This window comes from Neisseria elongata subsp. elongata, from assembly GCF_900113545.1.
GTDB classification, from domain to species: Bacteria; Pseudomonadota; Gammaproteobacteria; order Burkholderiales; family Neisseriaceae; genus Neisseria; species Neisseria elongata.
Genome location: NZ_FOPS01000001.1, coordinates 57,391 through 112,731, shown reverse-complemented (window position 1 = coordinate 112,731; position 55,341 = coordinate 57,391). Strand labels below are relative to the sequence as shown.

The window sequence follows — 55,341 nt, the reverse complement described above, 5'->3', positions numbered from 1 at the left end:
CGCATGGGGGTATCTGCTTTACGGCATAGCGGGGGCTTTGGGTTTGTGGAACCCACTCAGCGGAATGGCCGATATTTTTATGTTTTTATTGTGGTTTTTAACCGTTCAGCAATTATTGGGCTTTGCACCGGTATTGGTGTTTATCCAGGACGAAACGCCGATGGCCGCCATTATCCAAAGCGTCAAAGCCAGCTTCAAAAACATCCTGCCGCTGACTTTGTCCGCCATCACGCAGGGATTGCTGATGGCGGCGGCATTTTGGCTGCTTGGCCGGCTGCTCGGCAATATTCCGAGTAAGGCGGTTACCTATATTTTTGTCGCCGTATGGCTGTTCTTTTCGATGGTGTCTTATCTCACCACCTATGCCGCCTACCGCGATATATGGTTCGAACCGATAGAAAGCGATGGTGTCCAAACCGGCTACCGCTGAGTAACCCGCCCTTAACAAACAGGCCGTCTGAAGCATTCAGACGGCCTGTTTGCCATATCGGCGGCAAAACTCAATAACCGTGCGGTTTGATTTCGCCTTCCAGCTTGTAAATAGTGCTGCAATAGGGGCACTCGATGGTGCCGTTGGATTGGATGGGCAGGAAAACGCGCGGGTGGCCGTTCCAAGTTTCGTTGCGCGGGCCGCTGCAATGCAGGGGCAGGTCGTGCGGGGTAATGGTTACGGTTTCTTGATTCGGGTTGCTCATGGCAGTTCCTTTCGGGCAGGTTTGTGTGCCGTTTATTTTACGGCATACGCGCCCGTTTGTGCAGGTGGAAACGGCGGCAGAGGCCGTCTGAAAAGGATATAATGCCCGCTTTTTTCAGACGGCCTCCATCTCATGCAGCTTTCCGATTTCGATTTCGACCTTCCCGAACACCTGATTGCCCAACAACCGCCCGCCGAACGCGGCGCAAGCCGGCTGCTGTCGGCGTTGCCCGGCCAACCCTTGCGTGACGAAATGTTTTCCGTCCTGCCGCAGCTTGCAGGCAGAGGCGACGTATTGGTGTTCAACAACACCAAAGTCATGAAGGCGCGCCTGTTCGGCCAAAAAGCCAGCGGTGGAAAAATCGAAGCCCTCATCGAACGGGTATTGGACGCGCACACCGCGTTGGCGCACATCCGTTCTTCAAAATCGCCCAAACCCGGCACGCGGCTGCTGTTCGACGGCGGGATAGGGGCGGAAATGACGGCGCGCGAAGGCGAACTCTTCCGCCTGCATTTCGACGGAGAAGAAACGGTTTACCGCCTCCTCGAGCAGCACGGCCGGCTGCCGCTGCCGCCCTATATCGAACGGGCGGCCAACGGCGACGACGAGAGCCGCTACCAAACCGTGTACGCCAAACACCAAGGCGCAGTGGCCGCGCCTACCGCAGGCCTGCACTTCACCGATACGCTGCTGGCGGAACTCAAAGCCAAAGGCGTGCGCCTGGCGGAGGTAACGCTGCATGTCGGTGCCGGCACGTTCCAGCCGGTGCGGACGGAGAACATCGCCGAACACAAAATGCACAGCGAATGGTACGACGTGCCGCCCGAAACAGTGGCGGCGGTGGAGGCGGCGAAGGCGGAGGGGACAAAAGTCTGGGCGGTCGGCACCACCTCTATGCGCGCGCTGGAATCGGCCGCGCGGGAAACAGGCCGTCTGAAAGCAGGGCGGGGCGATACCGATATTTTCATCACGCCGGGCTACCGTTTCCGCGTTGCCGACCGTTTGATTACCAATTTCCACCTGCCGAAATCGACGCTTCTAATGCTGGTCAGCGCGTTTTCCGGCATTGAGGAAATCCGGGCGGTTTACCGCCACGCCGTGGCAAAAGAATACCGTTTCTTCAGCTACGGCGACGCAATGCTGCTCGGGCGCAAGGATGATGCGGAATCCCTGTGATGGATGAAAAAAGGCCGTCTGAAACAGTTTCAGACGGCCTTTTGTTTCCCCGCTTACTTTCGAAGCAGCCAAATCAGGCAGACGGCCGCTGCGGCAACGGCGAGCGCGGCAAAAAACGCGCCGATTCCGGCAAAACGCAGGGGTGGCTCGTTGCCCTGCCATTCTTTCAGGCCGGTTATCATCGGCGTAATCAAATCCTGCTTTTTAAACAAGCGGTAAAACAAGACGGCCGCGATATGCAGCCCGGCCAGCAGAGCCAGCAGGTTGAAAAAATTTACATGGATGCGGCGGAAGGTTTCGCCGCCGTTTTCCAGCCGGCCGTTCAGATAACCGTGGTAAAGGAAAGTGTTTTCATCGGCGGCAAACAGGCCGGTCAGCACTTGGAAAAGCACGGCGGCCAACAGGGCGGCCACCATCAGCGCGCCCAGCGGGTTATGCCCGGGATGCGCCTGTTTGTCCCAAGTGCCGCGCAGATAGCTGCCGATTTGCAGGGGGCGGAAAAAACGGGCAAAACGCGCCGTGTCGCTGCCCCAAATGCCCCAGCACAGGCGGAAAACCAGCAGCGCGGCCACCAGCAGGCCGACGCGCAAATGCCAAGCCATCCAGCTGCCGCCGGTTTTCGCGCTGAACCACATGAAGGCGAGGGCGGCGGTCAGCGTCCAATGGAAAACGCGGACGGGCAAATCCCAGATTTTGATTTTCTGCATACTTTATCTTATCGGTTTCATCGTTTCCAGCCGCTTTTTTCAGACGGCCTCAAAAGCGGTCTGAGGCCGTCTGAAAGCGGGCAGGGGGGGCTTATTCGATATTCTGCACCTGTTCGCGCATCTGCTCGATTAACACTTTCAATTCAACCGAAGCCTGCGTGCATTCGGCGGCAATTGCCTTGCTGCCCAATGTGTTGGCTTCGCGGTTCAATTCCTGCATCAGGAAGTCCAAGCGTTTGCCGACGCCGCCTTTTTGCTCGGTAACGATGCGGCGGACTTCGGCGATATGCGTTTTCAGACGGCTGAATTCTTCGTCCACGTCGGCTTTCTGCATATAAAGCGCGAATTCCTGCTTCAGACGGTCTTCGTCGATATTTTCCACCGCTTCGGCCAAACGGGCGCGCGCCTTGTCCAAATGCGCCTGCAATAAGTGCGGAAACAGTTCGGACAGCGCATCCACAATGCCGTCCATCGCCTCCAGCCGCTCCAAGATATGTGCCTGAAGCTTTTCCCCCTCGCGTGCGCGGGCGGCGGAAAAATCCTTAACCGCATCGGATAAAAGGTTTTGCACGGCCAGCGCAAACGTTTCCTGATCTTCGGCCTGGCTGACCAGCACGCCGGGGAAGCGCAAAATATCGGCCACCGTCAGCTTGCCCAAGCCGTCGAACTGTTTGCGCCATTTTTCGTTTAAAGCCGCCAGTTCGGCCGCCAAATCCTGATTGACGTGCAGTTCGGCCGCCCCGTTTTCCAAAGCCTGAATCTGGATGCGGCATTCGATTTTCCCGCGCACGGCGGAGGCGGCGATGATTTCGCGCAGGCTGCCTTCCAAATGGCGCAGGTCGTCGGGCATTTTGAACTGCACGTCCAAATAGCGGTGGTTTACCGCGCGGATGTCGAGGTTGATGCGCTTGCCGCCGCATTCGCCGGCCGCATTGGCAAAGCCGGTCATACTGTGAATCGTCATGTTTTACTCCGTTTCTGGTTACGAGTGAAAGCAGGGGCAATATAACACATCCGCAGTGTTATAATTTTCATTTTTCAACAGACAGGACACCCCAGCATGACCGGCTATACCCGCACATCCCGCGCCGCCGACGCTTTACGCGCCGTCAAAATCACCCCTCATTTCCTGCCGCACGCCGACGGCTCGGTTTTAATCGAATGCGGCAACACCAAAGTCATCTGCACCGCCAGCATAGACGAAAACGTACCGCCGTTTTTGCGTGGCAAAGGGCAGGGCTGGGTAACCGCCGAATACGGCATGCTGCCCGCGTCCACCGCCACACGGATGCGGCGCGAGGCGGCAGCCGGAAAGCAGGGCGGGCGCACGCAGGAAATCCAACGCCTGATCGGCCGTTCATTGCGCGCGGCGGTGGACATGGCCAAACTGGGCGAAAGGCAGATACTGATAGATTGCGACGTGATACAGGCCGACGGCGGCACGCGCACCGCATCGATAAGCGGCGCATACGTCGCTTTGGTATTGGCCGTGAAAAAACTGCTTTCAGACGGCCTGATTGCCGAAAACCCGCTGACCGGCAGCATTGCCGCCGTATCGGTCGGCATCGTAAACGGCGTGCCGCTGCTGGATTTGGATTATCCCGAAGATTCCGGCTGCGACAGCGACATCAACGTCGTGATGAACGGCGAAGGCAAAATCATCGAAATCCAAGGCACGGCAGAAGGCGCGCCGTTTGATTTCGACGAACTGGCCGAACTCATCAAACTGGCGCAAAAAGGCATTGCCGAACTGTCTGCCCTGCAGCAACGCGCACTGGCTGAAGCCTAAGGCCATCTGAAACATGAACTCCCTGATTATCTTCAACAAACCCTGCGGCGTTATCTGCCAGTTCAGCCCGCATGAAAAGCATCCGAGCCTGAAAGACCACATAGACGCGCCCGGTTTTTATCCCGCAGGCCGCCTGGATACCGACAGCGAAGGCCTGCTGCTGTTGACCAATGACGGGCAATTGCAGGCAAGGATTACCCAGCCCCGCTTCAAAGTAGAAAAAACCTACTGGGCGCAACTCGAAGGCATACCGGACACTGACAAACTGCAACTGCTGCAACGCCCGATGGACTTAGGCGACTTTACCGCCCGTCCGGCCAAAATCCGGCTGCTGTCCGAGGAAGAAACCGGCGGATTATGGCCGCGCAACCCGCCCGTGCGCGTCAGAAAAACCGTGCCTGATTTTTGGCTGGAAATCAAAATCAGCGAAGGCAAAAATCGCCAAGTCCGCCGCATGACCGCCAAAGCCGGCTATCCCTGCCTGCGCCTAATCCGCGTAGCCATAGGCCGTCTGAACCTGTTTGACGAACAACTCGGCTTGGGAGAATGGCGTTACAGCGAATCCTTGCCGTAATCAATCAGGAAATACAGGGAAAGAGGCCGTCTGAAAGCAGATTCAGACGGCCAAGTCGACCTTTACCAAAGCTGGCAGCTTTTTAAAAAACAGTAAAACCGCAATAACAGGTCGGGCATCCCGCCCGACCCCCACTTTAAAAACCACCGAAAGAAAGGCACACCCATGTCCCTCAACCCCGTCTACCTTTGGAACCCGCAAAACTTTCCCGACCCGCAGGCCATGTTGCCCGACGGCTTCGACGCGGCACATTGGAAGTTGGAAGTATACTGCCTGGTTAATGGGTAATGAGGCATCTTAGAAAAAATCATTTTACAAAATGTTATATTAGTTAAATTAACATAATATAAATTATGCGTAGTTAAAATTTCAGCTTCACGCAGCTTTGGTAACCGCCGTGTTTTCACTTTGAAACCAAGCCAAACGATGATGCAATGCCGCCACTTCTCCAATAACAATCAATGCAGGTGTGGCGGCATTTGCCGTTAAGCACTGCAAATCGGACAGTACGCCTGTTGCCACGGTTTGATTTTGCCGCGTTCCGTTGCTGATGACGGCGCAAGGGGTATCTGCGGCACGGCCGTGGCGGATTAGCCGCGCGGCGATATTTTCCGCTTTGATGGTTCCCATATAGACCGCCAAAGTTTGGTTGCTGCGGGCAAAGCTTGCCCAATCCACATCGCTGCCGTCGGCCCTGCATTGCCCGGTGATAAATTGTACGGATTGCGCGTAATCGCGGTGCGTCAGCGGGATGCCCGCGTAAGCCGCCGCGCCGACGGCCGCAGTGATGCCTGGAATGATTTTGAACGGGATGCCCGCCTCGGCCAGTATCTGTAATTCTTCGCCACCCCTGCCGAATACAAACGGGTCTCCGCCTTTCAGACGTACCACACGGCAGCCTTTTTGGGCATATTCGAGCAATAAGGCATTGGTCTCTTCCTGTCGTACTTTATGGCCGCCAGCCCGTTTGCCGACGTTGATTTTCTCCGCATCTTTCCGAATCAGGCGGAGAATATCCGTGCTGACCAAGGCATCATATAGCACTACGTCGGCTGCCTGTATGGCCTGCAAAGCATGAATGGTCAGCAAGCCGGCATCGCCCGGCCCTGCGCCGACCAAGGTAACAAAGCCTTGCTTTGTCTGTTTGGCGGCCAGCTCGGCCTTTAATTGCAAATCGGCCTGCGGACGGTTGTTTTGGGCGCAGTAGTCTTGAAAACGTCCGGCGAAAAGATGTTCCCAAAACTGGCGGCGTTCGGGGAGGCTGCCGAATTGCCGTTTGACAGATTCGCGGTTTTCGCCGGCAATTTGCGCCATCAGGCCGATATGGTGCGGCACCAGTTGTTCGATTTGAAGGCGGAGCCGACGCGCCAGCACGGGCGATGTGCCACCGCTGGATACGGCGATTTGGATGGGTGAGCGGTCAATCACCGCAGGTACGATGAAGCTGCACAATTCCTGCCTGTCCACTACATTGACCAATTTATTACCGCGTTCTGCCGCATCGGCCACCTGTCGGTTTAATTCTTCATCGTCGGTGGCGGCGATGACCAGCACCGCCTCCCTGATGAGGCCGTCTGAAAAACTTTCGGCAATGCGGCAAATCCTGCCTTCTTCTGCCCATGTTTGCAGGTTTTCGGTCAGTTCACGCGCTGCCAGCAAGACTTTTGCCCCGGCATCCAGCAGCGATTGGATTTTGCGCTCAGCTACCGTTCCGCCGCCTACAACCAAAACAGGCCGGCCGCGAAGGTCGGCAAACATGGGGAAGTAATTCATGTCCGTATGTCCTTATCAATGATCGTTCCATTTTAAGAGGCCGTCTGAAAAGGTAGAAATACCGTGTTTGTCTTTCCTTATAACGAAAGCGGCACATGGCGTTTTGAGGCCGTCTGAAAACCGTGCGGCAACATTTCAGACGGCCTTGTGTTAAAATCCGCAAGTTTCCGATTCCGACTGACTTTAACCTTTTCTCCGATTATGACCCAAGACAAAATCCTCATTCTCGACTTCGGTTCGCAAGTTACCCAGCTTATCGCCCGCCGCGTGCGCGAAGCTCATGTTTACTGCGAGCTGCATTCCTTCGACATGCCTTTGGACGAAATCAAAGCTTTCAATCCGAAAGGCATCATCCTCTCCGGCGGCCCCAATTCCGTTTACGAATCCGACTATCAAGCTGATACCGGCATTTTCGATTTGGGCATTCCGGTTTTGGGCATCTGTTACGGAATGCAGTTTATGGCGCACCACTTGGGCGGCGAAGTGCAGCCCGGCAACCAACGCGAATTCGGTTACGCGCAAGTCAAAACCATCGATAGCGAACTGACCCGCGATATTTACGACGACGCGCCCAATACGCTGGACGTATGGATGAGCCACGGCGACAAAGTATCCAAACTGCCCAACGGCTTTGCCGTTATCGGCGATACTCCGTCATGCCCGATTGCCATGATGGAAAACGTCGAAAAACAATTCTACGGCATCCAATTCCACCCCGAAGTTACCCACACCAAACAAGGCCGCGCCCTGTTGAACCGCTTTGTCTTGGACATCTGCGGCGCGCAACCGAGCTGGACAATGCCGAACTACATCGAGGAAGCGGTCGCTAAAATCCGCGAACAAGTCGGCAGCGACGAAGTGATTTTGGGCCTGTCGGGCGGCGTGGACAGCTCCGTAGCCGCCGCGCTGATTCACCGCGCCATCGGCGACCAACTGACTTGCGTGTTCGTCGATCATGGTCTCTTGCGCCTAAACGAAGGCAAAATGGTCATGGATATGTTCGCCCGCAACTTGGGTGTGAAAGTGATTCACGTCGATGCTGAAGAGCAATTCATGGCGAAACTCGCCGGCGTTACCGATCCTGAGAAAAAACGTAAAATCATCGGCGCGGAATTTATCGAAGTATTTGATGCCGAAGAGAAAAAACTCACCAACGCCAAATGGCTGGCGCAAGGCACGATTTACCCCGACGTAATCGAATCCGCAGGCGCAAAAACCAAAAAAGCCCACGCCATCAAATCGCACCACAACGTCGGCGGCCTGCCCGAAAACATGAAACTCAAGCTGCTTGAGCCGTTGCGCGACTTGTTTAAAGACGAAGTGCGCGAACTGGGCGTCGCTTTGGGCTTGCCGCGCGAAATGGTGTACCGTCATCCGTTCCCCGGCCCCGGTTTGGGCGTGCGTATCTTGGGCGAAGTGAAAAAAGAATACGCCGACTTGCTGCGCCAAGCGGACGACATTTTCATTCAAGAATTGCGCAACACTACCGACGAAAACGGTACATCTTGGTATGACCTGACCAGCCAAGCCTTCGCCGTGTTCCTGCCCGTCAAATCCGTCGGCGTAATGGGCGACGGACGCACTTACGACTACGTCGTTGCCTTGCGTGCCGTGATTACCAGCGACTTCATGACCGCACACTGGGCAGAACTGCCGTACTCGCTGCTCGGCCGCGTGTCCAACCGTATCATCAACGAAGTCAAAGGCATCAACCGCGTGGTGTACGACGTAAGCGGCAAACCGCCTGCCACGATTGAGTGGGAATAAGCCGAACCGCAATAGGCCGTCTGAATCCTGATGTTTCAGACGGCCTGACGGTAAAGCCGCCCCTATTCCTTCAAGCAGGCTTTCAGACGACCTGCATGCCCAACCGCCCTACCCGCCCCGATCATTATGAATACTCCAAATGCCCCGCAGATGCTTGCCTCCGTCGATTTAGGCTCCAACAGCTTCCGCCTGCAAATCTGCCAAAACAACAACGGCCAGTTACAAGTTGTCGATTCGATTAAAGAAATGGTGCGCTTTGCCGCCGGATTGGACGACAAAAAATATCTCGACGAAGCCTCGCGCCAGCGCGCCCTCTCCTGCCTGTCCAAATTCGGCGAACGCCTGCGCGGCTTTTCCGCAGAGCAAGTGCGCGCCGTCGCCACCAACACCTTCCGCGTGGCAAAAAACATTGCCGAATTCATCCCTCAGGCCGAAGCCGCATTGGGCTTCCCCATCGAAATCATCGCCGGACGCGAAGAGGCCCGCCTGATTTACACAGGCGTGGTGCATACCCTGCCGCCGAACGGCGACAAAATGCTGGTGGTGGACATCGGCGGCGGTTCGACGGAATTCGTTATCGGCAGCGACATCCAGCCCATGCGTACCGAAAGCCTGCCGTTGGGCTGCGTAACCTACAGCATGCGTTTTTTCCAAAACAAAATCGACGAAAAAGTCTTTCAGACGGCCATCACCGCCGCCCGTACCGAAATACAGCGCATCGCCAAAGCATATAAGGATACCGGTTGGGATTTCGCCGTCGGTACTTCCGGCTCGGCAAAATCCATCCGCGACGTATTGGCGGCCGAAACCGGCAACACCGAAGAAACCATCAGCTACCCCGGCATGAAAAAACTGATGCAGCGCATCTGCGAAGCCGGCAGCGTGAAAAAGGCCAAATTTGCCGGATTGAAGGCTGACAGGCTGGAAGTATTCGCCGGCGGTTTGGCCGTCATGCTGGCCGTATTTGAAGAACTGGGCGTGCAAACCATGACCGTAACCGATGCCGCCCTGCGCGACGGCGTGTTCTATGACTTCATCGGCCGAAGCCTGAACGAAGACATGCGCGAACAAACCGTTACGCAGTTCCAGCAGCGCTACCACGTTTCCCTCAGCCAGGCCGACCGCGTGGCGCACACTGCCTCCATCCTGCTCGAAAGCCTTGCCCAAAACGCATCGGTACAAGAACTCAACCACTGGCGGCAATATCTCCGCTGGGCGGCCAAACTGCACGAAATCGGCATCGACATCGCCTACACCGCCTACCACAAACACACCGCCTACATCCTCGACCAGGCCGATATGCCGGGCTTTTCACGCCGCGAACAGCAAATCCTCTCCGTCCTCGCCCTCGGCCAGCGCGGCGACGTGCGCAAAGTAGTGGAACAGGCGGGCGGCAACACTATGATGTGGTTCGCACTCTTCGCCCTGAGATTGTCCGTTCTGTTCAACCGCGCCCGCCTGCCGCTGACCCTGCCGCAATTCACCCAACTGCGCAGCCCCGCCCCATCGTCCTTCATATTGCGCATCAGCGGAAAATGGCTGGAAGAAAACCCGCTGACCGCAGGCGCATTGGCGGAAGAACATGAGCAATGGGCGAAAATCAATATCCGTTTCGACATCCAGGCCGTCTGAAAGAACAAAACAAAATGTCCGATAACGAAGAAAACTGCGACTACACCCTCAACCAAATCCTGCATGCCGCCCTGCTCTCCCGCGGCTACACCGTCAGCGAAGAAGAAGGCAAACTGCTGCCCGCATTCAAAATACCCGTCGCCTTCGACACACTGGCCTACATCAACAGCCGCAACAACGGCAGCACCGTTACCCGCCTCGACGTGGAAACCTGCCTGCCCGACGGCCGTCTGCTCTACGAAGCCTATGGCGACATCGGCCGCAGCATTGAAGAAGCCCTCAGCGCGAATTGGGACAACTTTGAAAAAAGCGCGCTGAACGTCATGCTCGACGCCTTCAATCAAACCGGCGGCGCAGAAAACTGGACGCTTGACGGCCTGCCGTTTGCCGCCTATATCGGCAGACCCACGCTCAAATTTGCCGGCGGCAAACCGCAATGCCCGACCGAACCGCTCATCGGTGCGGTTAAAGAAGCACTGAAACGCACCCGTATCGGCAACGCCATCCACTTCGTCCGCTTTTACTACTGCCAAATCAACGGCGAAACAGAAAGTGTGGAATTCATGTTCGACAACCAAAACCTGCCCTTCGCCGAACAGGCACTCGCCCGTTTGGACTGGCCGAAACGCGAGGCCTTCTACAGCCTGCGCCTGTTCCTCATCCTGATTCCGGAAAAGGTCGTCTGAAAAACCTTTTGCGGGAAAACCATTGACTGCATAGCGAAAATACCGCATAATCCGCGCCTTTCGCGCCGGATTGTCCGGCCAAACCGAATTTTCCGCCGTACCCTGCCGGCACGGCCTTGTTAGGAGGTGATGTTTTCATCACGGCGCATGCCCCGCCCTGCCCCCTGCAGACAGCGGCATAACAACATATTTACCGCCGTCCCTTTTTTCAGACGGCCCCACTATCTAACGAAATATCCGAAATTTGAAGGAAATAAAATGCCTACTATCCGTGTAAAAGAAAACGAACCTTTTGAAGTTGCCATGCGCCGTTTCAAACGCGCGATCGAAAAAACCGGTCTGCTGACTGAACTGCGCGCGCGCGAAGCCTACGAAAAACCGACTACCGAGCGCAAACGCAAAAAAGCGGCTGCTGCCAAACGCCTGCAAAAACGCCTGCGCAGCCAACAACTGCCGCCGAAAATGTACTAAGCCGAAACGCTTATCCGTTTTCAAAAAAACACCGCATCCGTCTGCGGTGTTTTTTGTTTTATAATGCCTGCTTTCCGACTCGAACAAGGAAACCAAAATGACTTTGAAAGTCAAACTGACCGAAGACATGAAGGCCGCGATGCGTGCCAAAGATCAGACGGCACTCGGCACAATCCGCTTAATCAATGCCGCCATCAAACAGTTTGAAGTGGACGAACGCACGGAAGCAGACGATGCGCGCGTTGCCGCAATACTCGGCAAAATGATCAAACAGCGCAAAGACTCGGCCAAAATCTATGCCGATGCGGGCAGGCAGGATTTGGCCGACAAAGAAAATGCCGAAATCGAAGTATTGAACCGCTATCTGCCGGAAATGCTGTCCGAAGAAGAAATCGCCGCCGAAGTCGCCGCCGTGCTGTCCGAAATCGGCGCATCGAGCATGGCCGATATGGGCAAAGTGATGGGCGCACTGAAAAGTAGGCTGGCGGGCAAAGCCGATATGGCCTTAGTCAATCAGGCGGTGAAGGCCGCCTTGAGCCGCTAGGCAGACAGCCATGCGCCAATCTTCGCTTTTTTTTCCGCTGCTGCTGATTACCGTCGGCGCGGCCTGGTTTCTGAAAAGTACCGACATCTTGCCCGCCACCTCCACCTTAATCGCCGCCGCTTTCGCCACGGTCGGCGTGCTGGTGCTCCTGATGGACGGCATCAATAAGCAATCGGTTGTTGCCGGCCCCCTGCTGGTGTATGTCGGAGCCGCGATATATTTGCGAAACACTTATTGGATCGAGCTGTCGCCGCTGATTGCCTTGGGCATGATGATATTCGGCTGCCTGCTGTTGCTCTCCCGCAGCAGCCTGGTGCCGTATAAAACGCAGAAAAACCCGCCGCAATACTAGCTAAAATAAGAAACAGGCCGTCTGAAAATACGCTTTCAGACGGCCTTTTGCCATGCGGCAATACCGATATCCGACCCTATCTCTTTTCAGACGGCCTGCATTTAGGCGGAGGCCGTCTGAAAGCCGGGAATAAGGCTTGGCAGGACGGCAGCTTCGTCTTTGCCGTGCGGAAACCCAGCCTCACAAGCAAAGATTTGTTTTCAGACGGCCTTCTGTTGCCAAGAGGCCGTCTGAAACTTCGGTATGGTTTTTCAGACGGCCTGATGTATGGCGGAATACAGGATGGGCGGCTTTCCGTTATTTAACCGGCTTCAAAGTCGGCAGTACGGTGTCCCAAATGGCGAGGATTTCGGCTTCGCTGCGGCTCGTCCCTTCCGCACGGTCCGCGCCGAATTTCATCATGATGCGCGGGTCGCCTCCGTCCCGTTCCCATATCAGCATGTATTTGTTGTCCTGCCATTTGATCAGCTTTTCCGTGCCGGACATGCCGTTAATATCGCGTTTGCCTTGGCGGATGGTGCGGTAGCCGGCGGTTTTGAAGATTTTGGCCAGCGCGCTTTTTTCGGAGACGAGGTCGCGTTCGAGCAGGGGCGGCTCGCCGGGCTGCAATACCGCGCCGTGCAGCATTTCCAGACGCATGTCGGTCTGCTTGGCAAAGCGTACCGCGGTGTTGGCTTTGAAGGGTTTGCCGCCGTCGTCGGCAATGAAGCCTCGGATCAGGCAGATGCCGCTTTGGTTCGGCACTTCGTATTCCTGCCGTTCGCGCAGGCCTTTGAGGAAGTCGGCGCGATATCTTTTCTCCATGCCGTCGAGCATTTCTTTTTCTTTTACCTTCCAGTTGGCCGGTTCTTTGCCGTTATTGGAGGGAATACGGAAATAGCCGCTGACGGTGTAGGCGTCGTCCTTATCGAGCTTGAATATCATGTTGGTTTCGTAGGGCATGCCCCGGTCTCTAATAATATCCTCCCAGTCAAAATCTTTACGCGTTGCAAACATCACGGCCCGGCCGGGGATCAGGGTGCGGGCGTCCACAAAGCGGTCTGTGCCGTCGCGCCCGCTTTTTTGAATGTTTTTCCAAGTATTCATCCGACTGTCCCATGCATTGAACAATACCATCACACTCCAGCCGTTGTATTCTATCCACGAGCTGCTGTGGCGGCGGATAGCGGGCAGACGCAATTGGTAGCGGCCGCTGCAATACGGTTGTTCGGTCCAGTAGGCGGTGTCGATGACGGGCGGACTGCCTGCGGCCCGGGCGGGGACGGCTGGAGTCGCGGCAGCCAGCAGTGCGGCTGTGAGGAAAGTACCGGTATATTTCATGCAATGTGTCCTTAGGGCTGGGTTAATCGGGTTGTATGGGTTCGGCAATGGGTTTGAGGATGCGCAAACCGGACATATAGTGGATTAAATTTAAACCAGTACGGTGTTGCCTCGCCTTGCCGTACTATCTGTACTGTCTGCGGCTTCGTCGCCTTGTCCTGATTTAAATTTAATCCACTATAGTATCGCTTTGCAGCTTTTCGGCTTTGTAAGGCGCGGAATTTCTTTAAAGCATCAGGTGGGGTGTAATCAAAGGAAAACGCTATATTTCTATTTTAACAGGGTATTTCTCAAAACCGCATCCGACAAAAATAAAAAAAGCCGTCTGAAAACATTTTCAGACGGCCTTCCCCCCACATAAGCCGAACCGGGTTCGGCCTAAAGCAAACGGTTAAAAATCCTTAGTGGTGCGTATGCCCGATTTCAAAAGTCAGTGTGCTGTATGAAGCCTGTTTTTGGCATACTTTTTGGTCGGCATAATCGGCTTTGTATTCCACGCTTGCCTTCCAAAAGCCCTGACGCAGCGGAATGATGTCCACCGTGCCGTCGGCTGCGGTTACATCGTAGAAGGCCTGCGCCTCTACTTTGTGTGATTTTTTGCGGTCGGTCAGATCGAAGCCTTCGAATGTCGCAGTAACCGGAACATTGGCCAAAGGCTCGCCCTTATAGAGCACTTTTACTTTAAACAGTTCGCCCACGCGCACATTGGCGGGATTATCCAGCGGTACGATTTCCAAAAGATGATCTACAGGGCGCGTAATCACTGCGGTATCCGCGCTGTCATGGCCGACATTGACGATGTTTTTGCCGTACATCCGCGTTTGTTCGCAATATTCGGCATCCGGCATTTCGGTCATATTGACTTTTTTCCAACCGGCTTTGTTTTTCGACCAGAAAGTCGGCTGGTATTCCGCCGTTACCAAAAAACTGCCTTCGCGGACCGGCTTTTTGCTTTCATATTGGTAATTGAATTCGCCCTTTTGCACCAAATCCTCATGGCCTTTGTCGGTATACAGCCGCATCGGTTTGCTGAAAATATGCAGCCGCTCTTGGGCAATCGGTTCAAATTCGGGGAACTCGCCATAGCCCAGCTGCGCTTTCAAAATTTCGCCGCCGTGGGTATGGTCTGTTTTCACCCAAACGCGGTGTGCATGTGCGGAAAACACGGCAGCCGACAGCACTGCTGCCAATACAACTTGTTTCTTCATTTTCATCCTGTGTATGACTTGTTTCGATTGTTATATTGTAACCATCTTGGTAAGGTTTTGCCAGTATTTGTTAAAAAAAATATCCGGCCGTATAATTCCTAATTTATACAAACCGATACGGATATCCATATGCACCTTCCGGTAGAAATCAAAATCCTTAATCCGAAAATGGCCGAACAATTGCCCGCGTATGCCACGCCCGGCTCGGCCGGGCTCGACTTGCGCGCCTGTATAGACACGGCCGCCACCATCAAGCCGGGCGAAACATTCCTCATCCCGACCGGTTTGGCGGTTCATTTGGCCGACCCGGGCTACGCCGCCATGATATTGCCGCGCTCCGGGCTGGGACACAAACATGGCATCGTTTTGGGCAATTTGGTTGGCCTCATCGATTCCGACTATCAGGGCGAACTCAAAGTTTCGGTTTGGAACCGGGGCAACGCGCCGTTTACCGTCGAACCGTTCGAACGCATCGCTCAGATGGTCATCGTCCCCGTCGTGCAGGCCGAATTTAAAATCGTGAACGAATTTGCCGCCAGCCAGCGCGGAGAAGGCGGCTTCGGTAGCACGGGAAAAGCCTAAACTACTGTTTTCATTATCTATTATTGGAAATAAACAGACAGGTGATGCGGTTTGCAAAAAACATGGCGGGTTTGCCGACATCATGAACGGCAAACCCGCTTTTTGCTTCACTTGGATTTGAATGCCCGCGTCTTGCTGCACGGCATCGGGAACGTATGGTCAGTAAAGTTGAAACAGAATCAGTAAGCCGTAAACGGCACGCGGTAAACCTGCCCGTCCACCGATATATCGGCCAAGAAATCATGCCGCGCTTCGGTACAAAGCGGCAGGCGCACGTTTTGTGCCAGCCAGCCGCCGTCTGCTTGACGGTGCAAGTCATAGCGGTTGAAGCCCATATCCATATCCCGCATCGAAAAACTCACCGACACGGCTTTCTCCGCCCCGCTGCCGGATAAGGCAATATCAAACGGTGTTTTCAAACCCGCAGCCGGCGTAAAGCGCAACACGGCGCCGTTCGGCAGCGTGCAGCCGCGGCCGATATCGCATGCCAACGATTCGGCGGCAGGCTGCTGCTGTTGCCACCAATACAGCCCCGCCAGTTTTGCCGCCGCAAACACCAGCAGCAACACCGCCGCCGCCAGCCATTTTCCCTGCCCCTTCATCCTTTAAGCCTTCACATCAAAAAGCGCGATTATACCCCGCCCTCGGAATACGGCGGCAAGGGGGAGTGCCTCAATATCTGATACAATGCCGTCTGAAAAAAACAGCGGATTGAAAAATGAGCATTGCCAACAATAAAAAAGCCTTTCACGACTACTTTATCGAAGACGAAATCGAAGCCGGCCTGGTATTGGACGGCTGGGAAGTCAAAGCCATCCGCGCCGGGCGGGTGCAGCTCAAAGAGAGCTACATACACTGGAAAAAAGGGGCATTCTACCTGGTCGGCTGCCACATCACCGCCCTGCCCACCGCCTCCACCCACGTCAAACCCGACCCCGTCCGCCAGCGCAAACTGCTGTTGAAGCAAAGCGAAATCAACAAGCTCATCGGCAAAGTCGAACGCAGCGGCTATACCCTCGTCCCGCTTAATATGCACTACAAACGCGGCTATATCAAAATGGACATCGGCCTGGCCAAAGGCAAAAAACAACACGACAAACGCCAAAGCATGAAAGAAGCGGACTGGAAACGGGAAAAACAAAGGCTGATGAAAAACAGCCGCTAAACCGCCGGCACAACAAAAAGGCCGTCTGAAAAACCTTTTCCGGGTTTTCAGACGGCCTTTAAACTACCGCCCGTCATGCACGGCGGACATAATGCACAAACGCATACTCCAAACCGTTTTCCGCAACATGCGCCTCACGTCCGGCCTCCTGCCAAACCGCCGAATCGATTTCGGGAAAAAAAGCATCCCCTTTCACCCGCAGGCCGATTTCCGTAATCCGCAGGTCGGTGGCCGACGGCATGGCGAGACAGTAAACCTGTTCCCCGCCCATCACCACGACCTCCTCCGCCCCCTCGCACATAGCGACAGCCTGAGCCAGGCCGGGAGCGGTTTCCGCGCCTTCAAACACACCTTCCGCCTGCCTGCTGACCACGATATTGCGGCGGTTCGGCAGCGGTTTCTTCGGCAACGAATCCCAAGTCTTCCGCCCCATCACCACCGGCTTGCCCGACGTATAGGCTTTAAAAAAAGCGAAATCCTCCGGCAAATGCCAAGGCATCGCATTGTCGATACCGATTACATTACCGTCGGCACAGGCGGCAATCAGCGTGATTTTCTGCATAACTCTTCCTTTTTTCAGACGGCCCGCATTATAGCCAAAAAGCACGCCCGCACACCAAACCCCGCCTCATGCTTTTCAGACGGCCTGAAGAATTAAAGCTATAATAAACACCTTGCAAACACCCTGCCGGCCGCAGAGGCCGTCTGAAAAACGGAACCGATAAAATGAAACAGAAAATCATCGAGCAAGCCCGCGCCAAAGGCGCACAAGTTACCGCATTGCGCGAACAGGTGCTGGACATCGTATTGGAGCACGAAGGCGTCATCAAAGCCTACTACGTCCTCTCGCAAATGCAGCAACACAGCAAAACCCCGGTCGCACCACCCACCGCCTACCGCGCATTGGACTTCTGGGCCGAACTGGGCGTATTGCACAAAATCGCGGCGGTAAACGGCTACGTCTTATGCAGCCACGCCCGCCACAACTGCTGCGAACACGGCCACGCCGAACACACCGGCAGCGGCCACAGCGCCTTCATCCTCGTCTGCACCGAATGCGGCGCGGTGGACGAACAATCCCTCAGCCGACAATGGGGCGACCTCCAGCAGGCAGTCGCCGACACAGGCTTCTCGCTGACCGAAAAACACCTCGTACTGACAGGAATCTGCGCAAAATGCCAATAAAAAAAACCAAAGTCCACCTGATTTCAGGCTTTTTAGGCACAGGCAAAACCACCGCGCTGAAAAGCCTGATGGCGCAAAAAGACCCAAATGAAAAATGGGTGATATTAGTCAACGAATTCGGCGAAATCGGCATCGACGGCGCAGTATTGAGCGACGAAGGCATCCCCGTGGCCGAAATCGCCGGCGGCTGCCTCTGCTGCGCCGCTGGGCCGCAAATGGGCAGCGCGTTGGCCAAACTGCTGCGCAACGAACCCGACCGCATCATGATAGAAGCCAGCGGCCTGGCACACGCCGCCAGCGTCATTGACGAACTCAAGGCCGCCCCCTTCGCCGACCAACTCGAAATCGCCGCCGTCTTCACCGTGGTCGATCCGCGCCAATTCATCAACCCCGACTACGCCCAACAAGCCTTGTACAAAGACCAAATCGGCATCTGCGACATCTTGGTTGCCAGCAAAACCGACCTCTGCACGCCCGAACAACTTGCCGAATTCCACGACAAAGCGGCCAAACTGTTCCCGCCGAAAGCCAAAGTGGTCGAAGTGCAAAACGCACAGCTCGACATCCAATGGCTGGACATTCCCGTCATCGAAAAATCACGCTACCGCCTCAAAGCCCTGCCCGACAACACCATGGGTTTCCAATCGCAGGGCTTTACCTTCCCGGCCGGACAGGATTTTGACGGCGAGAGGCTGACTAACTTTTTCAACGACTTGCCGAAACTGACCGAAGGCCTCGTCCGCGCCAAAGGCGTCTTCCAAGTGCTCGGCACCTGGGTATGGCTCAACTGGGTGGACGGGCAATGGGGTGCCAACCAAGTCGCTTGGCGGCGCGACAGCCGTTTCGAACTGATTGCCAAATCCTTTGATGCCGACCTGATCGAGCAAAAACTGCGCGACGCATTGGAAAAGTAAACGCGAAAATCAAGAAAGGCCGTCTGAAATATCAGCTTCTGCGAAGCAAAAGCATTTTTCAGACGGCCTTTTGGCATTAGATCGGGAGTTGTGCCTTCGCGATGTGCAATACGGCAGGATATTCTGACATCCTTGATTTTGTGAAATTTATCAAAGCACTATTTTAAATCAGCCTAACCGGCCGGAAAAATTTAAAACCCGATTCATAAATCAGAACAAGCATACAACGGCACATTCGCCATCCAGTCCTGTTCGCGATAATCCGCCATCGAAAACCGCAATGCCTGTTCGGGCGCAAACTGTTCCACATAAACTTTCAAGCTCTTCGCTTTCAAATTCTCTTCAGCCTTCACTTCAATCGGTATAACCCCTTGTCCGCGTTGCAGGACGAAATCCACCTCGGCCGTTCCTTTTTCGGTTGCCCAATAGAAGACAGGATTGTCTTGCGTGGCAATCAGTTGTTGCAAAACATATTGTTCGGTCAGCGCACCTTTGAATTCAGTAAAAATGCGGTTGCCTTCCAATAGGGTTGCCGCGTCCAAATGACTTTGGGCAGCAAGCAGGCCAACATCCAAGCCAAAGAGTTTGAAGGCGTTGTCTTGATAGGCGGAAAGCGGCAGATGCGGCTTTTTGACGCGCGGCACGATATGTACCAAACCACTGTCTTCGAGCCATTGCAGGGCGGTTTCGTAATCTTTGCTGCGCGCTCCTTTTTGCAGCTGGGCATAAATAAATTTCTTGTTTTCTTTTGCCAGTTGTTCGGGAATGGCATTCCATAAGGCGCGCACACGTTGTACGGTATGGCCGTCTGAAATGTGTTTGGAAAAATCTTGTTCGTATGCCGTCAGCAAATGACGCTGCACTTGGCGGACTTCATCTACATTTTGCGTATCAATAAAGGTTTGCACTGCTTCGGGCATCCCGCCGACAAAATAGTATTGGCGCAACCGCTCGATATAGCGGCTCTTCATCGCCGAAATCAATGCCCAATCCTTCATTTCAAGCAGTTGAACCAAATTTTCATCGCCAAGTGCAGTCAAGAATTCGTGAAAATCCATCGGGTAAAGCGGTAAAAACTCCACCTTGCCGACGGGAAAAGATACCTGATGGTGCAGCGACACGCCCAACAGCGAACCGGCGGCAACGATATAAAACTGCGGTGCATTTTCATAGAAATATTTGAGCGATGACAGGGCTTGCGATACTTCTTGAATTTCATCAAAAATCAGCAAAGTATCTTCGGCTTGGATATCCACGCCGCTTTCAATTTTCAAACCGAGCAACAGGCGGCCGATGTCGTAATCGCCCGAAAACAAGGTTTTCATGCGCGGATTGTTGTCAAAATTGATATAGGCGGTTTTGGCAAAATGCCGTTTGCCGAAATGCTTCATCGCCCACGTTTTACCAACTTGCCGTGCACCTTGAATAATTAAAGGTTTGCGATTGGCTTTGTGTTTCCACTTTTCTAAAGATTGGATGATTTCGCGCTGCATGATGTCTCTCGAAAACCAAATATCAGGCTGATTATACAGGCCGAAATACATTTTTTCTAAGGAAAATTTATTTTTATAATACATTTTCTCAAACGAAAAAATGGGAGAAAATACATTTTTTTGAATTAAAACCTAAAAGATTTTTTGCTTCACAGAAAATAAAGTTTACGAATGGACAAGTTACGAATCGGCAGGGAAGACCGGGACGGTTTGAGAAAGAAATAATGAAAATAGATTGAAAGGCCGTCTGAAAACAAGGTTTCAGACGGCCTCTTCTTCCCATTAGGGAAAAACTGTCAGCCTGCTTTCCGCTCCTGCCAGTTGAAACATGCCACCAAATCGGTATTGAAATGCGCGCCGATGTTTTGCCGCCTTGCGTATGCGGCTTGGGCGACGGCGAGGCTGCATTCGAGCAGGTTGCGGTTTTCGTATTCGGACGCGGTGTGCGGCTCGGTTTGGTTTTGCTTCCAAAGCCACAGTTGGGCGATGGCGCGACGCAGGTCGGTATCGTTGCGGAGGATGCCGAGATGGCATTGGTTGAAGGCTTGCAGGGCGGGACGGCTGAAGGTGTTTTGGAGGTCGTCTGAAAAGATGCACGCTTTGGCGGAGGGGTTTTCAGACGACCTTTGGGACGGTACAGCTTGGAACGCTTGTCCGTCCGCGATGGTTTGGGCGGCAAGCCTGGCGGTAACGACGCATTCGAGCAGGGAGTTGCTGGCGAGGCGGTTGGCTCCGTGCAGCCCTGTGCAGGCGGTTTCGCCTAAGGCGTAGAGCTGCGGCAGGGAGGTTCTGCCGTAGGGGTCGGTGTGGATGCCGCCGCAGGTGTAGTGTTGCACGGGGCGGACGGGGATGGCTTGGCGTGTGATGTCCAAGCCGCATTGGGACAGGCAGTGCCGATGGATGGACGGGAAATGCTGACGGACAAACTCTGCGGGTTGATGGCTGATGTCGAGCGAGACGAAGTCTTGCGTTTGTTTGGCGATTTCGGCGGCGATGGCGCGGGCAACGATGTCGCGCGGCGCGAGTTCGGCGCGGCGGTCGTAATGCGGCATAAACCGTTCGCCCGCTTGGTTGGTCAGGATGCCGCCTTCGCCGCGCACGGCTTCGGAAATCAGGAAGGTGCGTCCGTTTTCAGACGGCCTTGCCAAGCCTGTGGGGTGGAATTGGATAAATTCGAGGTTTTCGACTGCGCAGCCTGCGCGTATTGCCATGGCGATGGCGTCGCCCGTGCATTCGGGCGGCGTGGTGGTGGCGGCGTAAATCTGTCCCAAGCCGCCGCCTGCGAGTACGGTGTGGCGGGCACGGATGCGGTAGGTTTCTTGCGTTCGGCAGTCGAGGACGGTCAGTCCGCACGCTGCGCCTGATCCGGTTTGAACGTCCAACGCCATCTGCCGCTCGTAAACGCGGATGTTCGGGCGGCAGCGTATTTGGGCAATCAGGCTCTGCATGACGGCTTCGCCCGTGTAGTCGGCAACGTGGGCGATTCGGCGGCAGGTATGCCCGCCTTCGCGCGTCAGGTGCAGGTCGTTATGACTCCGGTCGAACGCCACACCCTGCGCCAGCAGCCATTCGATTGCCGGTTTACCCTGCGACAGGATGGTGCGGACGGCGGCTTCGTCGCACAAGCCCGCGCCCGCCTCCAAGGTATCGGCAACGTGTTTTTCGATGTCGTCCTCTCCCGACCACGCCGCCGCAATCCCGCCTTGCGCATGACGGCTGGCGGTGTCGTCCAGCCGGTTTTTGCACAAAATGACGATGCGGAACGACTCAGGCAGCGACAGGGCGAGCGTCAGTGCCGCCAGCCCGTTTCCGGCAATCAATGCGTCGCAATCGGTTTGCATGGTGTTGTCCTTGTTTGAGAGGTCGTCTGAAACGGCAATATTGACGGCAAATCAGGCGGGGCCCATGCCGTTGAACACATCTTTTTTCTTCAGCCCTGCCGCGAAGTCGAGCATACGCTGCAAAGGCAGTTTGGCGGCTTCGCCCAGCTTTCTGTCCAACAGGATTTCGTTGCGTCCGCTTGTCAGGGCGTGTTTGATGCCGCCCAGCGAATTCATCGCCATCCACGGGCAGAACGCGCAGCTTTTGCAGCTTCCGCCGTTGCCCGCCGTCGGCGCGGCGATAAATTCTTTGTCGGGCGCCTGCTTTTGCATTTCGTGCAGGATGCCCAAATCGGTCGCCACGATGAATTTTTTTTCGGGACGCGATACGGCGGCCTTCAGCAGTTTGCTGGTCGAGCCGACCACGTCGCCTAATTCGATGACGCTTTGCGGCGATTCGGGGTGAACCAGCACCGCCGCGTCGGGGTGCTTCGCCTTCAAGGCCGCCAGCTCCTGCCCTTTGAATTCGTTGTGGACGATGCACGAACCCTGCCACAGCAGCATATCCGCGCCCGTTTCGCGGCGGATGTAGTCGCCGAGGTGGCGGTCGGGCCCCCAAATCAGCTTCTCGCCGCGCGATTTCAAATACGACACGATTTCCAACGCCACCGAAGACGTTACCACCCAATCGGCACGCGCTTTCACGGCGGCGGAAGTGTTGGCGTACACCACCACCGTGCGGTCGGGGTGTTGGTCGCAAAACGCTGAAAACGCTTCTTCGGGACAACCCAAATCCAAAGAACATTCCGCCTCCAAATCAGGCATCAGCACCGTTTTTTCAGGGCAGAGGATTTTCGCGCTCTCGCCCATGAAGCGCACGCCCGCCACCACCAATGTACCGGCTTCGTGTTCCGCACCGAAGCGCGCCATCTCCAACGAATCGCCCACGCATCCGCCTGTTTCCAAAGCCAAATCCTGAATCAGCGGATCAACATAATAATGCGCCACCAAGACTGCGTTTTTCTCCTTCAGCAAAGCCTTGATTTCGTCTTTCAGACGACCTGCCGTCTCGCGGTCGGGTGTGTCGGCAACCTTCGCCCACGCCTGACGGATTTGGCAGGCGGAAGTCGGCGTCTGAATGAGGGGCATATCGTAATCGAACGAGCGGCGGGCGGCGGTTTGCATGATGTTTCCTTGTAGCTGGTTTTGAGGCGGCATGAAGGTTTGCCGTCTGTTTTTCAAACTGTTTTTATATTATGCTCAACTTGAGTATAATATGCAAGGTCGTCTGAAAACAGGTTTGCGATACCGCAAAACCGACCCGCTTCGTTCCGACAAACCGCTTTGGTTTACAATAAAGCCTTTCCCACCCGCAGAAAGCCGAGCATGGACGCCTACCCCGAAGCCGAAGCCCCGCCGCAAAGCATCGTCGAACTGGTTCCCGTATTGATTGCCGTTACCGACGGCGGCCTGCGGGTGTTGACCGTCGCCCAAGGCACGCTCCTGCCCAACGGCCCGCTCTCCCCCCTGCGCAATTCCCTGCAGGCGGGCGTGAAGCTGTGGGTCGCCAAGCAGACTTCGCAGCCTATGGGTTATGTGGAACAGCTTTACACCTTTGTCGATACCCACCGCCGCAACGAACACGGCATGGCCGTCTTGTACGTCAGTTACTTGGGGCTGGTGCGCGAGGCAGCCGACAGTATCCTGCACCCGGATGCGAAATGGCAGGACTGCTACGGCTATTTCCCGTGGGAAGACTTGCGCACCGACGGCGGGCAGCGCGACGCCGTCGTCAGCCGCCTGCGCATTTGGGCAAACTCGGCGGACACGGAGGAAGTACGCCAAAAGCGGCTCAAGCGCATTCATTTGTGCTGGGGTGTCGAACCGGAAAACTGGTCGGAAGAATACGTTTTGCAACGCTATGAAATGTTGTATGAAAGCGGCCTGATAGCGGAGGCCGCCGAGCCGCAGGCAAACTTCGACTTCGCGCTCACGGGGCAGCCCATGCGCCACGACCACCGCCGCGTGTTGGCGACCGCCCTGTCCCGCCTGCGCGCCAAAATCAAATACCGTCCCGTAATTTTCGAACTGATGCCGCCCGAATTCACGCTGCTGCAACTGCAAAACAGCATCGAAGCCATCAGCGGCAGATTGCTGCACAAACAAAACTTCCGCCGCCAGATTCAGCAGCAAAACCTCATCGAGCCGTCGGATACCGGCGTATCGGGCAGCAAAGGCCGTCCTGCGCAGCTTTACCGCTTCCGCGACGACGTCCTGCCCGACAGGCTGATTTCGGACATCGGACTGCCGCTGGGCAGCCGTTAACCCGTTTTCAGACGACCTCAAATGAAGTTTTGCCCCATCGGTGCAACATCAATCTTTTTCAACAAAGGAAACCCCATGTCGTCTGAAAACACCCTCTTCCCCCTACCCGACACCCTGTTGCGCCCCATGGTGGAACAAGCCTTGAGCGAAGATTTGGGCAGGCGCGGCGACATTACGTCCGCCGCCGTCATCGCGCCCGACAAAACCGCCAAACTCTTCCTCATCAGCCGCGAAAACGGCGTCATCGCCGGCATGGACTTGGCGCGCCTCGCCTTTCAGACGATGGATCCGTCCGTCCGCTTCCAAGCCGAAATCCACGACGGGCAAGCCGTCCGCGCAGGTCAGACGCTTGCCGCCGTCGAAGGCAACGCCCGCGCGCTGCTCGCCGCCGAACGCACCGCGCTCAACTACCTCACGCACTTGAGCGGCATTGCCACCGCCACCGCGCGTGCCGTTGCCGAAGTCGCCGAATACGGTACAGACATCGTGTGCAGCCGCAAAACCATCCCCCTGCTGCGCGTCCTGCAAAAATACGCCGTCAGGGCAGGCGGCGGCGTGAACCACCGCATGGGTTTGGACGACGCCGTACTCATCAAAGACAACCACCTCGCCTATTGCGGCAGCATCGCCCAAGCCGTGCGGCAGGCAAAACAGGCGGTCGGACCGTTGACCTGCGTGGAAATCGAAGTGGACACGTTGGCACAACTGGACGAAGCCATCGCAGCAGGCGCAGAACGGATTTTGCTGGACAACATGGACGACGAAACCCTGGAAGAAGCGGCAAACCGCTGCCACACGCAAACCGCCCACCCCCACATCATCTATTGCGAAGCATCGGGCGGCATCGGCTTCGACCGCCTAAAGTGCGTAGCGCAAACCGGCGTGGACGGCATCGCCCTCGGCTATCTGACCCACAGCAGCCGCTCGTTGGACATAGGTTTGGATTTCGTGGCGTAAGTTCAATTACACATCGATATCCAATTTCCCCAAAAATAGAAAAATAGAAAAGGAGGCCGTCTGAAACCTGTTTTCAGACGGCCTCAAATCCGAATTTCAAATGTCGGGCTCCAATTAGTGTCCGCCGCAATTCAAAATAACCCGAACATCGGCTTAAATCAGCTAATTCCGATTTATCTTCATCTATTTTTTCTCAAAACATCATCCGTGCAAGCAACAATCGGAGCAATCGGTTAAAATGGGCCGTCTGAAATTTGTTTGACCGAATTGAGAAAACCATGTCCCAACAATACGTCTATTCCATGCTGCGCGTAAGCAAGGTTGTGCCGCCGCAGAAAACCATCATTAAAGATATTTCCCTTTCCTTCTTCCCCGGCGCGAAAATCGGCCTGCTCGGTTTGAACGGCGCGGGCAAATCCACCGTGCTGCGGATTATGGCGGGCGTGGATAAAGAATTTGAGGGCGAAGCCGTGCCGATGGGCGGCATCAAAATCGGCTATCTTCCGCAAGAGCCGGAGCTTGATCCTGAGAAAACCGTGCGCGAGGAAGTGGAAAGCGGTTTGGGCGAAGTGGCCGCGGCGCAGAAACGTTTGGAAGAAGTGTATGCCGAGTACGCCAATCCTGATGCGGATTTTGACGCGCTGGCGGAAGAGCAGGGCCGTTTGGAAGCGATTATCGCGGCGGGTTCGTCCACGGGCGGCGGTGCGGAACACGAATTGGAAATCGCCGCCGATGCGCTGCGCCTGCCGGAATGGGATGCCAAAATCGGCCATCTGTCCGGCGGTGAAAAACGCCGCGTTGCCTTGTGCAAACTCTTGTTGAGCAAGCCCGACATGCTGCTGCTGGACGAGCCGACCAACCACTTGGACGCGGAATCGGTGGAATGGCTGGAGCAATTCCTCGTGCGCTTCCCCGGCACAGTCGTTGCAGTAACGCACGACCGCTACTTCTTGGACAACGCCGCCGAATGGATTTTGGAACTCGACCGCGGACACGGTATTCCGTGGAAAGGCAATTACTCGTCTTGGTTGGAGCAAAAGGAAAAACGCTTGGAAAACGAGGCGAAATCCGAAGCCGCGCGCGTGAAAGCGATGAAGCAGGAATTGGAATGGGTGCGCCAAAATGCTAAAGGCCGCCAAGCCAAGTCCAAAGCACGTTTGGCGCGTTTTGAAGAAATGAGCAACTACGAATACCAAAAACGCAATGAAACGCAGGAAATCTTTATTCCCGTTGCCGAGCGTTTGGGTAACGAAGTGATTGAATTTGTGAACGTTTCCAAATCGTTCGACGACAAAGTGCTGATTGACGATTTGAGCTTCAAAGTACCTGCGGGTGCGATTGTCGGCATCATCGGTCCGAACGGCGCGGGTAAATCGACGCTGTTTAAAATGATTTCGGGCAAAGAGCAGCCTGATTCCGGTGAAGTGAAAATCGGGCAAACCGTGAAAATGAGCCTGATCGACCAAAGCCGCGAAGGTTTGCAAAACGACAAAACCGTGTTTGACAACATTGCCGAAGGCCGCGACATTTTGCAGGTCGGACAGTTTGAAATTCCCGCCCGCCAATATTTGGGACGCTTCAACTTTAAAGGTAGCGACCAAAGCAAAATTGCGGGGCAGCTCTCTGGCGGCGAACGCGGACGTTTGCACTTGGCGAAAACCTTGTTGAGCGGCGGCAATGTGTTGCTGCTGGACGAGCCGTCCAACGACCTCGACGTGGAAACCCTGCGCGCGCTGGAAGACGCATTGCTGGAATTCGCTGGCAGCGTGATGGTGATTTCGCACGATCGCTGGTTCCTCGACCGCATTGCTACGCATATCTTGGCTTGTGAAGGCGACTCTAAATGGGTGTTCTTTGACGGCAACTATCAGGAATACGAAGCCGACAAGAAACGCCGTTTGGGTGAAGAGGGCGCGAAACCGAAACGGATTAAATATAAGCCGGTAACGCGTTGATTCTTTCCTTTAGTGATGAAAGGCCGTCTGAAAAGCAAAACAGGTTTTTCAGACGGCCTCTTATCAAGCAGAGAAAAGAAATAAACGGCAGGGCGGCAAACAGACCAAGAGGCCGTCTGAAAAAAGCATATGCCCAAGCCCCCTGCCCGCTTCTGACATAAAGCAAAACCATACCGCATACATGCCGTTATAATGCCGCCGTTTTCAGACGGCTTGCAAAGAACCTCCCCACACACAGAGTATCACCATGAAAAAACTCCTCCTCATCGGCGCAATCCTGATGCAACCCGTTTACGGCGCAAAACTCCCCGCCTCCGTAGACAGCGAATTGCAGGAACTGGCCCGCTTCTGCCGCCTTTTGGGCGGCCGGCCGCACGGTTTCCAACAGGCTGTCGAACGGGCCGACCTCAACGGCGACGGCATCACCGACTATGTCCTCGACGATAGCGAACTGCAATGCTACGGCGCGAGCGGTTCGGTGGGAATGTTCGGCAACCGCAACGGCGGCGGCGTTACCGTTTTTCTCGGCCGTGCGGATGGAAAAGCCGAAAAAGCATTTTATTACAGCGCGTTCGGTGCAAAAATCGATTATGTCGGCAAACAGGCGAAACTTTACCTCGGCATGGTGGGTACATACTGCGGCCAAACGCCCGAAAGCGAAAAACGGGACGGCTACGAAAAATGCAGCCGACCGTTGAAATGGAACGACAAATCGCGCCGGTTTCAAATCGACATGCAAACCAAGCGTACCGCCCTGCATTGGTGGTAACCCGTCTTTCAGACGGCCTGAAACGCACGGTTTATGCTACAATCGCGCGTTAAATTTTCTTTACTGAATTCAGGAAAAACCATGAGCTTGAAATGCGGCATCGTCGGCCTGCCCAACGTCGGCAAATCCACCCTCTTTAACGCGCTGACCCAATCGGGCATCGAAGCGGCGAACTATCCCTTCTGCACCATCGAACCCAACGTCGGCATCGTCGAAGTACCCGATCCGCGCATGGCGGAGCTGGCGAAAATCGTCAATCCGCAAAAAATGCAGCCTGCCATCGTCGAGTTCGTCGACATTGCCGGTTTGGTTGCAGGTGCAAGTAAAGGCGAAGGCTTGGGCAACCAGTTCCTCGCCAACATCCGCGAAACCGACGCCATCGTGAACGTTGTGCGCTGCTTTGACGACGACAACATCGTCCATGTAGCAGGCAAAGTCGATCCGATCGCCGACATCGAAACCATCGGCACCGAACTAGCGCTTGCCGACCTCGCCAGCGTCGAAAAAGCCATCGTCCGCGAAGAGAAACGCGCCCGCTCAGGCGACAAAGACGCGCAAAAACTGGTCGAACTGTGCAAAAAACTGCTGCCGCATCTGGACGAAGGCAAACCCGTCCGCTCCTTCGGTTTGGACGCAGAAGAACTCGCCATGCTCAAGCCGCTGTTCCTGCTGACCGCCAAACCCGCCATGTATGTGGGTAACGTTGCCGAAGACGGTTTTGAAAACAATCCGCATCTCGACCGCCTGAAAGAATTGGCTGAAAAAGAAAACGCCCCCGTCGTTGCCGTTTGCGCCGCGATGGAGAGCGAAATCGCCGAATTGGAAGAAGACGAAAAAGCCGAATTCCTCGCTGAAATGGGCTTGGAAGAACCCGGCTTGAACCGCCTGATTCGCGCCGGCTACGACCTCTTGGGCCTGCAAACCTACTTCACCGCCGGCGTCAAAGAAGTCCGCGCCTGGACCATTCACAAAGGCGACACTGCCCCGCAAGCCGCCGGCGTCATCCACACCGACTTCGAACGCGGCTTCATCCGCGCCCAAGTCATTTCCTACGACGATTTCGTGTCGCTTGGCGGCGAAGCCAAAGCCAAAGAAGCCGGCAAAATGCGCGTAGAAGGCAAGGAATATGTGGTGCAGGACGGGGATGTGATGCACTTTTTGTTCAACGTGTAAGTAAGGTCGTCTGAAAGCATAAAGAATGCAAATCAAATTTGGTAGGCTAAGCTTTTCTTAGCCTACCTTCCTTCAAAGTTTAGGGAAAATGTCTAATATCAATCTTATAGATATTGTAAAAAATATATTTTATTTTATTGGTTCGTCAGCAGGATTATTTGCGGTTCTTCGCCCAGTATTTGAAAGCAAACTTCAACAAGATATTCAAAATGCTAGGAAAATAATTGAACGAATTGGAGAAAATAGGATTTTATACTTAGATTCAAGTATTTATTCCCATCGTTGTGTTTCTAGTGAATTTTTTGTAGATATAGATATTTTAAGTAATGATATTAGCGAGAAAAAACAATGCACACGCTTTTTCAGTCATATTTCATGCTATTTCAATACCGAACTAAAAGAAATTATAAATGAATATATCAACCTAAGAAGCTACATACAAGTTCCGGAATGGGAGCCTAGATACAATGACGATAATGGAAAATCAGCATGGTATTTCAATAAGAAAGCTGAAAGTTTTTATCCATCAGGAGAGCATTTTCCTGCTAACTATCCGAAACATTTAGAAGAAGCTGCTAAAATAGCTGACAAAATAAAAATAAGATTTTTAAGATTCCAAGCATTAACTGAGCTTCATTACATAGAAACAATTTTTCACAAATGGACCGTAGCTAAATTATACAAAAAACATAACTTGACCGTATAAATAATGTTCAAAAGATCAAAAATTTAGAAATAATTAAATTCATGAAATTGCTAAATCAATATTTAGCCTATTTTAATCAACGGAAGTTTCAATGAAATCAGTTATCCAAGACCTACAATCGCGCGGCCTTATCGCGCAAACTACCGACATCGAAGCCTTAGACGCTTTGTTAAATGAACAAAAAATCGCCCTCTACTGCGGTTTCGATCCGACCGCCGACAGCCTGCATATCGGCCACTTGCTGCCCGTATTGGCATTGCGCCGTTTCCAACAGGCGGGACATACGCCGATTGCTTTGGTGGGCGGCGCGACCGGCATGATCGGTGACCCCAGCTTCAAAGCGGTGGAGCGCAGCTTGAATTCCGCCGAAACCGTTGCCGGCTGGGTAGAAAGCATCCGCAACCAACTGAAACCGTTTTTGAGCTTTGAAGGCGAAAACGCCGCCATTATGGCGAACAACGCCGACTGGTTTGGCAGCATGAACTGCCTCGACTTCCTGCGCGACATCGGCAAGCATTTCTCCGTCAACGCCATGCTGAACAAGGAATCCGTCAAACAGCGTATCGAGCGCGACGATGTCGGCATTTCCTTCACCGAGTTCGCCTATTCACTGCTACAGGGCTACGACTTTGCCGAATTGAACAAACGCCACGGCGCGGTTTTGGAAATCGGCGGCTCCGACCAATGGGGCAACATCACCGCCGGTATCGACTTGACCCGTCGTCTGAATCAAAAACAAGTATTCGGCCTGACCCTGCCGCTAGTCACCAAATCCGACGGCACCAAATTCGGCAAAACCGAAGGCGGCGCAGTATGGTTGAACGCGAAGAAAACCTCTCCGTATCAGTTCTACCAATTCTGGCTGAAAGTCGCCGATGCCGATGTGTATAAATTCCTAAAATACTTCACCTTCCTGTCTACCGAAGAAATCGACGCCATCGAAGCGAAAGACCAAGCCAGCGGCACCAAGCCCGAAGCGCAACGCATCCTCGCCGAAGAAATGACCCGCCTGATTCACGGCGAAGCCGCCCTGCAAGCCGCGCAGCGCATTTCCGAAAGCCTGTTTGCCGAAGACCAAAGCAGCCTGACCGAAAGCGACTTTGAGCAGCTGGCCCTTGACGGCCTGCCGACTTTTGAAGTTTCCGAGAGCCTCAACGTGGTGGAGACTTTGGTGAAAACCGGTTTGGCGTCTTCCAACAAAGAAGCGCGCGGTTTTGTGAACAGCAAAGCGGTATTGCTCAACGGACAAGCCGCCGAACTGAACAATCCGAACCACGCCGCCGAACGCCCCGACGATGCCTATCTGCTGACCGACGCGCACAAACGTTTCGGCAAATACACCATCGTACGGCGCGGTAAACGCAACCACGCGCTCTTGGTTTGGCAATAAACCCGATGCCGGAGGCCGTCTGAAAAACATTATTTCAGACGGCCTCATTTGCAGCCGGCAAGAAAAACATACCCTTCCGGCCGTTTCGCGGTAAAATCCGCCTGCCCTCAATTTGACAAGATTTAACATTATGAAAGCCAGCCAATTTTTCATTTCCACCCTGAAAGAAGCCCCTGCCGAGGCCGCGCTTGCCAGCCACAAGCTGATGATTCGCGCCGGTCTGATTAAAGCCAACGCGTCCGGCCTTTATACTTGGATGCCGATGGGGCTGCGCGTGTTGCGCAAAGTCGAAAACGTCGTGCGCGAAGAAATGGCGCGCGCGAGCAGCGTGGAGTTGTTGATGCCGGTGGTGCAGCCTGCCGAGCTGTGGCAGGAATCCGGCCGCTGGGAATTTTACGGTAAAGAACTGCTGCGCCTGAAAGACCGTCATGACCGCGATTTCTGCATGGGCCCGACCTGTGAGGAAGTCATCGCCGACATCGTGCGCAAAGAAATCAACAGCTACAAACAGCTGCCGAAAAACTTTTACCACATCCAAACCAAATTCCGCGACGAAGTGCGCCCGCGCTTCGGCGTCATGCGCGCGCGCGAGTTCGTCATGAAAGACGCTTATTCCTTCCATGCCGACTACGCCTCGCTTCAGACGACCTATGATGCCATGTATGACGCTTACTGCCGCATCTTCACCCGTTTGGGCTTGGAATTCCGTCCCGTCGCCGCAGACACCGGCAGCATCGGCGGTACCGGTTCGCACGAGTTTCAAGTGTTGGCGGAAAGCGGCGAAGACGTGATTGCATACAGCGACACTTCCGATTACGCCGCCAATATCGAGCTGGCTCCGACCTTGCCGCTGAACGGCGAACGTGCGGCTGCTCAGGCAGAGTTGACCAAAGTACACACGCCGAACGTCAAAACCATTGATTCATTGGTTGACTTCCTCAGCATTCCGATTGAAAAAACACTGAAATCCATCGTGGTCGAAGGCGAAAACGAAGGCGAAATCGTCTTATTGCTGTTGCGCGGTGACCATGAGTTCAACGACATCAAAGCCGAAAAACTCGCAGGTGTGAAATCGCCGCTGACCATGGCAGACCCTGCCGCCATCCGTGCGCAGTTCGGCGCAAACGGCGGCTCGCTCGGCCCTGTCGGCTTCACAGGCAAAGTCTATGCCGATTTCGCTACTGAAAAAGGCGCAGACTGGGTTATCGGCGCGAACGAAGACGACTACCACTACACTGGCTTCAACTTCGGACGTGACGCTGCCGAACCTGAGTTTGTCGATTTGCGCAACGTCGTCGAAGGCGACGAAAGCCCCGACGGACAAGGCCGTCTGAAACTCGCGCGCGGTATCGAAGTCGGACACGTCTTCCAGTTGCGCGACAAATACACCCAAGCCATGAACGTGAGCTTCCTCGACAACAACGGCAAATCGCAAATCATGGAAATGGGCTGCTACGGCATCGGCATCACCCGCGTTGTTGCCGCCGCCATCGAGCAGAACAACGACGAAAAAGGCATTATCTGGACCAAAGCGATGGCGCCGTTTGAAGTCGTTATCGTGCCGATGAACTACAAAAAATCAGACGCCGTGCGCGAAGCCGCCGACAAAATCTACGCCGAACTGCTGGCTGCAGGCGCAGACGTCCTCCTCGACGACCGCGACGAACGTGCAGGCGTGTTGCTCAACGACTCCGAGCTTCTGGGCATCCCGCACCGCATCGTCATCGGCGACCGTGCCTTGAAAGAAGGCAATGTCGAATACGCCGAACGCCGCGACAACGAAGCGCAGACTGTACCGACGGACGAAATCGCCGCGAAAGTACTGGCAGCGTTGAAATAATATCGGCAAATGACAAAAAGGCCGTCTGAAAACCCAAAAACAGGTTTTCAGACGGCCTTTAAATTGGATTGCAACCCGCTTAGGCAGTAACCGCAGGTTCTTCACGGCACAACAGGGTAATCAATGCGCATCACGGTTCTTGCCTTCCACAACGTACACCGCCGCAATCGAACAGCGTATGTAATACACCGCAATGGGCAAAATCATTGCAAATGTGCGGGCAGTATTGAAATAGCCTGCCCAATACCCAAAAGGCCGTCTGAAAAACCGAAAACAGGTTTTTAGACGGCCTTTTAATTGAGTTTCAAGCCGCTTAGGCGGCCACCACGGGATCTTCACGGCGCAGCAGGGTAATCAATGCGCTCAAGCGTTCTTTCATTTCGCGGCGGTCGGTAATTTGATCGATTGCGCCTTTTTCCAACAGGAATTCAGCACGTTGGAAACCTTCGGGCAGGGTTTCGCGTACGGTCTGCTCAATCACGCGCGGGCCGGCAAAGCCGATTAAGGCATTCGGTTCGGCCACCACGATGTCGCCCAAAAAGGCGAAGCTGGCGGAAACGCCGCCCATGGTCGGGTCGGTGAGTACGGAGATGAACGGCAGGCCTTTTTCGTTCAACAGGTGCAGGGCGGCACTGGTTTTGGTCATCTGCATTAAAGAATTCAGGCCTTCCTGCATCCGCGCACCGCCCGATGCGGCCACGCAGATAAAGGTGCAGTTGTCGGCCACTGCACGGCGCACGCCTTTGACGAAGCGTTCGCCCACTACGGAACCCATCGAACCGCCGATGAAGCGGAATTCAAATGCGGCAATGACGACCGGCAGGCCGTTCATTTTTCCCTTCATCACCACCAGCGCGTCGTCTTCGCCGGTGGCTTTTTTCGCGGCGGTCAGACGTTCGGGGTATTTTTTGCTGTCTTTGAACTTCAGGATGTCGGTCGGCTTCACATTGTCGCCGATTTCCTCGCGGCCTTCTTCGTCGAGCAGCAGATCAAGCCGTTCGCGCGCCGACATGGCGTTGTGGTGGTTGCACTTCGGGCAGACTTTTGCGTTTTGCTGCAACTCGGTGGCGTAAACCGTGGCGGAACAGGCCGGGCATTTGTGCCACAGGCCTTCGGGCACGGCGGACTCGCCTTTGCCTTCGCGTTTGATTTTCGGCGGGAGGATTTTGTCTAACCAACTCATGGTTTGCTCCGTTTTTCAGACGGCCTCGATATCCGGCTGAAAGTTTAGATGATTCGGAATACGGCCCGCCGCAATGCGGGCCGGAGGAGAATTCAAGCCGCACATGGTAGCCAATGGCGGCTGTTTAGGCAAGTTTTGCGCCGATGAAACGGCAGTTTTTTCGGCATGGGCGGTGCCGTTTACAGGCAAATCGGACGGTAGGCCAAACAGGTATCGACCACCTCTTCCGCAGTCGGCGCGTAGCCGGCCAAACCGCCGTTGCGGGCGTTCCAGCCTTCGGGGTAGAAAAACAGGCTGCTGCCTTCGGGATGGGGAACGTTGCGGTCGAATTGTTCCATCAAACCGCTCAGGACTTCATCGTCTTCTTCCGTCAGGATGCGTTCGGCCAAATCCATCAATTCATCGTGCGTCATGTTTCATGTTTCCGAACTGTGCCGCCCTGCCCTTTCAGACGGCCTCAACCGCCTGTTTCAGGCTTTTTACCAGTGCGCCGACGGCTTTTGCTTCGCTTCCGGCGTTGTTTTCGATTTCTTTCACGATGCGGCTGCCGACGATGACGGCATCGGCTACCGCGCCGATTTTACGCGCGCTTTCGGCATCGGAAATACCGAAGCCCACGCCTATCGGCAGGCTGATGTGGCGTCGCAGGACGGCGATTTTGGCTGCTACTTCATCGGTATTCAGCTGTGCGGAACCGGTTACGCCTTTGAGCGACACATAATAGACAAAGCCGCTGGCGAGCCTGCCGATTTCGGCCATCCGCTCTTCGCTGGTGGTCGGGGCGACGAGGAAGATGGCATCCAAGCCGTGTTTCTGCAGTTCTTGTTGCAGCGGGGAAATGGTTTCAACGGGATTGTCCACGGTGAGCACGCCGTCCACGCCCGCCTCGGCGGCGGCACGCGCAAACTCTGCATTGCCCATTTTGTGTATCGGATTCAGGTAGCCCATCAGGACGACGGGGGTGTCGTCGTCGCGTTCGCGGAAACGGCGCACGGTTTCCAATACGTTTTTCAGGCTGACGCCGTTTGCCAGGGCGCGTTCGGCAGCGCGCTGGATAACGGGGCCGTCGGCCATCGGGTCGGAAAACGGGATGCCCAGTTCGATGATGTCCGCGCCGTTGGCGGCCATTTCGTGCATGGTTTCCAATGTGGTTTCAAGGTTCGGATCGCCGGCGGTGATGTAGGGAATCAGGGCTTTTCTGCCGTTGAGTTTTTGAAAGGCGGTGGTGATTCTGCTCATGTTTTACTCTTTTGGAGTTGGTCGGTTTTCAGACGGCCTGCATTCCTTTGGAAACAGGCCGTCTGAATGTTTATTTTTTGGCGTTTTCCATAGCCTCTTTCTGACCGGCTTCCACCAGGCAAGATACGCCTGCCGCCGCTTTGGTTACGCCGTTGAGTTTGGAGAATGGAACAGGTTCGCCGATTACTTTCTTTTTCAGATCCATTTTCCGTACGGTCTGCTCGGCGCATTGGGTTTGATAAAACTCGGCCTTGTCAGCATTTTTCAAATATTCGCCCAATGTTTTTGCAGGGGTTACGGCAAAACCCGCACCGGTTTGATAAGTGGCCGCCATGCTGATAGAAGCGATTTTTTTGTCTTTTTTGCCACCGTCTACGAAGATGTAGGCTTTGTCCAAATCATCGTAATCCGAGCCGTACAGCATATAGCCGTTTACTGCTTCCAGTTCTTTCATGTCTTTAAATGCAGGCTCTGCGGCAAATGCAGCCGGGGTCAGTGCCAACAACAGGGTATACATCAGTGTTTTTTTCATTTTTTTTCCTTGCGGTTTTCAATATCTTTATTTTCAGACGGCCGGTTTGGCAGAGGCCGTCTGAAAACGGAATTTTAACAAAACAAATAATCTTATTTTTTGTTTTCTTGATTTTTCTTATAGCTTTCTTCAGCCATACACGAAATATGGGCAGCCATTTTGCCGACACCGTTGAGCTTGGCAATCGGAACGGCTTCGCCCAATACTTTATTGGCGGTATCCAATTTGCGGACGGTTTTATCGGCGCACTGGCTGTGATAAACCTCTGCTTTATCTCGGTTACCGAAATAATCTGCCAAAGTTTTACCCTGCACTACGGCAAATCCGGGATAGCCGCCAAACACACTCACTAGATTGATGGAAGCGATTTGGCCGTCTTTTTTACCGCCGTCCACAAAAATATAGAATTCATCCCCACTCTTAGATTCCGCACCGTAAGTTGTATAGCCGTCTACGGTGTCGAGCTTTTTCAAATTTTGAAAAGAGGGTTCTGCGGCAAACGCAGCGGGAGCCAGTGCGCACAGCAGGGTGCATATTAAAAATTTGTTCATATTTGCCTTTTCTGCTTTGAAAGTATGTTTGTTTTCAGACGGCCTGCATTCCCGTCAGGAAACAGGCCGTCTGAAAATCGGATTTTAACAAAATAAAAAATCCCGTTTTGGTTTTTCAGGCTTTTTCAGCCTATTTTCCCAAACACGAATAATCGGCCGCCACTTTGCCGACACCATTGAGCTTGGCAAAGGGGATGGGTGCACCCAATGCTTGATTGGGCGCATTCATTCTGCGGACGGTTTTATCGGCGCATTGGGTTTGATAAAACTCTGCCCGATCGCTGTTATCCGCATATTCCGCCAGCGTCTTGCCCTTCACTATGGCAAATCCCGCTTCTCCGCCCAATACGCTGTTTAGATTGATGGAGGCGATTTGTCCGTCTTTTTCTCCGCCGTCCACCAAAATATAGGCTTCCTGCGTGAGTTCGGACTGCATACCGTAAGCCGTATAGCCGTCTACTGTTTCCAGTTTTTTCAAATCCTGAAAAGACAGGCCGGCGGCAGACGCGGCAGATATGGATGCGGCCGCCGCAAATAATAAAATCTTTTTCATTCACTCACCTTTCCAAAAAAAGCTTTTCAGACGGCCTTTTATCATCTAGCCGTCTGAAACATTTTTTCTGCGATACGGTTTACCGCCGCTTCCAATGCCGCAGTTTCGGCAGCTGTCCAATGTTCGCTGCTGCTGATAATCTGCCCGTAAACCAAATCGCATTTGAGGCGGAAGGGTTTCTGCACGGGCAGGAATGCGAAACAGAAAATATCGGCTTCGGGCGCGAAAACTTGTTCCAGCAATACAAAGTCAGGCGCATTCTGGAGCGCGGCGGCAAGGGCAAGGCAGCGTCCAATCGTTCTTATCATGGAATTTCACACGTTTGTTTACTTTGCCCTCAAAAATGGCCAAGAAATACCGCTTTTTAAAATTCGCGCATATGCGGTATTCAAAGTATTCCCTATTTAATATCTTTTCCGCTTTTGCCCGCTCTTTGCCGTTTTGCCACATCAACCATATCCCGACGGCAGCCGCTGCAACCAGCGCGATGACACCGCCAATATTTCCCAAAGCATTCAAACCCAAAGCCACGGAAATAAAGGCCAGCAGCAACGCCTTCATTACCGCCATAAAATAGGCTTGCCAGCCGAATTGTTTTTTTATCCACTTCCGATAGGCGTCAAGATCAGCAATCGGTTCGTAAACTGCCCACGAAATTTCGGCTTTGCCTTGCGCCAGCTCGGACTGGACTTGCGTCAGGGTATCTCTTGCGGTTTGGTTGAAATCCATGTTTTGCCCTTTCAGACGGCCTGCCGTCCGCTTGGCGGCAGGCCGTTCAATTCTTGTAGCACTTCCTTCATCAAACAGCCTTTGCCCTTGCCGAAGCCTTTGTTGCGCGCGCTGAAATTCGTTTGCGCGGTAACATCGCTCCAACGCAGGGAAACAAAACGCTTGGCGGCGAAATCATCGTATTCTATTTCAAAATCAAACACGCGGTAATCGGCTGTCATGACCACGCCGGAAATCCAATTCCCGCCCATGCTTTCGCTATCGTACAAATCATGGAAAATACAAGTCTGCAAATCGATATTTTTCTGCGCTATCAGCGTTTGCACCAGCGGTGGGATTTTTTGCGGATGTTCGCGCCAATAACACGCTTCATTCAGCACGGCTTCTTTCTGCAAACGGTTCTGTTCCTGAACACTACGAGATTTCGCCATATTTCACCCTCCGTCAAAACCCTATTTCAGGCCGTCTGAAAAAGCAGCCTGCACCCCGTCAGTTCTTCATCGACTGCACCGGTGCGGGAATGCGTCCGCCGCGGTTCACGAACACTTCGCAGCTTCCTTCCTTCACGGGCATAATCGGCGCGTAGCCCAACAGGCCGCCGAAATCCACGCTTTCGCCCACGCCTTTGCCGGTAACGGGGATGATGCGCACGGCGGTGGTTTTGCTGTTAATCATGCCGATGGCGGCTTCGTCGGCAATGATGCCGGCAATCGTGGCGGCGGAGGTGTCGCCCGGCACGGCCACCATGTCCAGACCCACGGAGCACACGGCGGTCATGGCTTCCAGTTTGTCCAGCGTCAGGATGCCGCTTTCCGCCGCCGCAATCATGCCTTCGTCTTCCGACACGGGGATGAACGCGCCGCTCAGCCCGCCCACGGCGGACGACGCCATCATGCCGCCTTTTTTCACTGCGTCGTTCAACAGCGCGAGTGCGGCGGTGGTGCCGTGCGTGCCGCAGACGGTCAGGCCCATGGCTTCCAAAATGCGGGCGACGGAATCGCCGACGGCGGGCGTGGGCGCGAGCGACAAATCCAAAATGCCGAACGGGATGCCCAGCATTTTCGCCGCTTCCTGCCCGATGAGTTCGCCAACGCGCGTGATTTTGAACGCGGTTTTCTTCACGATTTCGGCGATTTCGGTCAGGTTTTGGCTGTCGCAGTCTTTCAAGGCAGCCTGCACCACGCCGGGGCCGGACACGCCCACGTTGATAATTGCGTCCGCTTCGCCCGAGCCGTGGAACGCGCCCGCCATGAAGGGGTTGTCTTCCACCGCGTTGCAGAACACGACGATTTTGGCGCAGCCGAAGCCTTCGGGTGTGATGTCGGCGGTGCGTTTTATCGTGTCGGCGGCGAGTTTCACCGCTTCCATGTTGATGCCCGCGCGCGTGCTGCCGATGTTGATGGAGCTGCACACGATGTCGGTGGTTTTCATGGCTTCGGGAATGCTGTTAATCAGCACGCGGTCGGCGGGCGACATGCCTTTTTGCACCAGCGCGGAAAAGCCGCCGATAAACGATACGCCGATGGCTTTTGCCGCCTTGTCCAGCGTCTGCGCGATGGAAACGTAGCTGTCCGCACCCGTGGCCGCGGCGATTTGGGCGATGGGCGTTACGGAAATGCGCTGGTTCACAATCGGCACGCCGTATTTGGCCGACAAATGCTGCGCCGTCTGCACCAGGTCTTTGCCGATGCGGGTGATTTTGTTGTAGATGTTTTGGTTCAGCGTGTCGATGTCCGGCGAAATGCAGTCGTGCAGGTCGATACCGATGGTGATGGTGCGCACGTCGAAGTTTTGGTCGGACACCATGCGGATGGTTTCTAGGATTTCGTTGGAATGGATTTGGGACATTTTGGGGTTTCCTTGTCTATATCTGTTGGTTGTCGGGGTGCAGGCTGCTTTTTGCGTCGTCAATTCCGTTCGGAAACATAATGCGGTGTTTCTTCCACTGCGGCAAACAGTTTACCGTCCGCATCCCATAAGGGTTGCTGACAGGAATCGCAGTATGCCGCTTCGTGATCAGCGTACGGCGGCGGCTCGCTTATGGGCAAATCCCATACCGAAGGTCGGCCACAGACAGGGCAATCGACTGCATATAAGATGAAATTTGCCGCTTTGTTCAGGCTTTGGAAGGCCCAAAAATCAGACTGGATTTTTTCCAAACTTTTGCACGCGTTGCTCGGAACAATAAATACGGTGTAGTCATCACTGCCACTTTCCAACAGCATCAGCCGCATTTTCTGGCGTTTGAGTTTGCTGTCGAAAATAGTCGAAGGCAAAGGGTATGAAGTCGCCGCTTTCCCAGACCTCACCAAATTCTTTGTTGAATTTTTTATATAAATCGTCCGTTTTGACTTTCAGTGCTTCTTTACCGAAGGCTGCCAAACGCTCATTGACAAATTCATAAAGTTGGCCTTGTTCGTCTTCGCCCTTCCAGTCCAAAAAAAGGAAGATACGGTTTTGATACAGGGCTTCCCGTAATGTTTCGTTTTGTGAGGCCGATGGCAGCAACGTGGGATATTCGTTCTCGGCAACGATTTTTTGCAGTATTTTTTCAAGTTTCATGGAACTATCCTTGTCTGTCGGTTTGGGGGTATGCGGGCAGCCTGCATCAATACGGCGGCAGCAAACGCCTGAATCCGTGCGCCAATATGATTGTCGGCAGTAGCGGTGGGTAACGGTGGTGATGCTGCCGCATTGGGCGGGTAGCCTGAAAGCTGATGGGTTATGGGTTTCTTTGTTTCTACCGTATAGTTTTCGAATTGCCTGAACAGATTTCCGCCCTACCGTCAGGCCGTCTGAAACGGCTACATGCCCAATATGGCATTTCCGTTGCGGCTGTTCTGTTTCAGCCATGCGGCCAAATCCCGATAGCTATGTTCGGCAGCCTGTATCCTTTGGGCAAATTTGCTGACAAATTGCTGTATGTATTCGTCTTTGTTTTCCCAAACCAGGGTTTCTATATTTTCGCCGATATGGATGTAACGATTGCCGGCTTTTTCGGAATACCATTCGGGTTTGTCGAAATCCTGCGGCGAGCGGACGGTGTGCAACAAATCCGCCAGCCGCAATAATTGTTCGGCAAAAATTAGGCTGTCGGCTTGCTTGACATCGGTAAACTCGAAAAAGTCGTAACCGGGTATGCACTCGCGGGATAAGGTATCGAAAAAATCTTCCCAGAGTGAGTAATAAACATACGCGGAATCTTCCCACCAGCACTTACCCGCATAGCCACCTCGGCAGATTTCAATATAGTTGGTACCGCCCATTTTTTTAACGGCGGCGTGGTTCAGTAACCATGTTGGATGTGTTTTCATTAAAACTTCCTTTTGATCTTCAGACAGGCTGCTTTTTCCTGTCCAACCACCGCCGCAACACCAGCCGTTTAACAAGCACAAATATGGGAAACGACAGTAAAAACGCCCAAAATCCGTGCCCCACGCTCCACACTTTGAACGACACGGGAATCACTTTATTGTCGGCGGTGATTTGGTAGCGCGCAGTCATAAAAGCATTGGGATCTAATCTGTTGCTAGCGTAAAACAGCTCGAACGTGTCGGGCGGCAGGCGGGTCAGTTGCAGGTAGATGCCTTCGCGGTCACGCAACACGGTGTCCTCGCGCACCAAAGTTTCGCTGCTTTTTCGGCGGTTCAGCGGTTGGGCTTGGATTTCGCCCTGCATGTTGCGGACGGCCACGGCAAACATCGGGCTGATTTCGTCGCCTTCGGCATACAGCTGCGCCGGAAAGTGGCGTATGCCCCAAGCCAGTGCCATAAAAATGGCCAACCACAGGGCGAAATGCAGGGCAAGGCTGATGAGTCGGATTGTTCCGGTAACGAAAAATTTGTATGTGTCCATATCCGCCTTCAAATCGCCCTTCCCTTTTCAGACGGCCTTTAAATCCTGTGCATGGCGTTAAACAGCTCTTCGTCCTGCATGCGGATGTCCAGCGCAAGCGTTTTTCCCGCCTGTGCGAAAACGTCCAGCATTTCCTGCCGCGATTTCGGGCATTTGGCTGTGTCTGCCAAAATAATCATGGTGAAATAGTGGTCCATCAACTGCTGGCTGATATTCAGGATATTGATTTTGTTTTCGGCCAAAAGTTTGGATACATCGTAAACAATGCCGATGCGGTCTTTACCGATAACGGTAATAACGGAATGAGACATGGGGAATCCTTGGAAAATGTTTCAATACGCAGGGCCGCACATCTAAAGTACAGCCCTATTTTGAAGGGCATTGATAACCCAAATAAAGAAGTTTAACCAGTAAACAGGCCGTCTGAAAAAACGACCGTACAGAAGGCGGGCACACTCTATCGCTTTCACTGCAAAAAGGCAAATCATGGCCGCAAAAGACAAAATTGTAGACAATCTTTCATTCAAATAAAAATACCTTATTTTGCCATTAAATTTTTAAAAAATGCATTATCAAACATTATTTATGCTTGAAAATTGAATTTTATAAAATCAGTTTTTAAATTGTAGACATTTTTTCATTTTATTTTTCTATAAATCAGCCAAAATTAGACGTAAAGAATTTGTCAAATGTAGACAATCGCACTAGACTGCACCGCATCGTTTTCCCGTATCCCACATTCCCACATTGCAATACTTAAAGTTAAGGAAACTGCCATGAGCGACTTGAACAGCCTGTTCCAAACCATCAAACAACGCGACCCCAACCAAGCCCCCTTCCATCAGGCGGTGGAAGAAGTATTTATGAGCCTGCAACCCTTCTTGGCGAAAAACCCGCAATACACCAAACAAGGCCTGTTGGAGCGCATCGTCGAACCCGAGCGTGTAATCATGTTCCGTGTTTCCTGGGTGGACGACAAAGGGCAAGTCCAAGTAAACCGCGGCTACCGCGTGCAGATGAACTCCGCCATCGGCCCTTATAAAGGCGGCCTGCGCTTCCACCCAACCGTGGACTTGGGCGTATTGAAATTCCTGGCCTTCGAGCAAGTGTTCAAAAACGCATTGACCACCCTGCCCATGGGCGGCGGCAAAGGCGGCTCTGACTTCGACCCCAAAGGCAAATCCGATGCCGAAGTGATGCGTTTCTGCCAAGCCTTTATGAGCGAGCTTTACCGCCACATCGGTGCGGACACCGACGTACCTGCCGGCGACATCGGCGTGGGCGGCCGCGAAATCGGCTTCTTGTTCGGCCAATACAAAAAACTGCGTAACGAATTCACATCCGTCCTGACCGGTAAAGGCCTGACCTGGGGCGGCAGCCTGATCCGCCCCGAAGCCACCGGCTACGGCACGGTTTACTTCGCACAATCCATGCTGCAAACCAAAGGTGACAAACTCGAAGGCAAACGCGTGGTGATTTCCGGCAGCGGAAACGTGGCGCAATACGCCTGCGAAAAAGCCATCCAACTGGGCGCGAAAGTGCTGACCGTATCCGATTCCAACGGTTTCGCCCTGTTCCCCGACAGCGGCATGACCGAAGCGCAACTCGCTGCTTTAATCGAGCTGAAGGAAGTGCGCCGCGAACGCGTCTCCGTATATGCCAAAGAGCAAGGCTTGCAGTATTTTGAAAACCAAAAACCGTGGGGCGTAAAATGCGACATCGCCCTGCCTTGCGCCACCCAAAACGAACTGGACGGCAAAGACGCGGCCACCCTGCTGGCCAACGGCGTCATCTGCGTGGCCGAAGGCGCGAATATGCCGTCCACACTGGAAGCGGTGGAAGCCTTCCTGAAAGCCAAAATCCTGTATGCGCCGGGCAAAGCATCCAACGCGGGCGGCGTGGCCACTTCGGGCTTGGAAATGAGCCAAAACCATATCCGCCTGTCGTGGACGCGCGAAGAAGTGGACAAGCGTTTATTTGACATTATGGCCAATATCCACGAAAACTGCGTCGCCAACGGCACGGAAAACGGCTATACCAATTATGTGAACGGCGCGAACATCGCCGGATTCAAGAAAGTGGCCGATGCCATGCTGGCACAAGGCATCGTATAAGTAGGATTGTGTGCCTAAGTCATCACAAAGGAGAGAAACGAGGCCGTCTGAAACCTGACTTTCAGACGGCCTCAATCATGATTTGCATGTAAATTCGAGTTAAACAGGCTTGTCCAATCATGCCGATATTTATAACATGCCGCCCGACAGCCTCGTCTGTCGAAAAAACAATATTGTTACAGGAGTGAAATACATGAAAGTAAAAGCCCTATTGGCCATCGTTGCCTCTTTGTCCCTCGCTGCCTGCGCCGTACCTGACGAGGCTCCCCGTCATGGCGGCCACGACCACGGTCATTCGCACGGCCATAACCACGACCACGGCCATGCCCATCAGCAACAAGGCGGCATCGATGCCTCTTTTAACTGCGAAAACGGCTTGTCCGTACACGTCCGCAGCCTGAGCACCGACAGCATCGAATTGCGTTTGGATGACAAACACGCCGTACTGAAATCTGCGGTTGCAGGCTCCGGCGAACGCTATACTTCCAACACAGGCCTGTTCGGCAAAGGTGCGGAATGGCATCAAAAAGGCAGCGAAGCCTTCTTTGCCTTCACCGACCCATACGGCAACAAAGTGGAAACATCTTGTAACGCCCGCTAATCGGATACCGGCCGTTTAAAGCCAAAAAGGTCGTCTGAAAAATATCTTTCAGACGGCCTTTTTTCGTTTTGCCGGACTATCACCCTGCCCCGATGCCCGGAATGCCGCGCTCAATCCGCCCGGCGATTTGGATTTGAGAAATAGCCATAATGGCAGCCCAAACCGTTTATAGGATAACCAATTGGAGAGGCCGTCTGAAAACCTTGAAACGGGTTTTCAGACGGTCCTCTCCATTACCTGCACCGACTGCTTAAAACTTATAGGTGTATTGCACGCCCAGGATGTTGGCGTAATTTTTAAACGATGCCGACGATGCGCCTTTGCTGTCCACATCGTTGCCGGTGGAGGCTGCCGCGCGGTAAACGGTATCGTTGATGTGGATGTGGCTGTATGCCGCATCAAATACATGGCGTTTTTTATAAGCATACTTCGCACCGAAGGAATACCAGATGCGGTTGCCGTCGGGCAGCGTGTTCAGACGGCTGTCCGCGCCGCGTACCGGGCTTTGGTCGAACGCAATACCGGCGCGAAGCTGCAACGGCTCGCTGTATTGGTAAGACGCGCCGAGGGCGGTTTTGTAGGTATTACGCCAGTTCGGCGTGATAACCGTGCGGTCGGAGCGGCCGTTGACGACGGATTTGGTGTTTTCAAACACCAGCTCGGCACGGTTGAAACGGCTGTGGCGCGTCCAAGTCAGGTCGGCGAACAGGTTGGTTTTATCGGTTGCGTGATACATGCCGTGCAGCGACAAGGATTCCGGCGTTACAATTTTGACGCCGGCCTTCTCGTGCGGCTTGTAGCCGAACGCAGTGCCGATAAGCGCATCGTAGGCACTCTTTCCGCCGAAGGCCGGATGGGGCGTTGTTACCGCCCGGCCGTCGGCCTGCCAATCGGCCGTGCCTTTCAGGTTGTGATTGACTTTCGAGCGGTAATTCACACCGACGCGGGTACGCGGATTGATGTCCCACAGCCAGCTCAACTGGTAGCCGAAGCCCCAGTCTTTGCCTTTGACTTCCGCATGGCCGTCTGAAAGGCCGTTGTGCGGCCCCAAGCGGCCGGAAGCGTTCCAGTCCGCATATTTGCGCAACTCGGCGGAAGAGTATTGGGCAATCAGACCCGCGCCGAACGCATGGTTTTCATTCACTTTATAAGCGACGACAGGCTCGACGGCGATGGTGGTCAAACCCAATTTGTTGATGTTGTGCCGCAACACGGAATCTTCCTGATATTCGGTGGAAGAAGCGAACGGCACATACACGCCCAAGCCCAGCGTCAGGTCGGGATTAACGCGGTAGGCACCGTAAAGATGGGGTGCGAGTACCACGTCTTTGGTGATTTTCCCCTCGGTTTTTCCCAGCACGCGGCCGCCTCGTACAAACGACGCTTCCGCATCGTGATATTCGATGTGCGGGGCGACGATATTGGCGGCAGCCGTTATCTCGCTGCCGTCCAATTTGGCCAAACCGGCCGGATTGTAGAAAATCGTGGTGGCATCGGCGGCTTCTGCGGCGGCGGCATTGGCCGTTCCCTGTGCGGTAACCGACTGTGTACCGAAATGGTAGCCCGAAGCCTGAGCCAGAGGGGCCAGTGCGGCAGCCGTCAATACGGCGATTGTTTTCACAGCTTTCATATTTTTGACGTAAGTTAATCCAAAAGGGACGCATTTTAACAAACAGTCTGCCGACAAGTCATCCGTCTGCCGAACTCTTTACCCATGCATATAACCAAACGCCATAACCGTGCGGCAAACGGTTCTTTCACTTTTCAGACGGCCTCCGCTAAAGTGGCCGTCTGAAAAAACAACCCTCTCGAAAGGAATCCGCCATGCCGGCCAAACACCTAGCCTCCGCCCTGTTCTTCACCGCCGCCCTCTCCGCCTGCACGCCCGACAACGGTACGCAAAACGCCGCCTCCGGCAGCGGGGACAAAACCGGCAGCGTCAAACTGCTCAACGTCTCCTACGATGTCGCCCGCGACCTCTACAAAGACTTCAACCCGCTGTTTATCGAAGAATACAAAAAACAGCACAACGGTGCGGACATCATCGTCCAACAATCCCACGGCGGTTCGAGCAAACAGGCATTGGCCGTGGCCAACGGCCTGAAAGCCGACGTCGTTACCATGAACCAGGGCTCGGACATCGAACTCTTGGTAAAAAAAGGCCTGGTCAAAGCCGACTGGCAAAAAGCCTTCCCCAACAATGCCGTCCCGTTCACCAGCACCACCGTCTTCCTCGTCCGCAAAGGCAATCCGAAACAAATCAAAGACTGGGGCGACCTGGCCAAAGACAACCTGAAAATCGTCATCGCCAACCCCAAAGTAACCGGCAACGGCCGCTATACCTTCCTGGGCGCATACGGCTACGGCCTGAAAGCCAACAACAACGATGATGCGAAGACGCGCGAATATGTGAAAAAAATGCTGTCCAACGTCGAAGTGTTCGAAAACGGCGGCCGCGCGGCCACCACCACCTTCGTCCAACGCAACATCGGCGACGTACTGATTACCTTTGAAAACGAAGCCAACCTGTCGGCCAAACAATTCGGCAACGGAGAATTTGAAATCGTCTATCCGAAATACTCCGTCCGCATGGACAGCCCCGTCGCCGTCGTAGACAAAGTGGCCGACGAACGCGGCACCCGCCAAGCCGCCACCGAATACCTGAACTACCTGTGGAGCAAACCCGCGCAGGAATTGGGTGCGAAACTCTACCTGCGCCCTGCCGACAAAGACGTGCTGGCCGCCCATGCAAGTGAACTGCCGCCGATGGAAACGTTCAACCCCAACGACATCTTCGGCACATGGGATGAAATCATGAGCAAATACTTTTCAGACGGCGGGGTATACGACCAACTGACCGTGAAAGGCAAATAAAGAAAAACGGAAAAACGCAAAGGGGCCGTCTGAAAACCACTTTTCAGACGGCCCCTTTGTTACCGCATTGTCCGAATCGGCGTATACTCATCATATATTTGCCAAACAGGGAGCACCCTCATGAAAACAACCGTGCAAAAATCCGCCCTCGTAACAGCCCTGCTCCTCCTCACCGCCTGCGCCGGCGGCCCGGGCGGAAGCTCGATCAGCCTCGGCATCGGCGGTTTCGGCAGCCATATCGGCTTGGGAACCTCCGTCAATATTCCGATAGGCAGCCGCACACCTGCCGCAGACAAAGGCGGCATCAACGTTACCGAAGAACAAATCATCACCCATTTTGCCGCAGACGGCACCGCTTCCGAACAAGCAGTCAAAGGCGGCAGCTACCGCAGGCTGCTCAACGTACTCGGCGGCGGCAATTATCTGGTACAAGACTTTTACAGCGACGGGCAAAAACGTACAGACCCGATGATACTGCCCAAAAAAGCCCTGTTCTCCGCCGATGCACACCCCACAGACAGCGCATACACGGTTTACGACCGCAACGGCAATCCGATACGCCGACAGGTTTACCGCAACAACCGGCTTATCGGCAACTGACCGCGATACCGGCCAAACCTCGAGAAAGGCCGTCTGAAATCATGTTTCAGACGGCCTTTTTATATCGTTTCAAGCAAAGACGAATCAGAATTTGCTTTTGATATCGTTAATCAGGTTTTCAGCTTTTTCTTTCGCATCGTCAATCAGATGCTCGGCTTCTTCTTTACCTTTTTGCAATACACCGCCGGCTTTTTCCTCGATTTCGGCAGCAACTTCTTTCACCTTGCCGATTCCTTGCTGAACAACGCCTTCTGCTTGAAGTTTGGAATCGTTTAATACTTCTCCCGCAGTTTCTTTCACTTTACCGCTGATTTGGTCTAATTTTCCACTCATGACCTTTTTCCTTAATTTCATATTGATCGAAGTGCCACTATATCCTAACCGTTATCCAATAGCAATCCTAAATGGAATACCGCCTGAAAACCTGCTTTCAGACGGCCTCCACCTCCCAAGTTCAACGTTGCATTTCCTTGGCTAAAACCAACATGCCTGATGCTTACAGGATGCCGCCTTCCCGATTGTATTCGATCATGTCGTTTACCGCTTGGGCGAGCCATGCCCAGCAATCGGGGAATTCTTGATGCTGTTCCCAGCCGGGGCCGGCAAAGTCGTGGATTAGTTGGACTGTGCCGCCTTTGCCGATTTCGAAGCAGGCAGTGTCATCACAATCGCTGCGTTTGGCGAAGGGAATCAGTTTTCTATTGGGATAGCGCGTTTGCAAGCCTCGGTATAGTTCGGCTGCCCAATCGCTATCGAGCAGATGCCAAATATTGAAATCGACTAAATTCAGTTCGACGATTTTTTGAAATGATTTTGGATATTCAAAGTGGGGAATATCGAGCGTATAACTTTTCATCGGTTGATTCCTAGTTTGAGGCCGCCTGAAAAATGAAACTGGGCGTATTGCTTTTCGGGCGGCCTTTGCCACGCCTCACTCAATCTTCACCCGTTTCAACCTCAACGCATTGCTCAACACCGAAACCGAACTTGCCGCCATTGCCGCGCCTGCGATGACGGGGTTTAAGAAGCCGAGTGCGGCAAGCGGGATGCCTAATATGTTGTAGAAGAAGGCGAAAAACAGGTTTTGCTTGATGTTTTTCAAAGTCGCCTGCGATACCAGCAGGGCATCGGCGAGCTGGTTGACCGAATGCTGCATCAGCGTGGCGGACGCGGTGTGTTCGGCAACGTCCGCACCGCCTTTCATGGCGAAGCTGACGTTGGCGGCGGCGAGTGCGGGTGCATCGTTGATGCCGTCGCCGACCATCGCCACGGTTTTGCCGGCGGCTTTGAGTTTCTGCACTTCGGCGGCTTTGTCGCGCGGACTCATGTTGCCGAAGGCGTGCGCGATGCCCAGTTGTTTGGCGACGTATTCGACCGTGCCTTGGTTGTCGCCGCTCATGATGTAAACGTCGATGCCGTGTTTTTTCAGACGGCCTATGGCTTCGGCGGTATCGGCTTTCAGCGCGTCGGCGAGTGCGAATGCGCCGATGGGTTTGCCGTTGGCGGAAACGGCGACGATGCTTGCGATGCGCCAGACGTCGTCTGAAAGGTTTTCAGGTAGCCTTAATTTGGCAAAATCAAGTTTGCCCGCTTTCACCAAACCCACTCCTTCGACTTCGGCGGTAATGCCTGCGCCGACGACGGTTTGCGCGTTTTGTGCGGCAGGAATCTCCAAACCGCGCGCTTGGGCGGCGGAGACGATGGCGCGGGCGAGCGGGTGGGCGGCGTTTTGTTCGACGGCGGCGGCGATGCGGTACAAAGCGTCTTCGTCAAAGCCGCTGTCGGGAACGCAATAAACGGCGGCAACCTGCGGTCTGCCTTCGGTCAGCGTGCCGGTTTTGTCCAACACGACGGCATCGACGTGGGCGGCTTCTTCCATCGCCGCCGCGTCTTTGAACCAAATGCCGTGTTTCACCGCCTTGCCCATGCCGACCATAATCCCGGCGGGTGTCGCCAGACCGAGTGCGCACGGGCAGGCAATTACCAAAACGGCAACGGCGTGCATCAGTGCAATCGTCCAATCGCCTTTCACCAGCCAAGTGGCGATAAAAGTCAAAAGCGCGATGCCCACGACGGTAGGCACGAATACCGCCGCCACTTTATCCGCCACGCGCGCAATCGGCGCCTTGCTGCCTTGCGCTTCAGACAGCGCGTTCATCATGTCGCCGAGCAGGGTTTGGCTGCCGAGCTGCCTAGCGCGATACACCACGCTGCCTTCGGTCATCAGCGCGCCCGCCAACACTTTGCCGCCCGCCTTTTTCTCTTCGGGATTGGATTCGCCGGTGAGATGGCTCTCATCCGCCCAGCCGCTGCCGCTTTCGATAATGCCGTCGGCGGCGATGCGTTCGCCGTGGTTGGCGCGGATCAGGTCGCCGATTTGCACTTGATCGATGGGCAGTTGTTTCCATTCGCCATCGCGTTGCACGTTGACTTGAGTCGGCGTCAGTTTCAGCAGCAAGCCTAAGCTGTTCAGGCTGGATTTTTTGGTGCGGTGTTCCAAAAATTTGCCCAGAGACACAAAACCGATCACCGTCACGCCCGCTTCAAAATACACATGCGCCATGCCGTGCGCCGCGTGCGGGCTGAAAAACAGCATATAAGCGGAATACAGGTAAATCGACACCGTGCCAATGGTAACGAGCACGTCCATATTCGCCAGCCCGCCTTTAATACTCGCCCACGCGCTTTTGTAAAACGGGATTGCCAGCCAAAGCTGCACCACACTCGCCAATGCGAACTGCCACAACGGCGGAATCATCCAATCGTTTCTGCCGATCATCATCCCCGCCATGCCGATAAGGAACGGGACGTTGATGGCGAACAGCAGCCACAGCCGCCAGCTTACATGCGCGGTTTCTTCGGGTTGCGGCAGCGCGTCTTCCGTTTTTTCTTTTGCACCGTAACCGGTTTTCTCGATGATTTTGGCGATGTCGGCGGCGGAGGTTTGGCTATCGTCAAACACCACCTGCGCCTCCTCGCTGGCGAAGTTCACCCCCGCCGATTCGACAAAGTCTTTTTTGTTCAACACTTTTTCAATGCGCGAAGCGCAGGCCTGACAGGTCATGCCTTCGATTTGGAAACGGACTTTTTGTTGCATGGTTTCTTCCTTCTGAATGTGGTTGGGCTACCTGAAAAAAGCGGAGCAGGGTTTTCAGGTAGCCTTTGGGGTGTTGCAGTCGATTTGTTGCGATTCGATTTACAAAGCCGCATCAAAGCCGCCGTCTTCCACCGCTTCTATCAGCGCGGCGGGGTTGGTTTGGGCGGGGTCGAATTCCACGACGGCGTTCTTGTTTTCCAGGCTCACTTCGGCCTTGTCCACGCCGTTTACGCCTTCGAGGATGCTGGTAACGCTTTTCACGCAGCCGCCGCAGGTCATGCCTTCGATGTTTAATGTGATGGTTTGCATAGGGTTTCCTTTCTGTTGGAATGAGGCTGAGGTTTTAAAGCCCGTTGCAGCCAAAGCTTTCAGGTAGCCTGAAATGATGGGTCTGCTCTTGCTTTTCCGCTAAGTGCCGCCACTATAAAGCTTCACCCGAAGTAAAGGTCAAGCATCATGATGAACATCAGCCAGGCCGCGGCCGAGAGCGGCCTTTCCGCCAAACAAATCCGCGACTACGAAAAGCACGGCCTAATCGCCCCGGCCGCGCGCAACGAAGCGGGCTACCGCCGCTACGGACAGGCCGACCTTGTCCGGCTGCGCTTTATCCGCCATGCGCGGGAAGTGGGCTTTTCGCTGCCGCAGATCGGGCAGCTTTTGAGCCTGCAACACAACCCGCAGCGCACCAGCCGCGAAGTGAAAACGCTCACCGCGCGGCACATCGCCGAGCTGGAAGCCAAAATCGAACGCTTGCAGGGCATGGTGGCCGAGCTGCAACGCTGGCACGATGCCTGCGCGGGAGACGACTGCCCGGATTGTGCGATTTTGGCCGGGCTGGAGGAGCGTTAGGCGGCTTGGGCAGAATAGAAACAGGCTACCTGAAAAGTTTCAGGTAGCCTTAGTTGGCCGCTAACGGTTTGGTACAGGCCTCGTCGTAATACGGCAGCCACTTGCCGCCGCTTTGCTTCAGATATGCGCGAAAACTTTTGTTTACCCGTGTGGCGGTGTAATCCAAATACGGTACGCCGCCTTGGGTAACGTACAGCGCATCCGGCGGGTCGAAAAGATAGAGCTCGTATTCCCGGCTGTGCCGTTTATGCCGCTTGGCGAGGCGGCGGCAGGATTGCTGCATGATGTTGTCGATATCGTTTAGCTGCGTGAGGATATCCAACAACAGCGGCGGCAGCGTGTTGTTTTTCACCCAGGCGGCAGGCATATCAAACGCAAATTCGCCGTTATCCTGCGGGATGGTTATGCTCATGCCGCGATGGCCGATATCATCAATCGGCTGCCAGCGGGCAGAAGCCAGCCATGCCGGCCAATCGGCTGCTTGAAAACGGTTTAGTGGGAAGTCTCGGTTTAAATAGTGCTTGCGAAAAAACAGCATGATGGCGGCACCCGCTGGGCTTACAAAGCTGAAGTTGGCATGATAGCAAAGGCAATGGCAAACAGGACTGTATTCATAGATTTGTTTATCAAAAGATTTTTGAAGAACTGTGAAATGCCTTGACAAGTATACTGCTATCATTTCGGTAAAAACAGGGAGATCAATGAGGTTATAAGTAGAAAAAAGCATTTGCCAATACAATAATATGTAAATGAAATTATTTTTTATAATATTGAATTAAAAATAAAAAATTACGCTTCATCTTCCATCAATTGCAAAATAAATTTGATCTAGGTTAAAATTATTCCAGTATTATGACTCTACTTAACAATACGAAGAAATATAAATCAAACTAATCGAATTAAAACCAGTTTATTGCTGATTTAACATCAAACAACAGCATTAAAAATACTGACAAATTCCCCATTTACGAAAGAAACCTCCCATGAACCGCACCCTGTACAAAGTTGTATTTAACAAACATCGAAACTGCATGATGGCCGTTGCCGAAAATGCCAAACGCGAGGGCAAAAACACAGCCGACACCCAAGCTGCAGGTATTTCGCCCAATGATATTGCGGGCTTTACAGGTTTTATCCATTCTATCTCTGTTATCTCATTCTCCCTTTCATTACTCCTCGGCTCTGCCCTTATTCTGACTTCTCCCTCTGCCAATGCCCAAGGCATCGTTGCCGACAAATCCGCACCTGCACAGCAACAGCCTACCATCATGCAAACCGGTAATGGCATCCCGCAGGCCAATATCCAAACCCCTACTGCCGCAGGGGTTTCAGTTAACCAATACACCCATTTCAATGTTGACAACCGTGGTGCTATTTTGAACAACAGCCGTCGGAACGTGCAAACACAGTTGGGTGGCTGGATACAGGGCAATCCCTGGCTTGCAGGTGGTGAGGCCCGTGTCATCGTGAATCAAGTCAATTCAGCTGATCCCTCTTTGTTGGGCGGATATATTGAGGTGGGTGGTAGACGTGCCGAAGTGGTGATTGCAAACCCTGCAGGAATTCAAGTGAATGGAGGGGGATTTATCAATGCTTCCCGTGCTACTTTGACTACAGGCCAACCGCAATATCAAGCAGGAGACCTTAGCGGCTTTAAGATGAGGCAAGGCAATGTTGTAATCGTCGGACACGGTTTGGATGCCCGCGATACCGATTACACGCAGATATTGAGCCGCGCGGTTAAGATTGATGGGCCTGTGTGGGGTAAAGATGTGCGTGTGTTGGCAGGGCAAAATGATGTCTCAGCTGATGGCTCTATCCAGTCTTCACACTCCCCTGCTGCGAATACAAATTCTGCCAACTCGCTGTATGCTATCGATACAGGAGTATTAGGCGGTATGTATGCCGGTAAGATCACCTTGATCAGCACTGATCGTGATGCATCCGTGCACAATCAGGGGCAATTGTTTGCCTCAGCCGGCAATGTAGCAGTGAATGCTGAAGGTAAACTGGTCAACACGGGTACGATTGCGGCGACGGGAGAAAATCATGCTGTTTCACTTCATGCCCGCAATGTCCATAATAGCGGTACGATTGCCTCACAGGATGATGCCAATATTCACAGCCAGACGCTGGACAATTCAGGTACGGTCTTATCCTCAGGTGAATTGACTGTCCGTAATTTAGGCCGTCTGAAAAACCAAAACAACGGTACAATCCAGGCTGCCCGCTTAGATATGTCAACAGGTAGTTTAGATAACACGGGTAATATTACTCAAACAGGTTCACAAGCATTGGATTTGGTATCTGCTGGCAAATTCGATAACAGTGGCAAGATTGGCGTGAGCGACGTTCCACAGACCGGTTTGAATCCCAATCCATCAGTCATACCACAGATTCCGAGTACTGCAACAGGTTCAGGTAGCAGCACTGTCTCGGCATCTAAGCCTGGTTCAAACAATCCCGTTTCACCTACAGCACCTGCAAAAACCTACGCCAGAGGACGCATTCAAACAACGGGAGCACTTGATAATGCAGGATCAATCAATGCAGGTGGACAAATTGATATTGCCGCCAAAAACAGTTTGGAAAATTCGGGCAGTCTGAATGCGGCTAAACTACAAGTATCAGGCGATTCATTTAACAATACGGCAAAAGGCAAACTCCAGGCACACGATCTGGCTGTTAGTGCTCAAACTGCTAAAAACAGCGGTCACTTATTAACTCAAACCGGCAAGATTGACAACCGTGAATTGCATAATGCGGGAGAAATTGCCGCTAACAATCTGACACTCATTCATTCGGGCCGCTTGAGCAATGATAAAAAAGGCAATATTCGAGCTGCACATTTACAGCTTGATACCGCCAGTTTACATAACGCAGGTAACATTCTTGCCGATAGTGGAACCGTCACTACCAATAACAATCTTCGCAATACAGGAAAAGTTTCTGTTGCACAACTGAATACCAAAGGTCAGACTCTAGATAATACGCACGGACGTATAGAGGCTGAAGCGGTTAACATCCAAAGTCAGCAACTGACCAACCAAAGCGGCCATATTACTGCTACCGAACAACTGAATATCAATAGTCGAAATGTAGACAACCAAAACGGCAAACTCCTATCTGCAAACCAAGCACAATTAGCTGTTTCAGACGGCCTATACAATCAGCATGGTGAAATCTCCACTAACCAGCAGTTGTCTATTAACGATAAAAATCAAAACGCTTTGGTGCTAAATAATGAGGATGGCACGATTCAATCTACTGGCGATGTATCACTGCAAGCCAAATCACTGGCCAATAATGGCACATTAACAGCCGGTAACAAACTCGATATCGCCTTGACGGATGATTTCGTCGTAGAACGCGACCTCACTGCAGGCAACCAATTAAATCTAAGCACAAAAGGCCGTCTGAAAAATACCCATACCCTACAAGCAGGCCATACGCTCAAACTCAATGCCGGCAATATAGATAACCAAGTTACAGGCAAAATTATTGCCGGAGAACAAACGAACATCACTTCCGAACAGCATGTAGACAACAGGGGTTTGATCAACAGCAACGGTTTGACCTACATCGGTGCAGGTCAA

Annotated in this window: 61 protein-coding genes and 1 pseudogene (2 of these 62 cut by a window edge); 30 read left to right on the top strand and 32 right to left on the bottom strand. The window is 53.7% G+C overall.

Annotation, left to right across the window (positions count from 1 at the left end; translation table 11 throughout):
* Positions 1 to 430, top strand: the 3' portion of a protein-coding gene (locus BM261_RS00630) for a hypothetical protein (protein WP_074894192.1). 392 nt of this gene lie to the left of the window's left edge; the window shows 430 of its 822 coding nt (coding positions 393-822); its start codon lies beyond the left edge, outside the window; the stop codon is at positions 428 to 430.
* A 70-nt stretch (positions 431 to 500) separates the two neighbouring features.
* On the opposite strand, the gene BM261_RS00625 is transcribed toward BM261_RS00630, so the two are convergent.
* A complete protein-coding gene (locus tag BM261_RS00625; protein ID WP_074894190.1) occupies positions 501 to 695 on the bottom strand; it encodes a zinc-finger domain-containing protein in 195 nt (64 codons plus the stop codon).
* 132 nt (positions 696 to 827) lie between these two features.
* On the opposite strand from BM261_RS00625, the gene queA reads away from it, so the two are divergent.
* Positions 828 to 1,871: a tRNA preQ1(34) S-adenosylmethionine ribosyltransferase-isomerase QueA gene (gene queA / locus BM261_RS00620; protein ID WP_074894188.1), complete on the top strand. Its 1,044-nt coding sequence runs from the start codon at positions 828 to 830 to the stop codon at positions 1,869 to 1,871.
* Positions 1,872 to 1,924: 53 nt separating this feature from the next.
* Here queA and BM261_RS00615 read toward each other — a convergent pair whose 3' ends face one another.
* Both BM261_RS00615 and BM261_RS00610 read right to left on the bottom strand, forming a co-directional pair.
* Positions 1,925 to 2,578, bottom strand: coding sequence for a cytochrome b/b6 domain-containing protein (locus tag BM261_RS00615; protein ID WP_074894185.1), 654 nt, complete (start codon positions 2,576 to 2,578; stop codon positions 1,925 to 1,927).
* Between the two features lie 91 nt (positions 2,579 to 2,669).
* Complete coding sequence (locus BM261_RS00610; protein WP_049249363.1) at positions 2,670 to 3,542, bottom strand: YicC/YloC family endoribonuclease; 873 nt, start codon at positions 3,540 to 3,542, stop codon at positions 2,670 to 2,672.
* A 96-nt stretch (positions 3,543 to 3,638) separates the two neighbouring features.
* Between BM261_RS00610 and rph the strand changes: the two genes are divergently transcribed.
* The 3 genes from rph (at position 3,639) to BM261_RS12810 (ending at position 5,229) form a co-directional block, all read left to right on the top strand.
* Entirely contained in the window at positions 3,639 to 4,367 is a 729-nt protein-coding gene (gene rph, locus BM261_RS00605; RefSeq protein ID WP_074894183.1) for a ribonuclease PH, read from the top strand.
* A gap of 13 nt (positions 4,368 to 4,380) precedes the next feature.
* Positions 4,381 to 4,941 carry a pseudouridine synthase gene (locus BM261_RS00600; protein WP_074894180.1) on the top strand — a complete coding sequence of 187 codons (561 nt, stop codon included), beginning with the start codon at positions 4,381 to 4,383 and terminating at the stop codon, positions 4,939 to 4,941.
* A 165-nt stretch (positions 4,942 to 5,106) separates the two neighbouring features.
* Positions 5,107 to 5,229 (top strand): hypothetical protein, encoded by a 123-nt coding sequence (locus BM261_RS12810; protein ID WP_256205677.1) that lies wholly within the window; start codon positions 5,107 to 5,109, stop codon positions 5,227 to 5,229.
* A gap of 87 nt (positions 5,230 to 5,316) precedes the next feature.
* On the opposite strand, the gene cysG is transcribed toward BM261_RS12810, so the two are convergent.
* A complete protein-coding gene (gene cysG / locus BM261_RS00595; protein ID WP_074894178.1) occupies positions 5,317 to 6,714 on the bottom strand; it encodes a siroheme synthase CysG in 1,398 nt (465 codons plus the stop codon).
* A gap of 201 nt (positions 6,715 to 6,915) precedes the next feature.
* Between cysG and guaA the strand changes: the two genes are divergently transcribed.
* The 7 genes from guaA (at position 6,916) to BM261_RS12225 (ending at position 12,471) form a co-directional block, all read left to right on the top strand.
* The gene (gene guaA / locus BM261_RS00590) at positions 6,916 to 8,481 is read left to right on the top strand and encodes a glutamine-hydrolyzing GMP synthase (RefSeq protein ID WP_003740869.1); all 1,566 of its coding nucleotides are present in this window, start codon (positions 6,916 to 6,918) and stop codon (positions 8,479 to 8,481) included.
* 126 nt (positions 8,482 to 8,607) lie between these two features.
* Positions 8,608 to 10,113: an exopolyphosphatase gene (gene ppx, locus BM261_RS00585; RefSeq protein ID WP_074894176.1), complete on the top strand. Its 1,506-nt coding sequence runs from the start codon at positions 8,608 to 8,610 to the stop codon at positions 10,111 to 10,113.
* A 14-nt stretch (positions 10,114 to 10,127) separates the two neighbouring features.
* Positions 10,128 to 10,799 (top strand): DUF6348 family protein, encoded by a 672-nt coding sequence (locus BM261_RS00580; RefSeq protein ID WP_074894631.1) that lies wholly within the window; start codon positions 10,128 to 10,130, stop codon positions 10,797 to 10,799.
* A 258-nt stretch (positions 10,800 to 11,057) separates the two neighbouring features.
* Positions 11,058 to 11,270 (top strand): 30S ribosomal protein S21, encoded by a 213-nt coding sequence (gene rpsU / locus BM261_RS00575; protein ID WP_003770158.1) that lies wholly within the window; start codon positions 11,058 to 11,060, stop codon positions 11,268 to 11,270.
* A 97-nt stretch (positions 11,271 to 11,367) separates the two neighbouring features.
* Entirely contained in the window at positions 11,368 to 11,814 is a 447-nt protein-coding gene (locus tag BM261_RS00570; protein ID WP_074894174.1) for a GatB/YqeY domain-containing protein, read from the top strand.
* A 10-nt stretch (positions 11,815 to 11,824) separates the two neighbouring features.
* Positions 11,825 to 12,166 carry a hypothetical protein gene (locus BM261_RS00565; RefSeq protein ID WP_003770161.1) on the top strand — a complete coding sequence of 114 codons (342 nt, stop codon included), beginning with the start codon at positions 11,825 to 11,827 and terminating at the stop codon, positions 12,164 to 12,166.
* Positions 12,167 to 12,213: 47 nt separating this feature from the next.
* Positions 12,214 to 12,471, top strand: a complete 258-nt coding sequence (locus BM261_RS12225) for a hypothetical protein (RefSeq protein ID WP_143095742.1) — start codon at positions 12,214 to 12,216, stop codon at positions 12,469 to 12,471.
* On the opposite strand, the gene BM261_RS00560 is transcribed toward BM261_RS12225, so the two are convergent.
* The 3 genes and pseudogenes from BM261_RS00560 to BM261_RS00555 all read right to left on the bottom strand — a co-directional run bounded on the left by BM261_RS00560 (position 12,464) and on the right by BM261_RS00555 (position 14,694).
* Positions 12,464 to 13,486 (bottom strand): T6SS immunity protein Tli4 family protein, encoded by a 1,023-nt coding sequence (locus BM261_RS00560; RefSeq protein WP_074894172.1) that lies wholly within the window; start codon positions 13,484 to 13,486, stop codon positions 12,464 to 12,466. The genes BM261_RS12225 and BM261_RS00560 overlap by 8 nt on opposite strands.
* Before the next feature lie 71 nt (positions 13,487 to 13,557).
* Positions 13,558 to 13,677 (bottom strand): annotated as a pseudogene (locus tag BM261_RS12220) (IS5/IS1182 family transposase); the annotation flags it as partial.
* Between the two features lie 210 nt (positions 13,678 to 13,887).
* Positions 13,888 to 14,694, bottom strand: a complete 807-nt coding sequence (locus tag BM261_RS00555) for a DUF4198 domain-containing protein (RefSeq protein ID WP_040665615.1) — start codon at positions 14,692 to 14,694, stop codon at positions 13,888 to 13,890.
* A 129-nt stretch (positions 14,695 to 14,823) separates the two neighbouring features.
* Between BM261_RS00555 and dut the strand changes: the two genes are divergently transcribed.
* Positions 14,824 to 15,276, top strand: a complete 453-nt coding sequence (dut, locus tag BM261_RS00550; protein WP_049249351.1) for a dUTP diphosphatase — start codon at positions 14,824 to 14,826, stop codon at positions 15,274 to 15,276.
* A 179-nt stretch (positions 15,277 to 15,455) separates the two neighbouring features.
* Here the strand turns inward: dut and BM261_RS00545 are convergent, their stop codons facing one another.
* Entirely contained in the window at positions 15,456 to 15,878 is a 423-nt protein-coding gene (locus BM261_RS00545) for a hypothetical protein (protein ID WP_074894170.1), read from the bottom strand.
* A gap of 116 nt (positions 15,879 to 15,994) precedes the next feature.
* Here BM261_RS00545 and smpB point away from each other — a divergent pair, with 116 nt between their 5' ends.
* Positions 15,995 to 16,441 carry an SsrA-binding protein SmpB gene (smpB, locus tag BM261_RS00540; protein WP_049249349.1) on the top strand — a complete coding sequence of 149 codons (447 nt, stop codon included), beginning with the start codon at positions 15,995 to 15,997 and terminating at the stop codon, positions 16,439 to 16,441.
* 73 nt (positions 16,442 to 16,514) lie between these two features.
* On the opposite strand, the gene BM261_RS00535 is transcribed toward smpB, so the two are convergent.
* Positions 16,515 to 17,003: a dihydrofolate reductase gene (locus BM261_RS00535; RefSeq protein WP_074894168.1), complete on the bottom strand. Its 489-nt coding sequence runs from the start codon at positions 17,001 to 17,003 to the stop codon at positions 16,515 to 16,517.
* Between the two features lie 164 nt (positions 17,004 to 17,167).
* Between BM261_RS00535 and BM261_RS00530 the strand changes: the two genes are divergently transcribed.
* On the top strand, positions 17,168 to 17,626 hold the full coding sequence (locus BM261_RS00530) for a Fur family transcriptional regulator (protein ID WP_074894166.1): 459 nt from the start codon (positions 17,168 to 17,170) through the stop codon (positions 17,624 to 17,626).
* Entirely contained in the window at positions 17,617 to 18,540 is a 924-nt protein-coding gene (locus BM261_RS00525) for a CobW family GTP-binding protein (protein WP_049254305.1), read from the top strand. The genes BM261_RS00530 and BM261_RS00525 overlap by 10 nt, the downstream gene beginning before the upstream one ends.
* Before the next feature lie 203 nt (positions 18,541 to 18,743).
* Here BM261_RS00525 and BM261_RS00520 read toward each other — a convergent pair whose 3' ends face one another.
* From BM261_RS00520 to nadA, 3 genes are all read right to left on the bottom strand, one after another.
* A complete protein-coding gene (locus tag BM261_RS00520) occupies positions 18,744 to 20,033 on the bottom strand; it encodes an ATP-binding protein (protein ID WP_074894630.1) in 1,290 nt (429 codons plus the stop codon).
* Positions 20,034 to 20,329: 296 nt separating this feature from the next.
* Positions 20,330 to 21,874, bottom strand: coding sequence for an L-aspartate oxidase (gene nadB, locus BM261_RS00515; RefSeq protein ID WP_074894163.1), 1,545 nt, complete (start codon positions 21,872 to 21,874; stop codon positions 20,330 to 20,332).
* A gap of 51 nt (positions 21,875 to 21,925) precedes the next feature.
* Entirely contained in the window at positions 21,926 to 23,038 is a 1,113-nt protein-coding gene (nadA, locus tag BM261_RS00510; protein ID WP_074894628.1) for a quinolinate synthase NadA, read from the bottom strand.
* 201 nt (positions 23,039 to 23,239) lie between these two features.
* Between nadA and BM261_RS00505 the strand changes: the two genes are divergently transcribed.
* The 8 genes from BM261_RS00505 to BM261_RS00470 all read left to right on the top strand — a co-directional run bounded on the left by BM261_RS00505 (position 23,240) and on the right by BM261_RS00470 (position 32,968).
* A complete protein-coding gene (locus tag BM261_RS00505) occupies positions 23,240 to 24,178 on the top strand; it encodes an NUDIX hydrolase (RefSeq protein WP_074894161.1) in 939 nt (312 codons plus the stop codon).
* Between the two features lie 75 nt (positions 24,179 to 24,253).
* Complete coding sequence (gene nadC, locus BM261_RS00500) at positions 24,254 to 25,135, top strand: carboxylating nicotinate-nucleotide diphosphorylase (protein WP_074894159.1); 882 nt, start codon at positions 24,254 to 24,256, stop codon at positions 25,133 to 25,135.
* Between the two features lie 278 nt (positions 25,136 to 25,413).
* Positions 25,414 to 27,090 (top strand): energy-dependent translational throttle protein EttA, encoded by a 1,677-nt coding sequence (gene ettA / locus BM261_RS00495; RefSeq protein ID WP_074894157.1) that lies wholly within the window; start codon positions 25,414 to 25,416, stop codon positions 27,088 to 27,090.
* A gap of 247 nt (positions 27,091 to 27,337) precedes the next feature.
* Positions 27,338 to 27,859, top strand: a complete 522-nt coding sequence (locus BM261_RS00490; protein ID WP_074894155.1) for a hypothetical protein — start codon at positions 27,338 to 27,340, stop codon at positions 27,857 to 27,859.
* Positions 27,860 to 27,940: 81 nt separating this feature from the next.
* Entirely contained in the window at positions 27,941 to 29,032 is a 1,092-nt protein-coding gene (ychF, locus tag BM261_RS00485; protein ID WP_074894626.1) for a redox-regulated ATPase YchF, read from the top strand.
* An 88-nt stretch (positions 29,033 to 29,120) separates the two neighbouring features.
* Positions 29,121 to 29,738: a hypothetical protein gene (locus BM261_RS00480; protein WP_074894153.1), complete on the top strand. Its 618-nt coding sequence runs from the start codon at positions 29,121 to 29,123 to the stop codon at positions 29,736 to 29,738.
* 91 nt (positions 29,739 to 29,829) lie between these two features.
* Positions 29,830 to 31,128 carry a tyrosine--tRNA ligase gene (gene tyrS / locus BM261_RS00475; protein WP_074894151.1) on the top strand — a complete coding sequence of 433 codons (1,299 nt, stop codon included), beginning with the start codon at positions 29,830 to 29,832 and terminating at the stop codon, positions 31,126 to 31,128.
* Between the two features lie 130 nt (positions 31,129 to 31,258).
* On the top strand, positions 31,259 to 32,968 hold the full coding sequence (locus BM261_RS00470; protein ID WP_074894149.1) for a proline--tRNA ligase: 1,710 nt from the start codon (positions 31,259 to 31,261) through the stop codon (positions 32,966 to 32,968).
* Between the two features lie 313 nt (positions 32,969 to 33,281).
* Here BM261_RS00470 and accD read toward each other — a convergent pair whose 3' ends face one another.
* The 14 genes from accD to BM261_RS00395 form a co-directional block, all read right to left on the bottom strand.
* A complete protein-coding gene (gene accD / locus BM261_RS00465) occupies positions 33,282 to 34,151 on the bottom strand; it encodes an acetyl-CoA carboxylase, carboxyltransferase subunit beta (protein WP_074894147.1) in 870 nt (289 codons plus the stop codon).
* A 179-nt stretch (positions 34,152 to 34,330) separates the two neighbouring features.
* A complete protein-coding gene (locus BM261_RS00460) occupies positions 34,331 to 34,564 on the bottom strand; it encodes a colicin immunity protein (protein WP_074894145.1) in 234 nt (77 codons plus the stop codon).
* A 34-nt stretch (positions 34,565 to 34,598) separates the two neighbouring features.
* Positions 34,599 to 35,390, bottom strand: coding sequence for a tryptophan synthase subunit alpha (gene trpA, locus BM261_RS00455; protein WP_074894143.1), 792 nt, complete (start codon positions 35,388 to 35,390; stop codon positions 34,599 to 34,601).
* Positions 35,391 to 35,460: 70 nt separating this feature from the next.
* A complete protein-coding gene (locus tag BM261_RS12805; protein WP_240317892.1) occupies positions 35,461 to 35,922 on the bottom strand; it encodes a hypothetical protein in 462 nt (153 codons plus the stop codon).
* Positions 35,923 to 36,014: 92 nt separating this feature from the next.
* A complete protein-coding gene (locus tag BM261_RS12800) occupies positions 36,015 to 36,473 on the bottom strand; it encodes a hypothetical protein (protein ID WP_240317891.1) in 459 nt (152 codons plus the stop codon).
* A gap of 130 nt (positions 36,474 to 36,603) precedes the next feature.
* Complete coding sequence (locus BM261_RS12795) at positions 36,604 to 37,026, bottom strand: hypothetical protein (protein ID WP_240317890.1); 423 nt, start codon at positions 37,024 to 37,026, stop codon at positions 36,604 to 36,606.
* A 41-nt stretch (positions 37,027 to 37,067) separates the two neighbouring features.
* Complete coding sequence (locus BM261_RS00435; RefSeq protein WP_240317889.1) at positions 37,068 to 37,268, bottom strand: hypothetical protein; 201 nt, start codon at positions 37,266 to 37,268, stop codon at positions 37,068 to 37,070.
* A gap of 7 nt (positions 37,269 to 37,275) precedes the next feature.
* Complete coding sequence (locus BM261_RS00430) at positions 37,276 to 37,755, bottom strand: hypothetical protein (RefSeq protein WP_074894141.1); 480 nt, start codon at positions 37,753 to 37,755, stop codon at positions 37,276 to 37,278.
* 11 nt (positions 37,756 to 37,766) lie between these two features.
* A complete protein-coding gene (locus BM261_RS00425) occupies positions 37,767 to 38,186 on the bottom strand; it encodes a hypothetical protein (RefSeq protein ID WP_074894139.1) in 420 nt (139 codons plus the stop codon).
* A 58-nt stretch (positions 38,187 to 38,244) separates the two neighbouring features.
* Entirely contained in the window at positions 38,245 to 39,603 is a 1,359-nt protein-coding gene (locus BM261_RS00420) for a PFL family protein (protein ID WP_074894137.1), read from the bottom strand.
* A gap of 354 nt (positions 39,604 to 39,957) precedes the next feature.
* Positions 39,958 to 40,317, bottom strand: a complete 360-nt coding sequence (locus BM261_RS00410) for a hypothetical protein (RefSeq protein ID WP_074894132.1) — start codon at positions 40,315 to 40,317, stop codon at positions 39,958 to 39,960.
* Between the two features lie 242 nt (positions 40,318 to 40,559).
* Positions 40,560 to 41,069, bottom strand: a complete 510-nt coding sequence (locus BM261_RS00405) for a hypothetical protein (RefSeq protein WP_074894130.1) — start codon at positions 41,067 to 41,069, stop codon at positions 40,560 to 40,562.
* Between the two features lie 19 nt (positions 41,070 to 41,088).
* Positions 41,089 to 41,610 carry a hypothetical protein gene (locus BM261_RS00400; RefSeq protein WP_074894128.1) on the bottom strand — a complete coding sequence of 174 codons (522 nt, stop codon included), beginning with the start codon at positions 41,608 to 41,610 and terminating at the stop codon, positions 41,089 to 41,091.
* Positions 41,611 to 41,648: 38 nt separating this feature from the next.
* Complete coding sequence (locus BM261_RS00395; protein WP_074894126.1) at positions 41,649 to 41,921, bottom strand: ACT domain-containing protein; 273 nt, start codon at positions 41,919 to 41,921, stop codon at positions 41,649 to 41,651.
* 465 nt (positions 41,922 to 42,386) lie between these two features.
* Between BM261_RS00395 and gdhA the strand changes: the two genes are divergently transcribed.
* Together gdhA and BM261_RS00385 are read left to right on the top strand one after the other, a co-directional pair.
* Complete coding sequence (gdhA, locus tag BM261_RS00390; RefSeq protein WP_074894123.1) at positions 42,387 to 43,724, top strand: NADP-specific glutamate dehydrogenase; 1,338 nt, start codon at positions 42,387 to 42,389, stop codon at positions 43,722 to 43,724.
* A 193-nt stretch (positions 43,725 to 43,917) separates the two neighbouring features.
* Complete coding sequence (locus BM261_RS00385) at positions 43,918 to 44,325, top strand: MliC family protein (RefSeq protein WP_074894121.1); 408 nt, start codon at positions 43,918 to 43,920, stop codon at positions 44,323 to 44,325.
* A gap of 250 nt (positions 44,326 to 44,575) precedes the next feature.
* Here the strand turns inward: BM261_RS00385 and BM261_RS00380 are convergent, their stop codons facing one another.
* Entirely contained in the window at positions 44,576 to 45,955 is a 1,380-nt protein-coding gene (locus tag BM261_RS00380) for an OmpP1/FadL family transporter (RefSeq protein WP_074894118.1), read from the bottom strand.
* A 194-nt stretch (positions 45,956 to 46,149) separates the two neighbouring features.
* Between BM261_RS00380 and BM261_RS00375 the strand changes: the two genes are divergently transcribed.
* Both BM261_RS00375 and BM261_RS00370 read left to right on the top strand, forming a co-directional pair.
* Positions 46,150 to 47,199 (top strand): sulfate ABC transporter substrate-binding protein, encoded by a 1,050-nt coding sequence (locus BM261_RS00375; RefSeq protein ID WP_074894116.1) that lies wholly within the window; start codon positions 46,150 to 46,152, stop codon positions 47,197 to 47,199.
* A gap of 120 nt (positions 47,200 to 47,319) precedes the next feature.
* Positions 47,320 to 47,799 carry a NemA protein gene (locus BM261_RS00370; RefSeq protein ID WP_074894114.1) on the top strand — a complete coding sequence of 160 codons (480 nt, stop codon included), beginning with the start codon at positions 47,320 to 47,322 and terminating at the stop codon, positions 47,797 to 47,799.
* 84 nt (positions 47,800 to 47,883) lie between these two features.
* Here BM261_RS00370 and BM261_RS00365 read toward each other — a convergent pair whose 3' ends face one another.
* The 4 genes from BM261_RS00365 to BM261_RS00350 form a co-directional block, all read right to left on the bottom strand.
* On the bottom strand, positions 47,884 to 48,132 hold the full coding sequence (locus BM261_RS00365) for a CsbD family protein (protein WP_074894102.1): 249 nt from the start codon (positions 48,130 to 48,132) through the stop codon (positions 47,884 to 47,886).
* A gap of 163 nt (positions 48,133 to 48,295) precedes the next feature.
* Positions 48,296 to 48,655, bottom strand: a complete 360-nt coding sequence (locus BM261_RS00360; RefSeq protein ID WP_074894101.1) for a hypothetical protein — start codon at positions 48,653 to 48,655, stop codon at positions 48,296 to 48,298.
* 75 nt (positions 48,656 to 48,730) lie between these two features.
* On the bottom strand, positions 48,731 to 50,896 hold the full coding sequence (locus BM261_RS00355; protein ID WP_074894099.1) for a heavy metal translocating P-type ATPase: 2,166 nt from the start codon (positions 50,894 to 50,896) through the stop codon (positions 48,731 to 48,733).
* A 99-nt stretch (positions 50,897 to 50,995) separates the two neighbouring features.
* Positions 50,996 to 51,205 carry a heavy-metal-associated domain-containing protein gene (locus BM261_RS00350; protein ID WP_003674677.1) on the bottom strand — a complete coding sequence of 70 codons (210 nt, stop codon included), beginning with the start codon at positions 51,203 to 51,205 and terminating at the stop codon, positions 50,996 to 50,998.
* A gap of 147 nt (positions 51,206 to 51,352) precedes the next feature.
* Between BM261_RS00350 and cueR the strand changes: the two genes are divergently transcribed.
* On the top strand, positions 51,353 to 51,745 hold the full coding sequence (cueR, locus tag BM261_RS00345; RefSeq protein ID WP_074894097.1) for a Cu(I)-responsive transcriptional regulator: 393 nt from the start codon (positions 51,353 to 51,355) through the stop codon (positions 51,743 to 51,745).
* Between the two features lie 49 nt (positions 51,746 to 51,794).
* Here cueR and BM261_RS00340 read toward each other — a convergent pair whose 3' ends face one another.
* Positions 51,795 to 52,283, bottom strand: coding sequence for a hypothetical protein (locus BM261_RS00340; protein WP_240317888.1), 489 nt, complete (start codon positions 52,281 to 52,283; stop codon positions 51,795 to 51,797).
* Between the two features lie 445 nt (positions 52,284 to 52,728).
* Between BM261_RS00340 and BM261_RS00335 the strand changes: the two genes are divergently transcribed.
* Positions 52,729 to 55,341: the 5' end (the start) of a two-partner secretion domain-containing protein gene (locus BM261_RS00335; protein WP_240317887.1), read on the top strand. It continues 5,436 nt past the right edge of the window; the window shows 2,613 of its 8,049 coding nt (coding positions 1-2,613); its start codon is at positions 52,729 to 52,731; its stop codon lies off the right edge, out of view.

Excerpts from the sequence above, each read along its gene's own strand:
- BM261_RS00625 (WP_074894190.1), bottom strand. The coding sequence starts at position 695 with ATGAGCAACCCGAATCAAGAAACCGTAACCATTACCCCGCACGACCTG.
- queA (WP_074894188.1), top strand. The coding sequence starts at position 828 with ATGCAGCTTTCCGATTTCGATTTCGACCTTCCCGAACACCTGATTGCC.
- BM261_RS00615 (WP_074894185.1), bottom strand. The coding sequence starts at position 2,578 with ATGCAGAAAATCAAAATCTGGGATTTGCCCGTCCGCGTTTTCCATTGG.
- BM261_RS00610 (WP_049249363.1), bottom strand. The coding sequence starts at position 3,542 with ATGACGATTCACAGTATGACCGGCTTTGCCAATGCGGCCGGCGAATGC.
- rph (WP_074894183.1), top strand. The coding sequence starts at position 3,639 with ATGACCGGCTATACCCGCACATCCCGCGCCGCCGACGCTTTACGCGCC.
- BM261_RS00600 (WP_074894180.1), top strand. The coding sequence starts at position 4,381 with ATGAACTCCCTGATTATCTTCAACAAACCCTGCGGCGTTATCTGCCAG.
- BM261_RS12810 (WP_256205677.1), top strand. The coding sequence starts at position 5,107 with ATGTCCCTCAACCCCGTCTACCTTTGGAACCCGCAAAACTTTCCCGAC.
- cysG (WP_074894178.1), bottom strand. The coding sequence starts at position 6,714 with ATGAATTACTTCCCCATGTTTGCCGACCTTCGCGGCCGGCCTGTTTTG.
- guaA (WP_003740869.1), top strand. The coding sequence starts at position 6,916 with ATGACCCAAGACAAAATCCTCATTCTCGACTTCGGTTCGCAAGTTACC.
- ppx (WP_074894176.1), top strand. The coding sequence starts at position 8,608 with ATGAATACTCCAAATGCCCCGCAGATGCTTGCCTCCGTCGATTTAGGC.
- BM261_RS00580 (WP_074894631.1), top strand. The coding sequence starts at position 10,128 with ATGTCCGATAACGAAGAAAACTGCGACTACACCCTCAACCAAATCCTG.
- rpsU (WP_003770158.1), top strand. The coding sequence starts at position 11,058 with ATGCCTACTATCCGTGTAAAAGAAAACGAACCTTTTGAAGTTGCCATG.
- BM261_RS00570 (WP_074894174.1), top strand. The coding sequence starts at position 11,368 with ATGACTTTGAAAGTCAAACTGACCGAAGACATGAAGGCCGCGATGCGT.
- BM261_RS00565 (WP_003770161.1), top strand. The coding sequence starts at position 11,825 with ATGCGCCAATCTTCGCTTTTTTTTCCGCTGCTGCTGATTACCGTCGGC.
- BM261_RS00560 (WP_074894172.1), bottom strand. The coding sequence starts at position 13,486 with ATGAAATATACCGGTACTTTCCTCACAGCCGCACTGCTGGCTGCCGCG.
- BM261_RS00555 (WP_040665615.1), bottom strand. The coding sequence starts at position 14,694 with ATGAAGAAACAAGTTGTATTGGCAGCAGTGCTGTCGGCTGCCGTGTTT.
- dut (WP_049249351.1), top strand. The coding sequence starts at position 14,824 with ATGCACCTTCCGGTAGAAATCAAAATCCTTAATCCGAAAATGGCCGAA.
- BM261_RS00545 (WP_074894170.1), bottom strand. The coding sequence starts at position 15,878 with ATGAAGGGGCAGGGAAAATGGCTGGCGGCGGCGGTGTTGCTGCTGGTG.
- smpB (WP_049249349.1), top strand. The coding sequence starts at position 15,995 with ATGAGCATTGCCAACAATAAAAAAGCCTTTCACGACTACTTTATCGAA.
- BM261_RS00535 (WP_074894168.1), bottom strand. The coding sequence starts at position 17,003 with ATGCAGAAAATCACGCTGATTGCCGCCTGTGCCGACGGTAATGTAATC.
- BM261_RS00530 (WP_074894166.1), top strand. The coding sequence starts at position 17,168 with ATGAAACAGAAAATCATCGAGCAAGCCCGCGCCAAAGGCGCACAAGTT.
- BM261_RS00525 (WP_049254305.1), top strand. The coding sequence starts at position 17,617 with ATGCCAATAAAAAAAACCAAAGTCCACCTGATTTCAGGCTTTTTAGGC.
- BM261_RS00520 (WP_074894630.1), bottom strand. The coding sequence starts at position 20,033 with ATGCAGCGCGAAATCATCCAATCTTTAGAAAAGTGGAAACACAAAGCC.
- nadB (WP_074894163.1), bottom strand. The coding sequence starts at position 21,874 with ATGCAAACCGATTGCGACGCATTGATTGCCGGAAACGGGCTGGCGGCA.
- nadA (WP_074894628.1), bottom strand. The coding sequence starts at position 23,038 with ATGCAAACCGCCGCCCGCCGCTCGTTCGATTACGATATGCCCCTCATT.
- BM261_RS00505 (WP_074894161.1), top strand. The coding sequence starts at position 23,240 with ATGGACGCCTACCCCGAAGCCGAAGCCCCGCCGCAAAGCATCGTCGAA.
- nadC (WP_074894159.1), top strand. The coding sequence starts at position 24,254 with ATGTCGTCTGAAAACACCCTCTTCCCCCTACCCGACACCCTGTTGCGC.
- ettA (WP_074894157.1), top strand. The coding sequence starts at position 25,414 with ATGTCCCAACAATACGTCTATTCCATGCTGCGCGTAAGCAAGGTTGTG.
- BM261_RS00490 (WP_074894155.1), top strand. The coding sequence starts at position 27,338 with ATGAAAAAACTCCTCCTCATCGGCGCAATCCTGATGCAACCCGTTTAC.
- ychF (WP_074894626.1), top strand. The coding sequence starts at position 27,941 with ATGAGCTTGAAATGCGGCATCGTCGGCCTGCCCAACGTCGGCAAATCC.
- BM261_RS00480 (WP_074894153.1), top strand. The coding sequence starts at position 29,121 with ATGTCTAATATCAATCTTATAGATATTGTAAAAAATATATTTTATTTT.
- tyrS (WP_074894151.1), top strand. The coding sequence starts at position 29,830 with ATGAAATCAGTTATCCAAGACCTACAATCGCGCGGCCTTATCGCGCAA.
- BM261_RS00470 (WP_074894149.1), top strand. The coding sequence starts at position 31,259 with ATGAAAGCCAGCCAATTTTTCATTTCCACCCTGAAAGAAGCCCCTGCC.
- accD (WP_074894147.1), bottom strand. The coding sequence starts at position 34,151 with ATGAGTTGGTTAGACAAAATCCTCCCGCCGAAAATCAAACGCGAAGGC.
- BM261_RS00460 (WP_074894145.1), bottom strand. The coding sequence starts at position 34,564 with ATGACGCACGATGAATTGATGGATTTGGCCGAACGCATCCTGACGGAA.
- trpA (WP_074894143.1), bottom strand. The coding sequence starts at position 35,390 with ATGAGCAGAATCACCACCGCCTTTCAAAAACTCAACGGCAGAAAAGCC.
- BM261_RS12805 (WP_240317892.1), bottom strand. The coding sequence starts at position 35,922 with ATGAAAAAAACACTGATGTATACCCTGTTGTTGGCACTGACCCCGGCT.
- BM261_RS12800 (WP_240317891.1), bottom strand. The coding sequence starts at position 36,473 with ATGAACAAATTTTTAATATGCACCCTGCTGTGCGCACTGGCTCCCGCT.
- BM261_RS12795 (WP_240317890.1), bottom strand. The coding sequence starts at position 37,026 with ATGAAAAAGATTTTATTATTTGCGGCGGCCGCATCCATATCTGCCGCG.
- BM261_RS00430 (WP_074894141.1), bottom strand. The coding sequence starts at position 37,755 with ATGGATTTCAACCAAACCGCAAGAGATACCCTGACGCAAGTCCAGTCC.
- BM261_RS00425 (WP_074894139.1), bottom strand. The coding sequence starts at position 38,186 with ATGGCGAAATCTCGTAGTGTTCAGGAACAGAACCGTTTGCAGAAAGAA.
- BM261_RS00420 (WP_074894137.1), bottom strand. The coding sequence starts at position 39,603 with ATGTCCCAAATCCATTCCAACGAAATCCTAGAAACCATCCGCATGGTG.
- BM261_RS00410 (WP_074894132.1), bottom strand. The coding sequence starts at position 40,317 with ATGAAACTTGAAAAAATACTGCAAAAAATCGTTGCCGAGAACGAATAT.
- BM261_RS00405 (WP_074894130.1), bottom strand. The coding sequence starts at position 41,069 with ATGAAAACACATCCAACATGGTTACTGAACCACGCCGCCGTTAAAAAA.
- BM261_RS00400 (WP_074894128.1), bottom strand. The coding sequence starts at position 41,610 with ATGGACACATACAAATTTTTCGTTACCGGAACAATCCGACTCATCAGC.
- BM261_RS00395 (WP_074894126.1), bottom strand. The coding sequence starts at position 41,921 with ATGTCTCATTCCGTTATTACCGTTATCGGTAAAGACCGCATCGGCATT.
- gdhA (WP_074894123.1), top strand. The coding sequence starts at position 42,387 with ATGAGCGACTTGAACAGCCTGTTCCAAACCATCAAACAACGCGACCCC.
- BM261_RS00385 (WP_074894121.1), top strand. The coding sequence starts at position 43,918 with ATGAAAGTAAAAGCCCTATTGGCCATCGTTGCCTCTTTGTCCCTCGCT.
- BM261_RS00380 (WP_074894118.1), bottom strand. The coding sequence starts at position 45,955 with ATGAAAGCTGTGAAAACAATCGCCGTATTGACGGCTGCCGCACTGGCC.
- BM261_RS00375 (WP_074894116.1), top strand. The coding sequence starts at position 46,150 with ATGCCGGCCAAACACCTAGCCTCCGCCCTGTTCTTCACCGCCGCCCTC.
- BM261_RS00370 (WP_074894114.1), top strand. The coding sequence starts at position 47,320 with ATGAAAACAACCGTGCAAAAATCCGCCCTCGTAACAGCCCTGCTCCTC.
- BM261_RS00365 (WP_074894102.1), bottom strand. The coding sequence starts at position 48,132 with ATGAGTGGAAAATTAGACCAAATCAGCGGTAAAGTGAAAGAAACTGCG.
- BM261_RS00360 (WP_074894101.1), bottom strand. The coding sequence starts at position 48,655 with ATGAAAAGTTATACGCTCGATATTCCCCACTTTGAATATCCAAAATCA.
- BM261_RS00355 (WP_074894099.1), bottom strand. The coding sequence starts at position 50,896 with ATGCAACAAAAAGTCCGTTTCCAAATCGAAGGCATGACCTGTCAGGCC.
- BM261_RS00350 (WP_003674677.1), bottom strand. The coding sequence starts at position 51,205 with ATGCAAACCATCACATTAAACATCGAAGGCATGACCTGCGGCGGCTGC.
- cueR (WP_074894097.1), top strand. The coding sequence starts at position 51,353 with ATGATGAACATCAGCCAGGCCGCGGCCGAGAGCGGCCTTTCCGCCAAA.
- BM261_RS00340 (WP_240317888.1), bottom strand. The coding sequence starts at position 52,283 with ATGCTGTTTTTTCGCAAGCACTATTTAAACCGAGACTTCCCACTAAAC.